The following is a 56,085-nucleotide window of genomic DNA, read 5'->3' as shown; positions in this document are numbered from 1 at the left end:
ATGGCCGTCATCGGCATTTTCATTGGCACCCTGGCCCTGTCCATCAGCGAAGACGCCGACCTACTGACGGTGGCATTCGAAGCCACCTCCGCCTTGGGCACTGTCGGTCTGTCGCGAGGCCTGACGCCGGAGCTTTCCGGCTGGGGTCAGGCGATCATTATGGCGATGATGTTCGTGGGGCGCGTGTGCCCACTGATGGTGGCCCACCTGGTCGGCTCTGCCTTTGGTACCTCGCAGAAGGATGAGCTGCAGATTGGCTAGCCCCCCCCGATTGCATCCCCCGGACCTGGTGTACTTCGCGGGGCAAAACGTGATCGAGATCCATGCGGCACTCTCGACGGAGGCGGACCTCGAGAAACCGGACCAGCTCATTGTCGACTTCGATCCCTCCGATGACGATTTCGACAAGGTGCGCAAGATCGCGATGCCGCCCCGGGCGGTCCGTCAGGCCAAGATCACGCCATCGCGGCCCCGCCGCTTCGCCTCGTAGCTCGCCGCGTCGGCGCGGCCGATCACCTCCTGGATGTCAGTGTCCCCGGCCAGGAGGGTGGTGACGCCCACGCTCATGGTCACCCGGAATTCGCGTCCTTCGTGGATCACCGAGAGGCCGGCCACCGCCCCACGCAAGGACTCGGCGATGCGTCGGGCCTGGTCGACATCACAGCTCGGCAGCAGCACGGCGAACTCGTCCCCGCCCTGACGCGCCACATGGTCGCTGACACGCACCACCCCGTTCACCGCCTCGGCGATGCGCCGCAGCATCGTGTCGCCCAGGGCATGCCCGCCCACGTCGTTGACCGGCTTGAACCGGTCGAGGTCGAACAGCAGCAGCGCCGAGGGCGTCTCGGCCTTGCGCCAGGCGGCCAGCGCCTCCTCGAGCCGGCGCTCGAAGCCGCGGCGGTTGAGCAGGCCGGTGAGGGGGTCGTGCTCGGCCTCCCACTGGCGCAGCGACTCCTGCTCGCGGTGCAGGGTGATGTCCTTGACGATGCTCACGAAGCCGATCAGCTGGCCGTCGATGAGCACGCGGCTGGCATGCACCTCCAGCCAGAGCAGCGTCCCGTCGGCCCGGTAGTAGCGGAACTGGCGCAGGAAATCCTCGCCGCTGTGTTGGCTGGACTGCCAGAGCGCCAGGATGGCGTCGCGGTCATCGGCATGCAGCCCGGCCAGCCACTGGGCGTGATGGCGCGGGCTGGCCGTCCGGCCCGCCAGCTCGAGCAGGGCCCGGTTGGCATAGGTGATCCTCCCCCGGCTGTCGGTCACGAACATGCCCACGGGCGACTCGGCGAGGATGGCCTCGAGGAAGGCCTGGCGGTCCCGCCACCGGGCCATGGCCTGGCCACGCTCTCGCTCCAGCCGGTTCAGGGCGTCCCCGACGCGCTGGATCTCCTGCATCCGGGAGGTCAGGGCGACATGGGTACGCTCTCCCCGGCCAAGCTCCCCGATCTGGCCCTCGAGGTGATAGAGGGGACGCAGCGCCAGCCAGAGCAGCCAGCCCATCAACGGCAGCAGCACCACGGCGATCAGCAGGCCAACGTTGGCCAGCCGCTGGAACAGGCCCCTGACGGGCGACATCACCTGCTCGCGCGGCAGGTAGACGCCCACGATCCAGTCGGCCGTCCAGATCTGGCGAAAGGCCTGGTAGGTCGCCTGGCCGTCGAGGGCGGGCCCGCGGGTCTCGCCTTCCCACCCCAGTTGGGCCAGGGTCAGCGACGGGTTGGCATCCTCGGCAGGCAGGGAGGCGAGGAGGCGCGATCGGTCGGGATGATAGAGAATCCGGCCCGACGCGGTGGCAATGGCGGCATAGCCGCCATCGCCGAGCCGGATCCTGCGCAACAGCTCGAACAGCCCGCCCTGGCGGATGTTCACCAGCCCGCCCAGGGCGCCCTGGAAATCGCCCGCCTCGTCGAACAGCGGGACCAGGAACAGCAGCATGGGCATCCCGCTGACGCGCCCGATGAAGGGCTCGCTCACGTAGGGCCGCTTGAACCCCTTGACGAACTGGAAGTAGTCACGGAAGCCGGCATCCAGGCCTTCTCGTCCCGGCATCTGCGGCCAATCGGCCCGGATGGTACCGGCAGCATCGAACAGCAGGAGGCCCTCGAACCACTCCAGCAGCGCACTGTTGGCCGCCAACAGGGTGTGCGGGTCACTCCCCTCACCGGCCTTCGGCGGCATCCGCTCGGCGAGCTGCCCGAGGGCGGCGAGCCGGCTGTCGACCTGATGGGTCAGCTCGTCGGCGATCAGGCGAGCCTCGTAGTTCAGGTGGATCAGGTTCGACTCCTCGGACAGCGAGCGGCTCGATGTCCAGCCGGCCCACATCACCAGGGCCACCACGATGATCCAGGTCGCGGCGAGCCCCAGCAGCAGACGGCCCTTCAGGGAGAGCGCCCAGGCGCCGGCCCGGGCGAGGGAACGTCGCGGCAAGCAGATCTCCATGTCCTGTGTCGAAGACCCGACTCTAACATGGCCATCCCGCCATCCCGCCATCCCGTCAACGCCGCCACGCGTATCGCAGGCGAGCGGCCACGCCGAGGAAGCTGCCGATGTCGGCCCGGGGCATGGCCAGCTGGAAGCCCTGGAACGAGGAGTCTCGATCCGAGCATCACCATGAGGACCCAGCGGCCGCAGGGCCCGGCTGTAAGGTAGGCAGGCGACACGACACCAAGCAGCAGGACCTGACGACAGGTCTCTACCACTCCCCACTAGACCAAGAGGTGTCACCATGAAGATGAAACTGCTTATCGCTGGCCTGCTTACCAGTCTGATGATGGCCGGCTCCGCCCTGGCCATGGATTCCGCCGCCATCGAGAAGCATATGGCCAAGATCAATGACAACTATAGCAAGAACGTTGAGAAGGAAGGCAAGGTAAAGGCGCTCGAGGAGAAGGTCGAGGAGCTCGAGGAAATGATCCAGATGATGTTGGACGACGAAGATGCCTAGCGCTCACTAGGCACACCATGTTTGACAGCAAAGGCCCCCGGTGCAACATGCACCGGGGGCCTCGTCATGTCGTGGCGCAGGAAAGGCTTACCGACGATCCAGCTGCTGCACCTTGAGCTCGTAGTTGTTCACGCCGGAGTGCGCGGAGCCGAACTTCTGGCCCTGCACGCGGATGCGATAGCGGCCCGGCGCGAGCCGGGTCTCCATGTCGACATCGCCATCGAACCCCTGGCCGGCCCCCTCGGCGACTACACGGCCCGACTCGTCGAGCACCTCGAGCTCGATACGGTAGGTGTCCTCGTAGCCGGTCGGATAGGTCGAGGTGGTGATCGCAACGGTGCCGCGCTCGGCCACCTCGAAGGTCAATACCTCGCCACGGGCACGGATCTTGACGTCGGTCTTGATGGTCTGGAAAGTCTGGTCACGTGCGGGCAGTTCAGCCTCTGAACCGGTGGGCTCAGCGGCCTGAGAGGCTCCAGCCGAGTCAGTACTGGCGGCCGCCGCCGCTGCCAAGCCAGCGGTTGTCTCCTGAACAGGCCCAGTTGCTGGCTTATCGGCAGGCGGCTCGTCGGAGGACTGCTCCTCGACAGCCCCCAGGGTCGCCACGGCGCTATCACCGCGAACGAACACGGAGCCTGAGCTTTCACGGCTGTCACCGGTGAAGAAGATACCGTCACCGTCACTCACACCCTCCGCGAGCTCACGACCCTCGACATCGAGGCCGCTGATACGGATCGAGTAGCCATCGCCGGCGCGTCCGCGGGTGCCGAAACGCTGGGCCTCGACGCGCAGCACATAGTCACCCGGCCCGAGACGCTGACGCATGGCCAGGCCGCCATCCTGACCGTAGGCCTCGCTGCGGGCGATGATGTTACCGGAGGCATCCTCGAGCAGCGCAGCAATACGGTAGTCATCGCTGTAACCGGCCGTGACACGGCTCTCGAACCGGTAGATGCCGGGCTGGGTTACGCTGAAGTCATGGACATTGGCACTACCGAATTTGAAGCTGCGGCTCTGCGCGTCGGTCTCGGCATTGAAGAGCCCCGTCAGATCGAGCTGCTTGCCCTCCTCGCGAAAACGCTCTTCCATCTCGCTGGCCAGCGCCACGGCACTCCCGAGGGACAGACCCAGCGCCAACAGGCTGGCAGTGATAATCGGCTGTTTCATGGGACCTCGCATCAGGTAAAGAAAAAAGCCGACCCCTGAGGATCGGCTTTTGTTGTTCTATTTCATCAAGCAGGAATACCCTGCCAGACAATTTAGAACAGGTAGGTCACGCCAACACCAACGCCGTCACCTTCGTCCAGCTCCTTGTCGCGCCAGGCAGCCTCGACCCAAGTATACATGGCGTCGGAGACGTTGTAGGTGGCACCGACGATGACTTCATTACGGTTGTCATCGTCGTTCTGGTCATTGTTGGGCGTGTTGTTGCTGTTGATGTTGCTAACGCCTTCGCCACCTTCGTCAACATACTGATAGGCACCGTAGATATCGCCCATGCCGTAACCGTAGCGAGCACCCAGCGCATAGAAGTCATAATCCGGAACACCGGTGACAGATGCATTGTCAGTGTCGAAACGCTCGTACTTGGCGGCAAGGCGCAGGGTCTCGATGGTGTACTGGAAGGTCACACCATACTGATCACCAACGCTTTCTACATTATTGCCATCAATGTATTGGAAGTTTTCCAGATTATCGTAGACGGCCGCGACGGAGAAGGCACCAGCGGTGTACTTCACACCACCGAAGGCGGAAGCGCTGCCGGAGTCATCAATGTTTTCGGACTCGGCATCACCCTTGTACTGGGTACCCACGGCAAACTGGAAGCCGCTCAGAGACGGCGAGGTGTAGGTCACCTTGTCGGTCTCGCGGATGCCTCCGTAGCCAGCCTCGGAGGTGGAGTCGGAGACGTCGAAGTACTCGTTGTTGGTTAACGGGTCCTGGATCCAGTCGTCGATCAACTGATCGTAGGAGCCCAGGCGCACGTCACCGAAGTTGCCCTTCACGCCGACGTAGGCTTGGTCGCCAGTGGTGTCCTCGTCGTTGCTCTTGATCTCGTCAGCCTGAATATCGTCGAACTCGAGCTTCAGGTAGCCGGTCAGGCCCTGATTGATGACATGCTCGGCGGCGAAGCCGAAGGTAGTGCCGTTATCGGCGATCTGGTCGGTGGTCTCGGCGCCTTCATCAACGCTGGCATAGGCAATCTGGATATTGCCGTAGATGTCCAGCTTGGTGCCGTCCTGGTTGTAGACGGTGGCGGCCTGGGCGCCGGAGGCAGCCAGAGCACCGGCGATAGCAGTCGCTAACAGTGTCTTTTTCATTGCGATAGTTCCTTATTGACTAGCTTGCTGTTTCGATCGTGGCTGCCCGTTCTTGATGAGCGGGTCAGCGGCTTGGCCGGTCTTGGTGCCGGTTCTCGTGCCTGCGGGTTCCCTCCCGGGAGGTGGCAGGTCGCGAGCCAGACCTCGGCAAAGCCTTGTTATAGTCCAATGCTCGCAAGAGGAACTCTATACCGGGATATACGGGAACGCAACAAGAAAAAACACTGTTTTCCTTCGCTGCGAACCTCCTCCCCGGCGCGTCCCTCTGCCCTTGCGATGCGGGCGCCATCCCGGCGTGCCCAGTGCCCGTTCGGCCTGCCATGACGCTCCGGCAAGCGAATCAGGCACCTGGTGCGATGAGCGGGTTTATCATGCCTCGCGAATATGACGAAGACAAGTCAGCGCCTCAACGCGGGTTGTGCTTGGCGAGCAGCGCGGAGAGCTTCTCGTCCAGGCTGGCGGGCTCCCGGCCCGGCCCAGCGCTCCCGGCCGCGGCGGGTTCCGGGCGGGAGGAAGGCGCGGCCGCCTTGGCGGCGTCGTGCCGGGTCGCTTCGGCTGGGGGCTTGCCGCGCTGTCGGGCCGGGCGGCCCTTCTGGCGGCGGTCGGCCTGCAGCCGCTCGAGCTTCTTGTGGGCATGCTCGGCGGCGGCGGCATCCACCCGCCCGGCCGGCTCGCCGGCCAGGTCGAGGCGCTCGGCGCCCTCGCGAACGGACTTGAGGTAGCGCGGCAGGTTGACGTAACAGGCCAGCGCCCGGCGCACCAGCTTCTCGGGCCAGGACTCACGCGCGGTCAACTCCTCGTGGATGCCGACCTTGAGCGGCCGAGTATGGCCCTTGAAGAAGGTCGAGGCGTAGCGCTGGTACCACTGGTCGAGCAGCGCCTGGGGGGATGGTGCCTCCTCGGCGGATGCCTCGCCCTGGAGCTTGGCTTCAACGGCAGGCTCGGGATCGGCCTGTGCCGGTTGCAGCGCCGACGGGACGGGCTTCTCGGGGGTAGCAGGCGGTTCGCCAGCGGCCTCGCCGGCGTCAGGCTGCCTGGGGCGATGGCCGATCAGCGCGGAGAGCCCCTGGGCGCGGCGCGCCTGGCGATGGAAGAGCGACGCCGGGGCCTCGGCGGGCTCGCGCTCGAGCAGGCGCCGGTTGTGCGCCTCGAGTTCGCGGTTCTGCTCGTCGAGCTCGCGGTTCTCCTCGGCGAGTTCCAGGCGGGTGGCCTCAAGCTCGGCGAATCGCGCCTCCAGTTCGCCGCAACGCTGCGCCAGGGCCTGCCGGCCGGCCTGCTCCTCGCGGGCCTCGGCGGCCAGCTCGGCATTGCTCGCCTCCAGCTCGACGCGACGGTGTTCCAGCTCGGCCAGCCGAGTGTGCAGGGCATCCTGCTGGACGCGGGATTCCCGCAAGTCGCCCAGCAAGGCCGCGGCGCGGCTCTCCAGCTGTTCCAGCAGGCGGGTTGAGCGTTCCTCGATCACGTCCTGGTCCTCCAGTGCGCCTTCCCGGTGATTCCTCGGGCCGTGGCCGATAGCGGCCGGCCACGGCACCTGCTGCTCAGTCTGTGCCAGGCGTGGCGTGGTGACAAATGTCGCCGGCCGGCGACGGCGTCAACGCCGCTGCCCTTGATATCGGCGGTACTGCACGAACTGGTAGGCCGGCTGGCCCTCGGCGGGCTCGCCGGGTACCCGCTGCACCGCCTGCCACTCGGCCATGTCGAGCGCGGGGAAACGGGCATCGCCCTGCACCTCGATATCGACCTCGGTGAGGTAGAGCCGGCTGGCGAAGGGCAGCATTTGTTCATAGACCTGGGCGCCGCCCATCACCATGATCTCCTCGACGCCATCGATGATGGCCTGCTGGTCGGCGAGCGCCAGCGCGGAGGGGAGGTCATGGCAGACCCGCACGCCCTCTGGGTGGAAGTCGGGGTCGCGGGTCAAAACGATGTTGAGCCGTCCGGGCAGTGGCCGGCCGATAGAATCAAAGGTCTTGTGTCCCATGATAATCGGCTTGGCCTGGGTCATGCGCTTGAAGAACTTCAGGTCCTCCGGCAGGTACCAGGGCAGCTGGTTGTCCACCCCGATCACCCGGTTGCGGGACAGCGCGGCGATCATCGCCACGGGGACCAGGGTCTCGTCGGTCATGCCAGGGGTCTCGCTCATACGGCCACCTCGGCCTTGATAGGGGGATGCGGGTCGTAGCCCTCGATGGCGATATGCTCGAAGCGGAAGGCGAAGAGCTCGTCGACGCTTGGCTCGAGCACCAGGCGCGGCGCGGCGCGCGGCGTGCGCGAGAGCTGCTCCTCGGCCTGCTCGAGGTGATTGAGGTAGAGATGGGCATCGCCCAGGGTGTGCACGAAGTCGCCGGGTTCGAGACCCGAGACCCGGGCGATCATCTGGGTGAGCAGCGCGTAGCTGGCGATATTGAAGGGCACGCCCAGGAAGATGTCGGCGCTGCGCTGGTAGAGCTGGCAGGAGAGCCGCCCCTCGGCCACGTAGAACTGGAACAGGCAGTGGCACGGCGGCAGGGCCATCTCGTCGACCAGCGCCGGGTTCCAGGCCGAGACGATCAGCCGCCGCGAGCGCGGGTTGGTGCGGATCTGCTCGAGGAGCCTGGCGATCTGGTCGACATGCCCACCGCGAGGATCGGGCCAGCTGCGCCACTGGTAGCCGTAGACCGGGCCGAGATCGCCGTGCTCGTCGGCCCACGCGTCCCAGATGCGCACCCCGTTTTCCTTCAGGTAGGCGATGTTGGTGTCGCCGGCCAGGAACCACAGAAGCTCATGAATGATCGAGCGCAGGTGCAGCTTCTTGGTGGTGACCAGCGGGAAGCCGCGGGCGAGGTCGAAGCGCATCTGGTGGCCGAACAGCGAGCGGGTGCCGACCCCGGTGCGGTCGTCGCGCTCCACGCCGCGGTCGAGCACCTGGCGCATCAGGTCGAGGTAGGGCTGTTCGAGAGCAGGTAGGGTCGAGTCGGTCACGGGGGCATCGAGGCTGGGAAATGGGCGTTGGATTCTACAGGAACTCACTGATGATGTTGATCCGGGAGGTCCAACGGTTCAGGCAGCGAGGCATCCAGCGACATGCGCTGTTGCGCATAATCCCGGAGATGGTTATAGGTCGCCATCAGCATCATCGAGAAGCGACTGGCTGAATCCAGCGCTTCCGAGAAGGCAACCGGGTCTTGCATGTATTCGTGAATCAGCTGATTGCGGAGCTTGCGCGCCACCAGCCACGCTTCTGTACTTTCCAGGACGCCCAGCCGCTCGGCACGGTCGAGGTTTTCGATCTGGCTTCCGGTCCGCTCCGCCAGGCTTTGCAGCCAGCGAGGAATCAACTTGTCGGCGATGGTGTCCTGCATGCGGCCAAAGCGCGACACGAACGCCTCAAGCCTGACGGCCTCCTCCGGATGCTGGTCGAGGCCAGCGACCCAGTCACTGTCCAGAATGTTACCACTGCCGAACAATGTCTCCCAGCTGTAGCGGAGATGACGTCCCTCGCGCTCGACGATATCCAGAGACCAGAGAAACCGATCGATAGGCAGCAGCTGCTTCTTGTCATGGGTCATAACCGTTGCCCTGTCTGTATGGCGTGGCGATGAACGGGATTCAAGGCGGTAGAGGGGTCGATCACCAGAATGTCTATCGGCCGATCCCCGATACGCCGTTGCAGTCGAGCCGTCAGGGTCAACATCTTGTCCACCTTGCTCTCGATCTCGCAAGGGCTTTCCACCAGGAGATCGATGTCCCCTCCCCTGGCGTCATCATCCAGCCGGGAGCCGAAGACTCTGACGTTCACTTCATCGCCAAATACCTCGGCAGCAGTCTGCTTGATGATCGCGATCTGCTCGGCAGAAAGCCGCATGCTCAACCTCCATTTCCATCACCACATGTCGGGCCACCCTTACACCATGTGTCTAACACTTTGTATCCACCGGTTGGCCACGCGACCAGGCGATCAGCGCGATGCCCACGGCGATCATCGGCAGGGTCAGCAGCATGCCCATGGTCAGCCAGCCCAGGGCGATGAAGCCGAGCTGGGGGTCGGGCAGACGCACGAATTCCACCAGGAAGCGGAACACCCCATAGAGCAGCAGAAAGAGCCCGGAGACCAGGCCGCGGCGGCGTGGGATCGACGAGACCCACCACAGCAACGCAAACAGCACGGCGCCCTCCAGCAGCGCCTCGTAGAGCGACGAGGGATGACGCGGTGCCGGGTCCATGCCGGGGAAGGGCATGCCCCAGGGCAGCGTGGTGACGCGGCCGGGCAGTTCGTGGTTGATGAAGTTGCCGATACGCCCTGCCCCCAGGCCGATGGGCACCAGGGGCGCCACGAAGTCGGTCAGGGTGAAGAAGGCCAGCCGCTTCTTGTGGGCGAACCAGAGGGCGGCGAGGAGCACCCCGACCAGGCCACCGTGGAAGCTCATCCCGCCGTCCCAGACGCGGAAGATCCACAACGGGTCGGCGAGCCACTGGGGCAGGCCATAGAAGAGCGCATAGCCGAGCCGGCCGCCGACCACCACGCCGATGGCGGCATAGAACAGCAGGTCGCCCACATCGTCACTGCTCAGTCCGATGCGCTCGGCCCGTCGGCGCCCCAGGAACCAGGCGGCGATGAAGCCGACGACGTACATCAGGCCATACCAGTGGACCTGGAAGGGGCCCAGCGAGATGGCCACGGGGTCGATATCGGGATAGCTCAGCATGGAGGTCCTCTGGAAGCTGGAAGCTGGAAGCTGGAAGCTGGAAGCTGGAAGCTGCCATGATGCCACCCGGGCTTCCTATGGCAACGGTTTTTACGTCCCGCTTGGAGCTTATGGCTTACCGCTATATCAAGAACTTGAGCCCCACTGCCATCAGCAGGGCGGCGAAGGAGAGGCGCAGCGTCTGGGCCGAGAGGCGATGGGCCAGCAGGACGCCGAGGCGTGCGAAGGGCACGCTGGCCAGCACGATGCCCAGGAAGGCGGGCAGCATCACGAAGCCGATGGCTCCCGCAGGCAATAGCGGATTGCCCCACCCCACGGCCACGAAGGTGGTCGCACCGAACAGCGCGATGGGCAGGCCGCAGGCCGAAGAGGTGCCTATAGCCTGGGTCATGCTGGCCCCGCAGCGCGACAGCCAGGGCACGCTGAGGGTGCCGCCGCCGATGCCGAAGAGCGCCGAGACGCCACCGATCACCGCGCCCGCCAGGCCCATCACGGCACGCCCGGGCGCCACGCTGCCGGGTCGGGGGCCGCGCCCCAGCGCCATCTTCAGGGCGACCAGGATCACGAAGAGGCCGAACAGGGTCCCCAGCCGCCCGCCGGAGAGGCTGCCGGCGACGAAGACCCCGGCGACCGCGCCGAGCATCAACCCTGGCAGCAGGGCCAGGAAGGCGTCGCGGCGAATGCTGCCGCGGCGGTAGTGCCCCCAGGCCGAGGAGGCCCCGGTGACCACGATGGTGGCCAGCGAGGTGCCCACCGCCAGGTGCATGGCCACCTCCGGGGCCACGCCCTGCCACCCGAAGGCAAGGTTCAGGGCCGGCACGATGATCAGGCCGCCGCCCACGCCATACAGGCCGGCCATGGTGCCGGCCAGCGTGCCCAGGGCCAGGTAGCCCGCCAGGCTTGCCAGCAGGCTCATGCCGGCCCGGGCGCCGAGACGCCGTTCAGCCAGCGCCACACCAGGTCGACCAGCGCCTGGGGGCGATAGGGCTTGGCCAGGAAGTCATCCATGCCGGCCTGGCGAAAGCGACGGCGATCCTCGTCGCTGGCGTTGGCGGTCAGCGCCACCAGGATGCTGCGCTGGCGGGCTGGCCCTTCAGCCTCACGGTCGCGCCAGTGCCGGCTGGTTTCCACGCCGTCCATGCCGGGCATGAAGATGTCCATCAGCACCAGGTCGAAGGGGGCTCCCTCCAGCCGGGACAGGGCCTCCTCGCCGCTGGTGGCCGTCTCGACGTCGAGCCCCTGGCGCTCCAGCACCTGGCGTGCCAGGGTCAGGTTCACCGGGCCATCATCGACGATCAGTACCCGCCCCTTGCCGTAGGGGAGCGCCTGGGGAGAGGCCGCGGACGCGCCGGTGTCCTCGCCGAGGTTCTCCAGCAGCACCACGGCGTCGGCCAGGCGCTCGCGCAGCGCCAGGAGCGCGGCATGGTCACGGTCGCCGCCGCACTGGCGCAGGGCATCGCTCTCGAGCACCTCGGACAGGGAGCTCATCAGCGGGGCCAGCGACTGCTGCAGGTGGGCGAGGTAGCCGGACTTGAGGCGCGACTCCTCGCGGGCCCGCACCCGGCTGGCCTCGAGCCGCTCGAGCTGACCGCGGCGGGCCTGGAGCTCGCCGGCCAGGTGCCGCTCGGCGGCGCGGCTCTCATCGAGCTCGCGCTGCCAGCCCTCGACCAGCGCCTCGTAGGCACCCGAAATGGCCTCGAGGCGCCTCGGGAGCGGTAGCTCGTCGGCGGAGATGGGGCGCTGGTGGCGGGCCAGCCAGGCCTCGATGCCGACCAGGGCGTCGTTGACCTCGCGCTGGATGCCGCGCAGGCGCTGTCGCAGCAGCGTCAGGAAGACCGCCACGTTGAGGCTGCTGCCCAGCAGCAGCGCCAGCAGCAGCCAGAAGGTGGCACCCCAGGAGGCATGGGAGGGCATCATCGACCACAGCATGACCCCGACCACCAGGCAGAGCACCACCAAGGTGGCCTGGGCGAGCAGTACCGGCCAGAGGATCGGCCAGATCAGGCACGACCAGAGGCGTTCCAGACGAATGTCGTCCTGCATTGTCATCCCTGTGCAAGCACGATGGTGGACAGAGTGTACGCGGCCCGGCCGAGACTGTCATGACGGCGCCTTCCCTCAGGCCGGCCGGCCGGCTAAGCTGGCGCCATGTGCCTGATCGCCTTCGACCATCGCCCCGGCAGCGACTGCCCGCTGCGCCTGGTGGCCAACCGTGACGAATTCCATGCCCGCCCGGCCGCCCCGCTGGGCGCCTGGGACGATGCCCCCGAGATCCTCGGTGGCCGCGACCTGGAGGCCGGCGGCACCTGGCTGGCGGTACACCGCCGCGGCCGCTTCGCCGCCGTCACCAATGTGCGCGACCCGCGCCTCAAGGTGCCGCCGGGGGCCCCCAGCCGCGGCGCCCTGGTGCGCGAGGCCCTGGAGCGCGACGACCTGCCGGCCTGGCTGGACCGGCTGGCCGGCGGGGCCGCTCGCCACTATGCGGGCTTCAACCTGCTGGTCGGTGACGGCGAGACGCTCTGGCACCTCCACCGGGGCCTCGACGGCATCCGGCTGAGGCGCGTCCCGCCGGGCCTGCACGGCCTTTCCAACGCCAGCCTGGACACCCCCTGGCCCAAGCTGATCGCCGCCCGCCAGGGGTTGGCCGCCAGCCTGCGCCATGGCCGCTGGCCCGAGGATGCGCTGGCCGTGCTCGGCGACCCCCACCCCGCCGATGACGACCAGTTGCCGGAAACCGGCGTGGGGCTCGAGCTGGAGCGTCGGCTGTCGTCTCCCTTCATCGTCGGACGAGACTACGGCACCCGCGCCTCCACCTGGATGGCCTGGCACGCTGACGGGCGAATCGAGATGGGGGAACGGCGCTTCGGGCCGAATGGCGTGGCGCTGGGAGAGAACGTCGAGCGGCTGTCAACGAACCCGCCGTAGGAACCCTACCCCATCGCGCTGCCACAGGGTGTTGCGCCGCCAGACAGGTTGTCGTAGGAGCTTTGCTTGCAAGGCGATTGGTATGCGCCGTTGAAGCCGCCGCTTCGCGACGGATCGCGCTGCAAGCAGCGCTCCCACGAAGGGCGGAACCCCTTAGCGCTGCCACAGGGTGTTGCGCCACCGGACAGGTTGTCGTAGGAGCTTTGCTTGCAAGGCGATTGGTATGCGTCGCTGAAGCCGCCGCTTCGCGACGGATCGCGCTGCAAGCAGCGCTCCCACGAAGGGCGGAACCCCTTAGCGCTGAAAGCAGCGCTCCTACAAGGCGTTCCCAGGCAAGGGGAAATCAGTCACTGGGCGGCAGCAGGTGGGCGAGATCCCAGCCGCCGAGGCGTTCCGCGAGGTGGCGGCGCACATCACCGGGCGATTCGAGCCTGAGGGTTTCCGCGACCAGTTCGCGGGCGCTTCCGAGGGGCACCCGGCGGATCGCCGCCCTCACCCGCGGCAGGCTGGGGGCGTTCATCGACAAGGCATCGAAGCCCATGCCCATCAGCAGCAGCGCCCCGGCGGGGTCCCCGGCCATCTCGCCACACACCGATGTCGGCATGTCCAGGCGCTGGGCATCCTCGGCGAGCCGGGCCATGGCCGAGAGCACGGCGGGATGGCAGGCGTCGTAGAGATCAGCGACCCGCGGGTTATTGCGATCCACCGCCAGCAGGTACTGGGTCAGATCGTTGCTGCCCACCGAGAAGAAGTCGACCCGCCGGGCCAGGGCATCGAGCTGATAGAGGGTCGCCGGCACCTCCAGCATCACCCCCACCCGCGGCCGGATCACCGGCACGCCTTCCTCGCCGAGCTCGAGGATGGCACGATCGAGCAGGCGCAGCGCATCGTCGACCTCATCGACATTGGTGACCATCGGCAGCAGCACCTGGAGGTTTTCCAGCCCCTGGGAGGCACGCAGCATGGCGCGCAGCTGGACCATCAGCACCTCGGGGTGGTCGAGGGTGACCCGGATACCGCGCCAGCCCAGGAAGGGGTTGGCCTCCTCGATGGGGAAGTAGGGCAGGTCCTTGTCGCCGCCGATGTCCAGGGTACGCATCACCACCGGCAGGGGCGCGAAGCTCTCGAGCTGGTCGCGGTACAACCGGGTCTGTTCTTGCTCGCCGGGGAAGCGCTCGGTGATCATGAAGGGCACTTCAGTGCGGTAGAGCCCCACCCCGCCGATCCGCGACTTGAGCGAGGCCACGGTGTCCACGGCCAGGCCAGTGTTGACCATCAGCGGCATATCGTGGCCGTCCGGGGTGCGACTGGGCAAGTCCTGCTCGTGCTCCAGCACTGCCATCAGCGCCCGCTCCTCGTCGATCAGGCTCTGGTAGTGGCTCTCGAGCTCAGGCCCCGGGCGCACGAAGAGGCGCCCGCGATGACCATCCAGCACCACCCGGTTGCCGCCGAGGCGCGGCAGCGGCAGGCCGACCATCCCCGAAACCGTGGGAATTCCCATGGCCCGGGCGACAATGGCCACGTGGGAGGTGCTGGAGCCGCGCACCGAGACCAGCCCGGCCAGCTTGTCGCGGGGCACCTCGCCGAGCATCGCCACGCTGATCTCGTCACCTACCAGGATGGTGCTGTCGGGATAGACCGCCGGGGTCTGGGGGGTCTCCTCCTGCAGGTGGGCCAGCACTCGCCGCCCCAGGTCGCGGACGTCGGCGGCGCGCTCGCGCAGGTAGTTGTCGTCGACCCGCTCCAGGTACTGGACGTGACGACGCACCACGTCGGCCAGGGCGCCGGGCGCCCACTGGCCTTCGCGGATGCGCTTCTCGACCTCGTGGGAGAGCGCCGCCTCGCCGAGCATCTGCTGGTAGACATCGAAGAGTGCCAGCTCCTGAGCGGAGATGCGGCTGGCCAGGCGCTCGCCGGCGGCGCGGATCTCGTCGCGCACCCGGCCGATGGCCTCCTTGAGCCGGGCGATCTCGTATTCCACGTCGGTGGGAATCAGGTCCGGCACGCTGTTGAGGTCCGCCGGGGCGGCGATCACCACCGCCTCGCCGATGGCCATGCCGGGCGAGGCCGCCACACCGGTGAAACGCGCCTGCCCGCCCGGGATGCTCGGCCGGTTGAGCCCGCCCGTCGCCAGGGCGTGGGCCAGCACCCCCGCCAGCTGGGCGGCCATGGTGACCAGGAAGGCCTCGTCCTCCTCGTCGAAGCGACGCTTCTCCGACTGCTGCACCACCAGCACTCCCAGCATGCGGCGTTGGTGGATGATCGGCACGCCGAGAAAGCTCGAGTAGCGCTCCTCGCCGGTGGCCTCGAAGTAACGGAACTGGGGATGGGCCTGGGCGTCTTCCAGGTTCAGCGGCTCCTCGCGCTTGGCCACCAGGCCCACCAGGCCCTCGCCCACCTGCAGGCTTACCCGCCCCACGGCCTGGGTGCGCAGGCCGATGGTCTCCATCAGCACCAATCGGTCGATGGTCCCGTCGAAGAGATAGAAGGAGCACACATCGGTGCGCATCGCCTTGCGGATGCGCCGCACCATGGTCGCCAGGGCCGCGTCCAGGTTGCGGGCTCCGTTGACCTCCTGAATGATGCGTCGCAACACCTCGAGCATCGGCGTCTTCTTTTCCATTGTGGTTATCTCTCGCCTCGCTGAGGAATGACGCGGCCATCAGGCCCTCGGTTCATCCATGTCCGAGGGCCAGCCGCTGTGCCCGGGGGGACAGCTCGCGCAGGGCGCGACGGTAGACCTCCCGCTTGAAGGGCACGACCTGCCCCAAGGGGTACCAGTAACTGACCCACCGCCAGCCGTCGAATTCCGGCTTGCCGGACATGTCCATGCAGATCCGGCTCTCCTGGCAGTGAATCCTCAGCAGGAACCACTTCTGCTTCTGGCCGATGCACAGCGGCCTCGAGTGGGTACGAACCATGCGTCGCGGCAGGCGGTAGCGCAGCCAGCCCCGGGTGCAGGCAAGGATCTCGACGTCACCATCGGTCAGGCCGATCTCCTCGTGAAGCTCACGAAAAAGTGCCTGTTGCGGAGTCTCGCTAGCCTTGATGCCTCCCTGGGGAAACTGCCACGCATTCTGTCCTACCCGACGCGCCCAAAGCAGCTGCCCCTGCTCGTTGGCGATGATGATGCCAACATTGGGGCGAAAGCCGTCAGCGTCGATCACGGACGTCACCTTATGAATCCAATATTGCCACCATTCTTCCACAAGGCCACGAAGGGCATCAATACGACCAAATTGAAAGCCGCGAATACGTCGCTTTCGGCGCCGGCCCGTCGCTCGAAGCGCGACGGCGCTTCTGCCATAATCGTCGACCTTGTCACGATCTTGAAACGCTTTCGAGAACACCAGAGGGGAATGCAGTGAGCCTGGCCATCTTCGACCTGGACAACACCCTGCTGTCGACCGACAGCGACCATGCCTGGGGCGAGTTCCTGCTGGAACAGGGCGCCGTGGATCCGGTGGCCTACCGCGAGGCCAACGACCGCTTCCTGGCCGACTACGAGGCCGGCACCCTGGATATCCACGCCTTCCTGGCGGTGGCGCTGCGCCCGCTCGCCGAGCACAGCCCCGAGCAGCTGGCCGCCTGGCACCAGCAGTTCATGGCCAGCAAGATCGAGCCGCACGTCCTGTCCAAGGGCGAGGAGCTGGTGGCCCGCCACCGCGCCCGCGGCGACACCCTGCTGATCGTCACCGCCACCAACCGCTTCATCACCGGCCCCATCGCCGAGCGCCTGGGCATCGACGAGTTGATCGCCGTGGAGCCCGAGGTGTCCGACGGCCGCTACACCGGTCGCGCCACCGGCATCCCCAGCTACCGTGAGGGCAAGGTCGAGCGCCTGGACGCCTGGCTGGTCGACAAGGACCTGACCCTGGACGACAGCTGGTTCTACAGCGACTCCCACAACGACCTGGCGCTGCTGGAGCGGGTCGAGCATCCGGTGGCGGTGGACCCCGACCCCAGCCTGCGTGAGGTCGCCAAGGCCCGCGGCTGGAAAATCATCAGTTTGAGGGACTGAGCGGCCAGGTTGTAGGAGCACAGCTTGCTGCGCGATGGCGGCAACCGCCATCGCGAAATGAATTTCGCTCCTACAGGATGCTGAGCCACCGGACAGGTTGTCGTGGGAGCTTTGCTTGCAAAGCGATTGGACCGCGCGGTTGAAGCCGCCGCCTTGCGGCGGATCGCGCTGCAAGCAGCGCTCCCACAGGGTGGGGACCAGGCCTGCCCGGTGCGCTGTCGCTTACCGGGCCTACGACTGAGGCCTCCCAACGAAAGCAAACCCCGAGGTCATGGCCTCGGGGTTTGCTTGTAGCTCGGCGCTTGTAGCTTGGCGCTTCGCCCGAAGGGCGATCAGCCCAGCAGGTGCTCGACGGCGGCGCGCTCTTCGCGCAGCTCGTCTTCGGTGGCCTTCATGCGGCCACGGCTGAACTCGTTGACCTCGAGGCCCTGGACGATCTCATAGCCACCGTTCTTGCAGACGACCGGGTAGGAATACATGATGCCGGGCTCGACCCCGTAGCTGCCGTCGGCGGGGATGCCCATGCTCACCACGTCAGCGGTGCCCAGCGCCCAGTCGCGCATGTGGTCGATGGCCGCGGAGGCCGCGGAGGCCGCGGAGGAGGCACCACGCGCCTTGATGATGGCGGCACCGCGCTGCTGCACGGTGGGGATGAAGTCGTTCTCGTACCAGTCACGCTCGACCAGGTCGAAGGCCGGTTTGCCCGCCACCTTGCAGTGGGCCAGGTCGGGATACTGGGTCGCGCTGTGGTTGCCCCAGACGATCATCTGCTCGACGTCGGTGACGTGCTTGCCGGTCTTCTGGGCCAGCTGGGTCTTGGCGCGGTTATGGTCCAGACGCATCATTGCGGTGAACTGGCCCGCGTCCAGGTCCGGTGCGTTGCAGGAGGCGATCAGGGCGTTGGTGTTGGCCGGGTTGCCCACCACCAGCACGCGCACGTCGCGGCTGGCGTTGTCGTTGAGCGCCTTGCCCTGCACGGAGAAGATCGCCGCATTGGCTTCCAGCAGGTCCTTGCGCTCCATGCCCGGACCGCGCGGACGGGCGCCGACCAGCAGGGCGAAGTCGGCGTCCTTGAAGGCGACGTTGGCATCGTCGGTGGCAACGATCTCCTGGAGCAGCGGAAAGGCGCAGTCGTTGAGCTCCATCACCACGCCGTTGAGGGCGTCCATGGCCGGCGGGATCTCCAGCAGCTGCAGGATGACCGGCTGGTCCTTGCCCAGCATGTCGCCGGAGGCGATACGGAAGGCGAGCGAATAGCTGATCTGGCCGGCAGCACCGGTGATGGCAATACGGACGGGATCTTTCATGGTGGCTCCTTGGGTTGTCAACGCGCGGGTTGTCGCCGTGAGGATGAGCCGGGCCAGCATGCCGCCAGCCCTGGCCGGAATTCGAACCGCCAAGATGGTATGCCTGCACTGCACAAAACTCAATTCGACCTGCGGCTAGGTCAGGCACCCCCGGCGACACCCCGGCACCCGCTGGGCTATGCTGGCCGCCTGCCGACCCGGCTCAACCAGCCCCACTCTCGAACCTCGCACCACACCAGGGAAGGTCCGAATGTCTCGTCGTCTGCCGCCGTTCTCCGTCCTGCTCGCCATCGGGCTGGCCTGCCTGCTGCTGGTCTGGCTGGCACTCGGTGACATCGAAGGGTTCCGCGAGACTCCGCCCGAGGGCGACGAGGCCGAGGGGCCGGCGCTGACCCGGGTCGAGGTGGTCGAGCGCCAGGCGCAGGCCCACGCGCCCCGGCTGGTGCTGCAGGGCCAGCTCGAGGCCCACCGCGAGGTGACGCTGCGCGCCCGCCAGGCGGGCCGGGTAGAGGCGTTGCCCGTCGCCTTGGGCGAGCGGGTCAGCCGGGGCGAGACACTGCTAGCCCTGGCCCGCGAGGAACTCCCCGCCCGGCTCGAGCAGGCCGAAGCCGAACTGGCCCTGGCGCGGGGCGAGCTGGCCGGTGCTGAGGAGTTGCGCCGTCGCGAGCTGATCTCCAACCCCGACTACCTGCGCCTGCAGGCCGGCGTCAGCCAGGCCCTGGCCGAGGTCGCCACCCTGCGCCGCCAGCTCGATGACACCCGCCCCGAGGCGCCCTTCGACGGGGTGCTCGACCGCCTCGATGTGGAGGTCGGCGACCTGGTCCAGGTCGGCGAGGCCTGGGGCCGGCTGGTCGACGACTCGCGGCTCACCGCCATCGCCGCGGCGCCCCAGCGGGATGCCCTGTCGCTTTCCCCCGGGCTGCCCGCCGAAATCCGGCTGCTCGACGGCAGCCGTCTCGCCGGCGAGCTGAGCTACGTCGCCAGCCGCGCCGACGACAGCACCCGCAGCTTCCCCGTCGAAGCGACGCTGGCCAATCCCGAGGGGCGCCGCCTGGCCGGTGCCAGCGCCACCCTGATCATCCGCCTGCCCGAGCGCCGGGTGCATCGCCTCTCCCCTGCCCTGCTCGAGCTCGACGGCGAGGGCCGGTTGGCGGTCAAGCACCTGGATGACGACGACCGGGTGCGTCTCACCCCGGTCGAACTGGTCGACGCCGATGCCGAGTCCGCCCGGGTGGCCGGGCTGCCCGAACGGATCCGGCTGATCACCCTGGGCGGTGGCTTCGTCGACGACGGCGAACGGGTGGAGGCCGTCCCCGTCGAGTCGGCCACCACGCAGGCCGGCACGGACGCTCCCCGGGAAGCCCGCTGACATGCGTACCCTGATCGAGGCGGCGCTGGATCGCTCGCGCACCACCCTGCTGCTGCTGGTCGCGCTGCTGCTGGCGGGGCTCGCCGCTTGGCAGGCGATTCCCAAGGAGGCCAACCCCGACGTCACCATCCCCATCATCTATGTCTCGCTGTCGCTGGAGGGCGTCAGTCCCGAGGATGGCGAGCGGCTGCTGGTGCGCCCCATGGAGCAGGAACTGCGCAGCATCGAGGGGCTGCGCAAGATGACCGCCCAGTCGAGCGAGGGCCATGCCGCGGTCACCCTGGAGTTCGATGCCGGCTTCGACCCCGACCAGGCGTTGACCGACGTGCGCGAGAAGGTCGACATCGCCCGCGCCGAGCTGCCCGCCGAGGCCGAAGAGCCACGGGTCACGGAGGTCAACGTGGCGCTGTTCCCGGTGCTCTCGATCGGCCTGGCCGGGCCGCTGGAGGAGCGCCGGCGGCTGGCCGTGGCGCGCCGCCTGCAGCAGGAGATCGAGGGTATCCCGGAAGTGCTCGAGGTGGACATCGGCGGCGACCGCGAGGACCTGCTGGAGATCGTCGTCGACCCCCTGGTGCTCGACAGCTACGGGGTCGACTTCGCCACCCTGTTCAACCTGGTCAGCCGCAACAACCGCCTGGTGGCGGCGGGCAGCCTGGACACCGGGGCCGGACGCCAGGCGCTCAAGGTACCGGGGGTGATCGAGCGCCTCGAGGACGTCATGGCGATGCCGGTGAAGATCGACGGCGACCGGGTGGTGACCTTCGGCGACGTGGCCTGGATCCACCCCACCTTCAAGGACCCCGGGGGCTTCGCCCGCATCGACGACCAGCCGGCCCTGGTGCTGGAGATCTCCAAGCGCGCCGGTGCCAACATCATCGCCACCGTGGCCCAGGTGCAGGGGCTGCTCGACGAGGCGGCCGGCCTGATCCCCGACGAGCTGGAGATCACCACCATCCTCGACCAGTCCGAGACCGTGCGCGACATCCTCTCGGAGCTGCTCAACAACGTGGTCACCGCGGTGGTGCTGGTGCTGGTGCTGATCCTGGCCGCCATGGGCCTGCGCTCGGCGCTGATGGTGGGGCTGACCATCCCCGGGGCCTTCCTCACCGGCATCCTGCTGATCTGGGCGCTGGGCTACACGCTGAACATCGTGGTGATGTTTGCGCTGATCCTGGTTGCCGGCATGCTGGTGGACGGCGCCATCGTGGTCAGCGAGCTGGCCGACCGCCACCTGCGCCAGGGACAGCCGCCCCGGGAGGCCTGGGTCCAGGCCGCCACGCGCATGAGCTGGCCGGTGATCGCCTCCACCGCCACCACCCTGGCGGTCTTCATGCCGCTGCTGTTCTGGCCCGGCGTGGTTGGCCAGTTCATGAAGTACCTGCCGATCACGGTGATCCTCTGCCTGCTCGCCTCGCTGGCCATGGCGCTGGTCTTCCTGCCCACCCTGGGCGGCGTGTTCGGCGTGCGCAGCGCCGCCGCCACCCGCGACACCCAGCTGGTCACCGCCGGCGGGCGGCTCTACCGGGGCGTGCTGGCCCGCCTGCTGGCCTGGCCGGGCCTCACGCTGCTGGTCGCCCTGCTGCTGATGGCGCTGATCTACACCGCCTACGCCCGCTTCAACCACGGCGTCGAATTCTTCCCCAGCGTCGAGCCCGATACCGCCCAGGTGCTGGTGCGCACGCGGGGCGACTTCTCCGCCACGGAGACCGATGCCGTGGTGCGCCGGGTCGAGGCGCGACTCGCCGGCATGAGCGAGGTCCAGGCGCTCTATGCGCGCTCCTTCGCCGTGCCCGACCAGCAACTCGGCGGCGATGTGGTGGGGGTGCTGCAGTTCCAGCTGATCGACTGGCAGCGGCGCCGCCCGGCCAGCGCGATCCTGGCCGAGATGGCCGAGCGCACCCGCGACCTGCCGGGCATCCAGCTGGAATTCCGCGAACAGGAGTCGGGGCCGGCCGGCGGCAAGCCCATCGTGCTGGAGGTCAGCGCCGAGGACCCGAGCCTGGCCGACCGGGCCGTCACCGCGCTGCGCCGGACCATGGGCGAACTGGGCGGCTTTCGCGACATCGAGGACAACCGCAGCCTGCCGGGCGTGGAGTGGCGGGTGAAGGTGGACCGCGAGGCCGCCGCCCGCTTCGGTACCGACGTGGCCAGCGTAGGCAGTGCCGTACAGCTGCTCACCACCGGGCTGCAGGTGGCGAGCTATCGCCCCGCCGGCGTCAACGACGAGGTGGATATCCGGGTGCGCCTGCCGCGGGGAGCCCGCTCGCTGGACCAGCTGGGCCGCCTGACGCTGAACACCCGCCGCGGGCAGGTGCCGATCTCGCACTTCGTCTCGCTGGAGCCCGCCCCCAAGGTGGGCACTCTGCACCGCATCGACGGGCGCCGGGCCATCACCCTGGAGGCCGATGTGACCGCCGACCATCGACCCGACGAGCGCCTGGCGGCCCTGATGGCGGCCATGGCGTCGCCGCCCGAGGGGGTCAGGATCAACGTGGCCGGCGAGCAGAAGGACCAGCAGGAGGCGATGCGCTTTTTGGCCACGGCCTTCCTGGTGGCGATCGGCCTGATGACGCTGATCCTGGTCACCCAGTTCAACAGCCTCTACCAGGCGGGGCTGGTGCTCTCCGCCATCGTCTTCTCCACCGCCGGCGTGCTGCTCGGCCTGCTGGCCAATGCTCAGCCCTTCGGCATCGTCATGGTAGGCATGGGCATCATCGCCCTGGCGGGCATCGTGGTGAACAACAACATCGTGCTGATCGACACCTACAACCAGCTGCGCGGCGAGGGCCTGTCGCCCCGGGAGGCCGCCCTGGAGGCCGGTGGCCTGCGCCTGCGCCCGGTGCTGCTCACCGCCGTGACCACGGTGCTGGGCCTCATGCCCATGGTACTGGGCGTCAACGTCGACCTGATCACCCCGAGTCTAGGCATCGGCGCGCCCTCGACCCAGTGGTGGACCCAGCTCTCCAGCGCCATCGCCGGCGGCCTGACCTTCGCTACCGGCCTGACCCTGCTGCTCACGCCCTGCATGCTGGTGCTGGAACCCCGGCTGCGCCGGAAGCAATAAGCGGGAAGCGGGAAGCGGGAAGCGGGAAGCGGGAAGCGGGAAGCGGGAAGCGGGAAGCGGGAAGCGGGAAGCGGGAAGCGGGAAGCGGGAAGCGGGAAGCGGGAAAACAGCGTAAGTCAAGCACCTGGGTGGTAAAGCTTTTTCTTCCAGCTTCCAGGAGCGAAGCGACGCTCTTCAAGCTTCAAGCTCCCGGCGAAGCCGGGTCACAGCTCGGCCCGGGCGGCATCCGGCGCATGGGCCGCATGCAGGCGGGCGATCAGCTGGTCCTCGAGGCTGAAGCGCTCGCTGAGCCCTCGGCTCAGGCGGTCGAGCCAGGCGGGGAGACGACGCATATGGTGCTGGGCGCGGGCGGGACTGTCGTAGTCGCGATCGAAGGAGAGCACCAGCTCGGTGGACATTTCCAGGCGCTCGAGCAGGCGATCGGCGAGTTCCAGGGCTTGGTGGTCGCGGAAGGCCTTGGCCTCCTCCCGCAGCTGCGGGTAGACCTCGAAGTGACCGGCGCTGATGTAGTCCATCAGCAGCTCGCCGAAGGTATTGACGCGCTGCGCGCTCACCGCCTCGAGCTCGGTATCACAGGCCTGCTTCAGCGCGGCGAAATGGACCAGCAGCTCACGGCGCTCGTGGAGCCAGCGATCGATCAGCTCGTGCACGCCGCCCCAGCGCTCCAGGGCATTCTTGCAGTCTTCCAGCATGGGTGCCTCCCTTGCACGATGCGGCCAGCCACTCGGGGCACTCGATAGGGCTATCGCAGATAGCGGTATCGCTCGGGGCTGATCCGTCGACAGGTCTGCAAGGGGGCGCTGTGAACCCCTCCCTGGGCGCTACCGCTACCGACGCCATCCCTGGCGTAGGACCCCCTCTACGACCTGTCCCCGGCGCCCCTCGTCAGATCCAACTGCGATAGCTTTGGGGCACTCGACCCGCGAGTTGACAGACTCGCGCCTGCCGGGCCCGCTGTCAATCCCGTTGCCGCCTCGGCCGGCTCCTTCTTGCTGGGGCTAGCCCTGCCAGCGATAACCGCGGTGCGGGCGATTGGCCGCCAGCAGCAGGCCCAGCGGGGCCAGCGCGAGCACCAGGAAGCTGGCCAGAGTCCAGCCGGGCAGCGAGATGCCGAGCAGCAGGAAATTGATCTCGGCGCATTCTCCCGAGCCGGAGAGCACCTGCGCCAGCACCTGCTGCAGGGGCAGGATCTCCAGCATGTAGTCGAGCCCCGGGCCGCAGCTCGGCACCTCGTCGGCCGGCAGCGACTGCAGCCACAAGTGGCGCCCCGCCACGGCGATGCCGCCGCCCACGGCGGCCAGCGACAGCAGGCCGTAGATCACCGCTCCCGCACGCCCCACGGGGTCGTGGATCGCGGCGACGAGAAACACCGCGGCGGCGGCCAGCACGGCCACCCGCTGGAAGATGCACAGCGGACAGGGTTCCAGCCCGACGAGGTGCTCGAGGCCCAAGGCCACGGCCATCATCAGCACGCAGAAGGCGAGGCCAGCGAGGCTCCATTCGCGGACCGAGAGGCGCCGAAGGTCGTCGATCATGACGTCTCTCCCGTCTGCAGCGGTGTGACGGCCCGCACCTCGCGGGCACGCTCGAAGTAACGGGCCAGGAAGGCGTCGAAGCCCTCGGTCTCCGCCGCCTCGAGGTCATGCTGCTGGGCCAGGGAGGTCGCCACCAGCTCGTCGAACAGCGCCTCCCGGGACGGGTCCATGGGGGTGTCACGAAAGCCCTGCGCCTGTTCCCGGGCGAGGTCCAGCATGGCCTCGACGAAGGACTCACCGTTCGACTCGAGGCGCGCCAGCAGGCGAGCGGAGGGCGTCAGGGCGGGGTCCTCGAGGCGTAGCGACAGGGCCGCCAGCGCCTCGCCATGGGGCTCGCCCTCTTCCAGGCGGTCGAGCAGCTCCGCCACCGACGCCATCTCGGCGAGGATCTCGCCGCCCCAGTCGGCGATGGAGCGCTGCCGGCCATCCTGCAGCAGGCGAAGCTCGGGGTCCCGGCCACGCTCGACCACCAGGCGGCGATTGTCGTCCAGCCGGTCGCACTCCTCGTCGGGAATCCAGGGGCTCTCGCTGAGCAGGCACCACATCAGGAAGGTGTCGATGAAGCGAATCTGGTGCTCGTCTACCCCCAGCGGCAGGAAGGGGTTGAGGTCCAGGCAGCGCACCTCGATGTACTCCACGCCGCGAGCCTCCAGCGCCTGGCTGGGGGTCTCGTCGTGGCGCGCCACCCGCTTGGGGCGGATGTCGCTGTAGTACTCGTTCTCGATCTGCAGGATGTTGGCGTTGAGCTGGCGCCACTCGTCGCCCTCCTTCACGCCCAGCTTCTGGTAATCCTGCCAGGGCGTGGCGATGGCATGGCGCAGGGTATTGACGTAGTTGGAGAGCGAGTTGAAGCAGATCTTCAGCTGCTCCTGGACCTTGTTCTGGTAGCCCAGGTCCGACATTCGCAGGCTGGTGGCGTGGCGCGACACCAGGGTGTCCTCGCCATGCCGCTGCAGCTTCTCGGGCAGCTCGCCGCTCGGCAGGAAACTGCGATCCAGCGCCGATGAGGCGCCGAACAGGTAGAGCAGCAGCCAGCTGTGGCGGCGGAAGTTACGGATCAGCCCGAAGTAGCGTGCCGAGCGGTAGTCGCGGAGCGGGGTGTCCACATCGCCCTCGAGCTCACGCAGCAGCTCCCAGAGGTCATCGGGCAACGAGACGTTGTAGTGAACACCGGCGATGGACTGCATGATGCGCCCGTAGCGCAGGTCCAGCCCCTTGCGATAGACACGCTTCATGGTGCCCACGTTGGAGCGGCCGTAGTCGGCGATGGGCACGCTGTCGTTGCCGTCGAGCCGCGCGGGCATGCTGGCCGGCCAGATCAGCTCGTCGCCCAGGTGGCGATAGCTGAAGCGATGCAGATCGGCGAGGAAGTCCATGGCATCACCCGGCCGGCAGGTAACCGGGGTGATGTACTCCAGCAGCGCCTCGGAGTAGTCGGTGGTGATATGCGGGTGGGTCAGCTTGGAGCCCAGCGCGGCGGGATGCAGGGTAGCAGCGATGCGTCCTTCGCTATCGACCCGCAACCCCTCCTTTTCGATGCCGCGGCGCAGGCGCCCGACCCGCCCCTCGTCGGCCAGGGACTTGAGTCGATCGACGCGGCTGGTGAGCGATTCAGACAAGATGGTCACCCCATGTGTGGAAAGGCGGGCGCCATGGCGCCCGGCAAACGTCAGATTATGGTGCCGCCAGGCGGCGCTTCAAGCTCAACGACCCTTCTTGGCCTGGAGCAGGGCCGCCCCCAGGGCGCTCATCTGGCTGGCCGGCTCGGGCGCCTTGCTGTCGCGGCCGGCCTTGCCGGCTCCACGACCACTGGCATTGCCGCGGCGCGGCGGGTCGCCGTTCTTTTCGCCGCTCTTTTTGCCACCCTGGTCGCTACGCTGGTCATCCGGCTGGTCATCGAGGCGCATGGTGAGGCCGATGCGCGAGCGCGCGAGGTCCACGCTCATCACCTTGACCCGCACGATATCGCCGGCCTTGACCACCGTGCGCGGATCCTCGATGAACGTCTCGGAGAGCGCCGAGATGTGCACCAGGCCATCCTGGTGGACGCCGATGTCGACGAAGGCCCCGAAGTGAGTGACGTTGGTCACGCTGCCCTCGAGGATCATGCCGGGCTCGAGGTCCTTGAGGGTCTCGACCCCCTCGCGGAACTCGGCCGCCTTGAACTCGGGGCGCGGATCACGGCCCGGCTTGTCGAGTTCGGCGAGGATATCGGTGACCGTGGGCACGCCGAAGCGCTCGTCGGCAAACTCGGCGGGCTTCAGCGACCTGAGGGTGGCGCTGTCGCCGATCAGCCCGGCCAGCGGACGCCCGCTGCGCTGGGCGATGCGCTCCACCAGTGGATAGGCCTCGGGGTGTACGGCACTGGCGTCCAGCGGGTTGTCACCGCTCATGATGCGCAGGAAGCCGGCGCACTGTTCGAAGGTCTTGGGCCCGAGGCGGCTGACGTCGAGCAGCGCCCGGCGGCTGGTGAAGGCGCCCTCGGCATTGCGACGGGCGACGATGTTGTCGGCCAGGGCCGCATTGAGGCCGGCGACCCGCGAGAGCAGCGCGCTCGAGGCCGTGTTGAGGTCCACCCCCACGGCGTTCACGCAGTCCTCGATCACCGCCTCCAGGCTCCGGGAGAGCTGCAGCTGTGAGACGTCATGCTGGTACTGGCCCACGCCGATGGACTTGGGCTCGATCTTGACCAGCTCGGCCAGCGGGTCCTGCAGCCGCCGGGCGATGGAGACCGCACCGCGGATGGTAACGTCCAGCTCCGGCAGCTCCCGGGAGGCGTAGGCCGAAGCGGAGTAGACCGAGGCACCCGCCTCGCTGACCATCACCTTGGAGAGCGCGCGCTTGCCAGCCATCCGTTTCACCAGCTCGCCGGCCAGCCTGTCGGTCTCGCGGCTGGCGGTGCCGTTGCCCACGGCGATCAGCGCCACGTCGTGCTTCTCCACCAGCCTGGCCAGCTCGGCGAGCGATGCCTCCCAGGCATTGCGGGGCGCATGAGGATAGATGGTGGCGTGCTCCAGGAACTGCCCCGTGGCATCCACCACCGCCAACTTGCAGCCGGTGCGCAGGCCAGGATCGATGGCCAGGGTCGCCTTCTGGCCCGCCGGGGCGGCGAGCAGCAGGTCCTTGAGGTTGGCGGCGAACACCTCGATGGCCTCGAGCTCGGCCCGCTCGCGCAGCCGCCCCATCAACTCGGTTTCCAGGTGGGTATAGAGCTTGACCCGCCAGGTCCAGCGCACCACCTCGGCGAGCCAACGGTCGGCGGGTCGGCCCTGGTCGCCGCTCCCGTTGAAAATATCGAAATGCTTGGCGATGGCCACCTGCGCCGGGTGGAGCGGGGCCTCCTCCTCGCCGGGCAGGCGCAGGGCCAGCGCCAGCACGCCCTCGTTGCGGCCGCGGAACATGGCCAGCGCGCGGTGCGAGGGCACCTTGGCGAGCGTCTCGTCGTGCTCGAAGTAGTCGGAGAACTTGGCGCCCTCCTGTTCCTTGCCGGCGATCACCCGGGAGGAGAGCTCACCCTCGCGCCACAGCCGTTCGCGCAGCCGCCCCACCAGTTCGGGCTCCTCGGCAAAGCGCTCCATGAGGATCTGCTTGGCCCCGTCCAGCGCCGCCTTGGCGTCCTCGACGGCGGGGATGTCTTCCTCGGCGGTACGAAGGTACCTGGCCGCCTCGGTCTCGGGCACCAGGCTCGGGTCGGCCAGCAGGGCATCGGCCAGCGGCTCGAGCCCCGCCTCCCGGGCGATCTGCGCCTTGGTGCGCCGCTTCTTCTTGTAGGGCAGGTAGAGGTCTTCCAGGCGCTGCTTGGTGTCCGCGGCGCGGATGCTGGCGGAAAGCGACTCGCTGAGCTTGCCCTGCTCGTCGATGGCGGAAAGCACCGCCTCGCGGCGCTCCTCCAGCTCGCGCAGATAGGCGAGGCGCTCGTGGAGCTGGCGCAGCTGGATATCGTCGAGCCCGCCGGTGACTTCCTTGCGGTAGCGAGCGATGAAGGGCACGGTGGCCCCGCCGTCGAGCAGTTCCACCGTCGCCTTGACCTGCGGCGGGCGAACGGCGAGTTCCTCGGCGAGGCGGCGGATGATCTTGTCGTGTGCGTCCATGAAATCCTTGGCAATCAAACGTCCAGACGATCGCGACAAGGTACCACAAGCCCGGCTTCGCCGGGAGCCGTAAGCCGTAAGCTGGAAGGCAGCATGATCCCGCTAACGCTGGGGTCAAGGTTTTTTCTTCAAGCTTCCAGCTTAAGCCCGCGAAGCGGGCGTTCTTCAAGCTCCCGGCGAAGCCGGGCTGAAGGTCAGCGCCAGGCCGTTGTTGCACCAGCGCAGGCCGGTGGGCTCGGGGCCGTCGTCGAAGATGTGGCCCTGGTGACCGCCGCACCGCGCGCAGTGATACTCCGTGCGCGGAAACACCAGGAAGTAGTCGACGCGGGTCAGCAGGTGCCCCTCGACGTGTTCGAAGAAGCTCGGCCAGCCGGTTCCAGAGTCGTACTTCATGGCACTGGTGAACAGCAGCAGGTCGCAGCCGGCACAGCGGTACTCGCCCTCTCGGGTCTCCTTGTCCAGGGGACTCGAGAAGGCCGGCTCGGTGCCCTCATCGCGCAGCACCTCGAACTGCTCCTCGCTGAGGCGCTCCCGCCACTCGGCCTCGGAGAGCTCCAGCACCTCGAGCCCCTCGGCACGCGTCAGCTCGGGCTTGGGCCGGGCCGCGGCCAGCCCCGGCAGCAGGCCGGCGAGGCTGCCGGCTCCCAGCACGCCAAGAAAATGCCGTCGTTTCATGGTCGTTCTCCGTTGATGGGCTGACGAAGGCGCCAGCCTTTCCCGTGAGGTGACGCCAAGACGCAACCGGGGGAAGGAGCTGCGTCCTTCCCCCGATCAGACCGTCGCTGCCAGCGACGGTTCGCCGTCCTGTCGCCCTCAGGTCAGGCTGGGGCCCGCCTCGACGATCGCCTCGTCGACGCCCTCGAACTTCTTGAAGTTGTCGACGAACTTGGCGGTCAGCTCGTTGCGCTTGTGGTCGTAGGCGGCCTTGTCCTCCCAGGTCTCGCGCGGCTCGAGCAGGCGGGAGTCGACGCCCGGCACGGCGGAGGGCACGGCCAGGTTCAGGCCCTCGACCCGGCGCGTCTCGACATCACGCAGCACGCCGGACTGGATGGCGCTGATGATGGCGCGGGTGGTGGGGATCGAGAAGCGCGCGCCGCCCTCCCCGTAGGCACCACCGGTCCAGCCGGTGTTGACCAGGTAGACCTGGGCATCCTTCTCGGCCACGCGCTTGACCAGCAGGTCGGCATATTCGCGCGCCGGACGCGGGAAGAAGGGGGCGCCGAAGCAGGTGGAGAAGGTCGCCTCGAGGCCGGCGGAGGAGCCCACCTCGGTGGAGCCCACCTTGGCGGTGTAGCCGGAGAGGAAGTGGTAAGCGGCGGCTTCCTTGGAGAGTACGGAGACCGGGGGCAGCACGCCGGACATGTCGCAGGTCAGGAAGACGATGGCATTGGGCTCGCCGGCGCGGTTCTCGGGCACGCGCTTGTCGACGTGCTCCAGCGGGTAGGCGGCGCGCGAGTTCTGGGTCAGACCGTCGTCGGCGTAGTCCGGCTCGCGGCGGTCGTCAAGGACCACGTTCTCCAGCACGGTGCCGAACTTGATGGCCTGCCAGATGATCGGCTCGTTCTTCTCGGAAAGATCGATGCACTTGGCATAGCAGCCGCCCTCGATGTTGAAGACGGTGCCCGGCCCCCAGCCGTGCTCGTCGTCACCGATCAGGTAGCGGGCCGGGTCGGCGGAAAGCGTGGTCTTGCCGGTACCGGAGAGGCCGAAGAACAGCGTGGTCTCGCCGTCCTCGCCGACGTTGGCGGAGCAGTGCATGGGCAGCACGTCGGCGGCCGGCAACAGGAAGTTCTGCACCGAGAACATCGCCTTCTTCATCTCGCCGGCGTAGCGCATGCCGGCGATCAGCACCTTCTTCTGGGCGAAGTTGAGGATCACGCAGCCGTCGGAATGGGTGCCGTCGCGGGCCGGGTCGCACGCGAAGAAGGGGGCGTTGAGGATGGTCCACTCGTCCTTGACGGACGGGTTGTAGGCCTCGGGACGCACGAACATGGTGCGGCCGAAGAGGCCGTGCCAGGCGGTCTCGGTGGTGACGCGCACCGGCAGGGAGTGGACCGGGTCACTGCCCACGTGGAGCTCGGACACATAGTGCTCGCCGCCGGCCAGGTACGCATCGACGCGGGCCCACAACGCATCGAACTTCTCGGCATCGAACGGGCGGTTGACGCTGCCCCAGTCGATCTGGCCGCTGGTGCTCGCCTCGTCGACGATGAAGCGATCCTTGGGCGAGCGGCCGGTGCGCACGCCGGTGTTCACCACCAGGGCACCGTTGGCAGCCAGGCGCCCTTCCCCGTTGGCCACTGCCCGCTCGATCAGCTCGGCACTGCAGAGGTTGACGTGGGAAATGGCGGCTTGCTGGGGGGCGGCTTGAGTCGTGGTCATGTCGTGTCCTGGGCCTTGCGGCCGCTTCTCTCTCGTGTGCCGGGCGTCGGTGACGCAACGTGGGTCATGCCTTGATCGCCCTGTGCGGGTCATTGCCGTCTTGTGGCAGGGCGATCGGACCGGAAAACGGCGCCATTATGGCAAAAACCCGGCCAACGGGAAACGCCGTTATTGGGCGAAGATAATGTAGTTTTTCTACTACATCGGCGCCGTTCACTACCGCTCACTCGAAAACACATGCTGCTATGCAGCACTTGGGCCGCGACGACCTCAGTGCAGGGTCGGCGGCACTCCCTCGGGGTCGTCGAGCATCGCCTCGACCTCGGACACCGGGAAGTGGTAGCGGGTATGGCAGAAGTGGCACTGGGTATCGATGCCGCCCTGCTCGGCCAGCACCTCGCGCAGCTCCTGCGTGCCCAGGGTCATCAGCGCGGAGGCGATGCGCTCACGCGAGCAGGTGCAGCCGAAGCGCAGCGCCTTGGGATCGAAGACCCGCACCGTCTCCTCGTGATAGAGCCGGCGCAGCACCTCGAGCGGCTCGAGGCCGAGCAGCTCCTCGTCCTTCACGGTGTCGGCCAGGTGCAGGGTGCGCTCCCAGGCGTCGGCGTCCTGGGGGCGGGACGCGTCGGGCAGGCGCTGCAACAGCAGGCCGCCGGCACGCCGCCCGTCGGCGGCCAGCCACAGCCGCGTCGGCAGCTGCTCGGACTGGGCAAAGTAGGCGGCGAGGCAGCCCGCCAGGCCGTCGTGCTCGAGGGCCACGATGCCCTGATAGCGGTGGCCATCGGTGGGGTCGAGGGTGATCACGATCTGTCCCTCGCCCACCAGTTCCCGGAAGCCGGCATCGGCGCCGGGAATCGGCGCATCCTCGGCCAGGCGGGCAATGGCGCGCAGCTCGCCGCCGGGGTTGGATTCCGCCATCAGCAGGGCGAGCGCGCCCTGGCCGCGCACCTCGATGCTCAGGGTGCCGTCGAGCTTGACGGTGTCGGTGAGCAGGGCCACCGCGGCGAGCAGCTCGCCGAGCAGGTGGTTCACCGCGGGGGGATAGTCGTGGCGCTCGAGTACCTCGCCGTAGGCGCGCTCGAGGGTGACGATCTCGCCACGCACGTTGGTGTTGTCGAAGAGGAAACGCTGAATCTGATCGGTCATGAGGCTCTCTGTCTAGTCATCCTGCTGGCGCTGGAAGCGTTGGATCTCCCGACGCTGCTTCTTGTCGGGGCGCTTGAGCGGGTGCTGCATGACCTGGTTGGTGAGGCGCCGGGCCTCGGCCTCGCGCTCGCGGCGCGCGACGCTCTGCTCGGTCTCGCGGTAGAGTGCGCGGGCCTCGGAGGCGCCGCGGCGCTGGTCGGAGAGCGCCAGCACCTCCACCTCCAGGATGTCCCAGCCCTGAGGCACCCGGATCAAGGCGCCGACCTCGACGGTCTTGCTGGTCTTGGCCCGCCCACCCCCGTAGTGGACCTTGCCGCCCTCGATGGCCTTCTTGGCCAGGGCGCGGGTCTTGAAGAAGCGCGCCGCCCACAGCCACTTGTCGAGTCGCACGCTATCCACGGCCGCCCTCCTCCTTCTCCTCACCCGCTGCAGGCGCCTCACCCGCCGCAGGCGCCTCACCCGCCGCAGGCGCCTCACCCGCCGCAGGCGCTTCGCCCGTCGTGGGCGGCAGGTTGTCGGGCAGGATGCTGGCGAAGCGGTCCAGGGCGATGAACTCCTCGAGCTCCCGCTCCGGCCGGCGGCTGTCGGGTTGCTTGATGCCCAGCAGGTGGCGGATGCCGAACTCCCGGGCGCTCTCGAGCACCGAGGCGTTGTCGTCGATGAACAGGGTACGCTGAGGGTCGAAGGGCTCGACCTCCTGCAGCGCGAACCAGAAGGCCTGCTCCTCCTTGGGGACACCGAGATCCGCCGAGGAGACGATGGCATCCAGGTACTCCTCCAGCCCGGTGAGCGGCAGCTTGAGTTCCAGGCTAGCGCGGTCGGCATTGGTGGCCAGCACCACCCGGGGATGGGCCGCCTTGAGCCAGCGGAGGAAGTCCAGGGCGTCGCTGCGCAGGCCGATGAGATGCTGGATCTCGCGCTTGAGGGCCACCACGTCGACCCCCAGCTCGCGACTCCAGTAGGCCAGGCTGTACCAGTTGAGGGTGCCCTGCTCGCGGATGATCCGGGCACGCAGCTCCTCCTGGGTCGCCTCGTCGAGGCGATGCAGTTCCCCATAGCGTCGCGGCAGGTGCTCGAGCCAGAAGTGGCTGTCGAAGTGCAGGTCCAGCAGGGTGCCGTCCATGTCCAGCAGGACGGTGTCGATGGCGCGCCAGTCGATCATCGCTACTCCCGGGGTGAATCAGGGTCCGTTGGGACATAGTATTGGGCCGTTGCGAAATAGTATTGTATCGAATCGCCAACAGGGAATCTCCACCATGTCCGACCCGCACGACGCCTCCCGACCCTGGCCCGTCAAGCCACACATCCTCGACCGGCGCAGCGTGGCGCGAAGTCGTCTCTTCCACGTCGAGGAGCTGGACCTGCGTTTCTCCAACGGCGCCGAGCGCACCTTCGAGCGGCTCACCGGCACCGGCCAGGGCATCGGCGCGGTGATGATCGTGGCCATGCCCGACCCGGAACACGTGCTGCTCATCCGCGAGTATGCCGCCGGCTTCGAGGACTACGTGCTGACCCTGCCCAAGGGGCTCGTCGATCCGGGCGAGGACATCGTCACCGCGGCCAATCGCGAACTGATGGAAGAGTGCGGCTTCGGCGCCCACCGCATAGAGCCCCTGGTGGAGCTGTCGCTGGCCCCCAACTATATGCGCCACCGCATGCAGGTACTGCTGGCCAGCGACCTCTACCCGAAGCGCCTGCCCGGCGACGAGCCGGAGCCGCTGATCGTGGAGACCCACGCCATCGACGAGCTCTCGGCCCTGCTGGCCCGGGAGGACTTCCACGAGGCCCGCGCCATCGCCGCGCTGTTCATCGCCCGGGACAAGCTGCGCAGCGAGGCACCCGTCGATGCCGGGCTCTGGTGAGCCCGGCGACACCCGCTACCGGGAGTGCAGCCGGCGCAGCGCGCTTTTGCCATCCTTGAGCCTCACCCAGCGACCCTGCCGATAGCTGTCGAGCCCGGTTTCCAGCAGGATCATCACGTCCAGGGCCGACTCGCTGGTCACCGGCGGCGGCGTGCCCTCGAGCAGCGTCTGGGCGATGCCGGCGTAGAAGGCGGGGTAGTCCCCCGGCACGACCGACGCCTCGCGGCTCGTCAGGGCCACCGCGTCGCCCTCCCCCGCGTCGAGGGTCAGGATGCCGGGCTCGGCATCCACGCCCCAGCTCGATGCGGGCGTCTGCCCCGCCTTGAGCCAGGCCTCCTGGGGGTCGAGCCCGTACGTCACGAAGCTACCGCGGGTGCCGTGGACCCGGAAGCGCGGGGTCGGTGCGGCCACCAGGGAGCCGGCCTGCAGGCTCACCCGCAGGTGGTCGTACTCCAGCAGGCAAAGGAAGTCGTCATCCACCTCGGCGCCCTCGCGAGAGGTGGCGAGTTCCAGCAGGATCGCCCTGGGCATGCCGAACAGCTGCCGGGCCTGGTCGAGCAGGTGCGGCCCGAGGTCGTACCAGATGCCACCACCCGGCTTGTGGTGGTCGCGCCAGCGGTCGGTGACCCGGGGGCGAAAGCGGTCGAAGCGCGACTCCAGCGACACCACCCGTCCCAGGGTCCCCGCGTCGAGCAGTGCCTTGAGGGTCAGGAAGTCGCTGTCCCAGCGGCGGTTGTGGAAGACGCTGAGCAGGCGCCCGGCGCCATCGGCCTGGGCCTTGAGCAGGCGGGCCTCGGAGGCGCTGACGCTGAAGGGCTTGTCGATCACCACGTGCTTGCCGGCCGCCAGCGCCGCCTTGGCCAGCGAGAAGTGGGTGTCGTTGGGGGTGGCGATCACTACCAGGTCGATGTCGCGTCGTGCGAACAGCGGCGCCGCCTTGGGCAGCACCTCGACCTCGGGGTGGTCGGCCTGGACGCGCTCGGCATTGCCGCTGACCACGGCGGTCAGCTCCAGGCCGGGGGCGGCCTGGATCAGCGGGGCGTGGAAGGTGCGCCCGGCCATGCCGTAGCCGACCAGGCCGACGTTGAGGGTCTGTGTCTTCATCGTGCGGGCTTCCCTGCAGGGGTCATGGGGCCCGGCCCTCGGCCGGGACTCGCGTCACTTGGCGTTCGGCCAGGTCTGGGGTTAGTCGAGCCGGGTCAGGTCGCGTACCGCGCCCTTGTCGGCGGAGGTCGCCAGCAGGGCATAGGCCTTGAGCGCCGTCGAGACCCTGCGCTCGCGCGGGATGCTCGGTTTCCAGGCCTGTGCGCCCTTCGCCTCCTCCGCCTCGCGACGACGCGCAAGCTCCTCGTCGGGGAGCTTCACGTCGATGCGGCGGCCGGGGATATCGATGCGAATGATGTCGCCGCTCTCCACCAGGCCGATGGCCCCCCCGGCCGCCGCCTCCGGCGAGGCGTGGCCGATGGAGAGCCCCGAGGTCCCCCCGGAGAAGCGCCCGTCGGTGAGCAGTGCGCAGGCCTTGCCCAGCCCCTTGGACTTGAGATAGCTGGTCGGGTAGAGCATCTCCTGCATGCCCGGGCCACCGCGCGGGCCCTCGTAGCGGATGACGACCACCTCGCCCTCCGTCACCTGGCCAGCGAGGATATGCTCCACCGCCTGGTCCTGGGACTCCACCACATGGGCCGGGCCCTCGAAGACCAGGATGGCGTCGTCGACGCCGGCGGTCTTCACCACGCAGCCGTCCTCGGCGATGTTGCCCTTGAGCACCGCCAGGCCGCCCTCGCGGGAGAAGCCGTGCTCGAGATCGCGGATGCAGCCGCCGGCGCGATCGCCGTCGAGGCTCGGCCAGCGGGCGGCCTGGGAGAAGGCCTCCTGGGAGGGAATGCCACCGGGGCCGGCCTTGTAGAACTCCACCACCTCGGGGCTCGGCGAGCGCATGATGTCCCACTCGTCCAGGGCCGCCTTGAGGGTGTCACCGTAGACGGTGGGCACCCGGGTATCCAGCACGCCGGCGCGGTCGAGCTCGCCGAGGATGGCCATGATGCCGCCGGCCCGGTGGCAGTCCTCGATATGGTACTGCTGGGTGTTGGGCGCCAGCTTGCACAGCTGCGGCACCTCCCGCGACAGCCGGTCGATGTCGGCCATGGTGAAGTCCACCTCGCCCTCCTGGGCGGCGGCCAGCAGGTGCAGGATGGTGTTGGTGGAGCCCCCCATGGCGATGTCCAGGGTCATGGCGTTGCAGAAGGCCGCCCGGGAGCCGATGGCCCGCGGCAGCAGGTGCGCCTCGTCACCTTCATAGACGCGCGTGGCCAGCTCGACGATGCGGCTTCCCGCCTCCTCGAACAGCCGGCGACGGTCGGCGTGGGTGGCCAGCACCGTGCCGTTGCCCGGCAGCGCCAGGCCCAGGGCCTCCATCAGGCAGTTCATGGAGTTGGCGGTGAACATGCCCGAGCAGCTGCCGCAGGTCGGGCAGGCGCTGCGCTCGATCTCGTCGATCTCCGCGTCGCTGTAGCGGTCATCGGCGGCGGAGATCATCGCATCGATCAGGTCGATGCCGTGGTCGAGCAGCCGGGTCTTGCCCGCCTCCATGGGGCCGCCGGAGACGAAGATCACCGGGATGTTCAGGCGCATGGCGGCGTTGAGCATTCCCGGAGTGATCTTGTCGCAGTTGGAGATGCACACCAGCGCATCGGCGCAGTGGGCGTTGACCATGTACTCGACGCTGTCGGCGATCAGGTCGCGGCTCGGCAGCGAGTAGAGCATGCCGTCGTGGCCCATGGCGATGCCGTCGTCCACGGCGATGGTGTTGAATTCCTTGGCCACCCCGCCGGCCTTCTCGATCTCGCGCGCCACCAGCTGGCCCATGTCCTTCAGATGCACGTGGCCGGGCACGAACTGGGTGAAGGAGTTGGCCACCGCGATGATCGGCTTGTGGAAGTCATCGTCCTGCATGCCGGTGGCGCGCCACAGGGCGCGGGCACCGGCCATGTTGCGGCCGGCGGTGGTGGTACGGGAACGATACTCGGGCATGCTGTCCTCTTCTTTTAAGCGGCATCCAGATAGCCATCGATTCTGTCACGCGGCCGGCCGCCAGGCCAGCGCCCTGCCTGTACGTCTTGCACCCCGACACGACAGACTCGAAGATGGTCCCGATCCCTCAGGAAAAGTACCGCCATGCTGCCCGCTTCCAATACCGAAGACGCCCGGCACGATGCAAACCTGCAAGCCATTGTCTCTCTGGCTCGGCAACAGGAGAATCTGGCGGCCCTGTGGCTCTATGGCTCCAGGGCCCGGGGGGATCATCACCCCCACAGCGACTATGACCTGGCGGTGGCCTTCACCACCTGGACCGATGAGCCACTAGAGAGACGCCTGCGCCCCGAACTGCTGGCGCTGGAGTGGCAGCGCGAGCTGGCTCTCGAAGACGGCATGCTGAGCGTCGTCGATCTGGCCATTGCCCCCATTCCGTTAGGCTGGAGCATCCTCAGCCAGGGCCACCTATTGATCGATCGCTACCCTCAGATCCGCATGCGTCAGGAATCACGCATCCTGTCGCGGTGGGAGATTGATTACCTTCACCCGGAGGGCATCCATGCCTGACATGCCGCGCCAGAGCGCCTATCTGGAGGCCCAGCGCCAGCACCTGACCGAATGCGAACAGGATATCGCCGAGCTTGCCAACCTCCTGACCCAGCGCCCCTGGCGTCGACTCGAGCGACATGCCGCAGAACGCACCCTGCAGATCCTCATCGAGTCCTGCATCGGGCTGGCAAAGCACTGGACTCGGCTGGAGACCGGGCAGGTCTGTCGAGATGCTGCAACGGGTTTCGAGCGACTGAGCGACGCAGGAAAGATCGATGCCAAGACCCCGTGGCGCCGCATCATTGGCCTGCGCAACGTGCTGGTCCACGACTATCTCGAAGTGAACCCGGAGATCGTGGAAAGCGTCATCAGCAACGAGCACTATCAGGCCATGCTGGATTTCGGTCGCTCGGCACTGAATGTCCTGGAACAGTCCAGGTAACGAGATTCGTGCCGAGCATACCGCCTCGAGCAGGCCCGGTAAGCGACAGCGCACCGGGCAGTCCAGGCAACCCATCGGGAAGGCCGATCAGTCGAACACCACCTTGGCCACGTCACGGTAGCGGCCGGCGAAATGCACCGTCATGCCCTCCTTGAGGTAGTCGGGCAGCTCGTCGAAGTCACGCCGGTTGGCCTCGGGCAGGATCAGCTCGAAGATGTCACTGCGCCGGGCGGCGATCACCTTCTCGCGGATGCCGCCCACCGGCAGCACCTGGCCGGTCAGGGTCAGCTCGCCGGTCATCGCCAGCGGCCGGTCGATGGCGCGGTGCCGGGCCAGCGACAGCAGCGCGGTGGCCATGGTCACCCCGGCGGAGGGGCCATCCTTGGGCGTGGCCCCTTCCGGCACGTGAAGGTGCACGAAGGCCGAGTCGAAGAAGTCCGCATCGGCGCCGTACTCGCCCAGATGGCCGAGCACGTAGCTGTAGGCGATGTTGGCCGACTCCTTCATGACGTCGCCGAGCTGGCCGGTGAGCTTGAAGCCGCGGTCCAGGGCGTGCACCTTGCCGGCCTCGATGGAGAGCGTGGCGCCGCCCATGGCGGTCCAGGCCAGGCCGGTGACCACGCCCTCGCCCTGCATCACCTGCTCCTTGCGGAAGATCGGTGCACCCAGATAGTCCTCGAGGTTGTTCACCGAGACCCGCACCGACTGCTGATCGTTCTCCAGCAGTTTCACGGCCGCCTTGCGCACGATGCGATGCAGCTGCTTCTCGAGCTGACGCACCCCGGCCTCGCGGGCGTAGCCCTCGATCACCTGGCGCAGCGCCGCCTCGGTGAGGTTGATGCGCTTCTTGGGCATGCGGTCGCGCTTGAGCAGCTTGGGCCACAGGTGGTGCTTGGCGATGGCCACCTTCTCCTCGGCGATGTAGCCGGAGAGGCGGATCTGCTCCATGCGATCCAGCAGCGCCGGGGGGATCGCGTCCAGGGTGTTGGCGGTACACACGAACAGCACCTTGGAAAGATCCACGCGCACGTCGAGGTAGTGGTCGAGGAAGTCGACGTTCTGCTCCGGGTCGAGCACCTCGAGCAGTGCCGAGGCCGGGTCGCCCTGGAAGGACTGCCCCATCTTGTCGATCTCGTCGAGCATGATCACCGGGTTCTCGACCTCGACCTCCTTGAGGGCCTGGGCGAGCTTGCCGGGCATGGCACCGATGTAGGTGCGGCGATGCCCCTTGATCTCGGCCTCGTCGCGCATGCCGCCCACCGAGAAACGGTAGAACTCGCGGCCCAGGGCATCGGCGATGGAGCGCCCCACCGAGGTCTTGCCGACCCCGGGGGGACCGACCAGCAGCAGGATGGAGCCGCCCACGTCGCCCTTGAAGGTGCCCTCGGCGAGGAACTCGACGATCCGCTCCTTGACGTCCTTGAGGCCGTCGTGGTCGCGGTCGAGCACCGAGCGGGCGTGGGCCAGGTCGAGCTGGTCCTGGCTGCGCACCCCCCAGGGCATGGCGGTGAGCCAGTCCAGGTAGTTGCGGGTGGTGCCGTATTCCGGCGAGCCGGTCTCCAGCACCGAGAGCTTGTCGAGCTCGTCGTCGATGCGCTCCATGACCCGCTCCGGCACCACGCGCCCCTCGAGGCGGGCGCGGAAGGTGTCGACATCGTTCTCGCGGTCATCCTTGGAGATGCCCAGTTCGCGCTGGATCACCTTGAGCTGCTCGCGCAGGAAGAACTCCCGCTGGCGCTCCTGCATCTGGGCATTGACCTGGTCGCTGATCTCGCTCTGCAGCTGGGCGACCTCGATCTCCTTGCGCAGCAGCGGCAGTACCTTCTGCATGCGGGCCATCACCGGCAGGGTCTCCAGCACGTCCTGCAGCTCGGGGCCCTTGGCCGAGGTGATGGCCGCGGCGAAGTCGGTCAGCGGGCCCGGCTCGTGGGGGCTGAAGCGGTTCAGGTAGTGCTTGAGCTCCTCGCCGTAGAGCGGGTTGATCGGCAGCAGCTCCTTGATGCCGTTGATCAGCGCCATGGCATAGGCGCGGGTCTCGTCCGCTTCGGCGTCCACCGGCTCGCGGGGGTAGCTCACCTCCACCAGGTAGGGCGGCGTACGGGAGAGCCAGCGCCGGATGCGAAAGCGGCGCACGCCCTGGGCGATGAACTGGATCTGCTGCTCCTCGCCCTGCAGCTTGTGCACCCGCACCGCGGTACCGGTCTCGGGGAAATCCTCGCCGCCGAGCTCCTCGACCCCGGTCTCGCCGACGAAGGCCAGGCCCACGGTATGGTGCGGCGTGTTGCCGACGCGGCGGATGGTCTCCTCCCAGCGCTCGCGGTTGACCACCAGCGGCTGGACCTGGGCGGGAAAGAAGGGCCGGTTGTGGATCGGCAGCAGGTAGATGCGCTCGGGCAGGGAGTCGCTGGCGGGCACCACCGCGTGGTGGTTGTCCTCGCCCGGCCGCTCATCGTACGGGGAGTCGTCGGCGTTGGCCTGGATCCAGTCCAGGCCATCCTGTGCTTCGTGATCGTCGCTCATGCGTTCCTCGTCCTGGATCGCCGGGATGGATTCCCGGGGCTGCCCTCAGCAATGCGGGCACCGGCGCCCGACTTCAAGTCACTGTAGCCGCTCGAGGGCCGGCGGCAGCGGGCGACCGTTGATCCGCACCCGGCCGCGCACCACGTCGATCTCCAGGTCCTGGGTATCCAGCGGCAGGCCGAGCCACAGGGCCACCACCTTGGGCACCTGGTCCCAGGTGAGGTCACCGTAGAGCCGCGCCCGCCAGCGGGCCTGCTCGCTGGCCTGTTCATCGGGATCACCGAGTGCGACCAGGCTCAGCGCCTCGAGCCGGCGCGCATCGAAGAACAGCGCCCCGTCGCCCTGCGCGTCCAGCCCCAGCATCGGGCTGTCCAGGGCGATGGCATGGATGTCCAGGCGTGGCGAGTCCTGGAGCATGGCCAACAGCTGCGGCTCCAGCCGCGCGAGCAGCTCGCGGCCATCCTGGGCGGCAGTGCCTCGGGCCGCCTCGTCGCGCAGCACGGCCAGCACGCTGCGCAGGGCGTCGGCGTTGATCCGCGACAGCTCCAGGGCGACGCGACCGGTGAGCAGCACCTGCTCCGCCGTCACCAGTCGGTCCAGGATCAGCTCGCTGTCGACGCGCAGCTCCTGCTCGTCGAGGACCGTGCGGCTGTGCAGGACCAGCCCATGGGCATCCAGCTCGAGGTCCGGCTGATGCCAGGCCAGTCGCTCCACCTTCAGCAAGTCCTGCTGCCGGAAGTGGTAGGCGCCCTCGGTATAGGTATAGCGGCTCTCCAGGGTGGTCGGCCCCGCTTCCAGGGTGACCGGGCCATCGCTGAGCCGCCAGGACGCGAGACTGGCCTGAAGCCGCCAGTCGCCGTAGACGCCGCCGAAGGTGATCCGCCCGCCGCGGAAGTCGAGCTCGCGCCCCTCCTGGCTGACGATGAAGGGCGCCAGCTCGAGCCGCCCCTCCAGGGTGGCGCCGAGGGTACGGTAGCGGGCCTGCCAGGTGGGCGGGGTCGAGGGCAGGGCGTCGCCGAACAGGCGCCGGTCGCCCGGCCCGAAATGCGGCCTCAGCTCGCCGTCGATGCGGGTGCTTATCACCCCGTGACGCGCCACGTAGGGCAGCTCCAGGTGCCAGGCCTGGCCGAAGCGGGGGGTCAGGTGGAGGGTGCCACGGGACTCGAGCCAGCCGCGCTCGACGTCGCTGCGCTTCACCGCGAGCTCCCCCCGAGCGGCGAGGTCATCCAGGGCCCTGGCGAGTTCGCGCTCGAAGAACACGCCGGAGAAGTACTGGGCGACGGCCCAGAGCAGTGCCAGCCCGACTAGCAGCGGGACGATCAGTCGTTCCTTGCGCATCATGCCGCTCCTTACCCGCGCCTTGTCCGTTCACCCTTGCGTCGTCGGGACGCTGGAAAACTTTCAGTGCCGCCGGATCAATGGAGCCAGAACCACAGGTGCATGGTACTCCATGCATACACGGCGGCGAGGACATCGTCGATCATGATGCCGAAGCCGCCGGCCACCCGCCGGTCCGCCCAGCGGATCGGCCAGGGCTTGAAGACATCGAAGATGCGGAAGATCACGAACCCCCAGAGGGCGGCTTCCCAGGAGAAAGGCACGGCCGCCATGGTCAGCCAGTAGCCGACGAACTCGTCCCAGACGATGCCCGAGTGGTCGTGGACCCCCAGGTCGCGGGAGGTCTTGTCGCACAGCCAGATACCCCAGAAAAAGGTCACCGCCACCAGGCCCAGGTACCAGCCCAGCGGCAGCTCGGAGAGCAGCCAGTAGAAGGGAATCGCGGCCAGGGTGCCGAAGGTGCCGGGCGCGAAGGGCACGGTGCCACTGCCCAGCCCGAAGGCCAGGAAGTGCACGGGGCGTCGCCAGACGCTGGCGGGAGCCTGATTCATGGCGCGGCGCCTCCCGAAAAGTGCTGCCAGCCCCGCTCGCCGGTGACCGTCACGCCCTGCACACCGGGTTCGTCGCTGAAATAGCCGATCACCGTGAGGGCCAGGCCCAGGGCGGCCAGCCGGGCGCGGGCCGCGTCGAGGTGTTCGGGGGGCAGGCCGAGCAGCAGCTCGTAGTCATCACCGCCGTGGAGCCCCGCCTCGCGGGCCCCCTCCTCGCCCAGCGCCGCCACCAGGCCCTCGGCCAGGGGCAGCGTGTCGGGCGTCAGCTCGGCCCCGACGCCCGAGGCCTCGAGGACATGCCCGAGGTCGGCCAGCAGGCCGTCGGAGATATCGATGGCGGCGCTGGCCAGGCCGCGCATGGCCAGGCCCGCCGCCAGGCGCGGCAGCGGGTGGAGGTAGCGCCTGAGCAGCGGATGGTCGGTGTCCCGCTCGCCACGCCGCCACAGGGCCAGCCCTCCGGCCCCGCCCCCCAGCGCACCGGTCACCGCCAGCAGGTCACCCGGCCGAGCCCCGCTGCGGGTCAGCGCCTGCCCGGGGGGCACCTCGCCCATCACCGTCACGCCGATGGCCAGTTCGCCGCGGGTCACGTCGCCGCCCACCAGGGCCGTGCCGGTGGCATCGCAGAGGGCATGGAAGCCGCGAGCGAACTCCCCCAGCCAGGCATCGTCATCGGCCGCCGGCAGGGTCAGCGACATCAGGCACCAGCGGGCACGGGCGCCCATGGCGGCGAGGTCGCTCAGGCTGACCGCCAGCGCCCGGTGGCCGACCGCCACGGCCGGGGCATCCTCGGGAAAGTGGATGCCGGCCACCGAGGTATCCACGCTGACCGCCAGCCGCTGCCCGGGGGTCGGGGCCAGCAGGGTGCAGTCGTCCCCCACGCCCAGGGTCACGCCGGCCTCCGCCCCCGGCGGGTCGGGAGTGAAGAAGCGGGTGATGAGTTCGAATTCGCTGTGCATCAGGGGCGGGCCTTCAGCGGCGGCGAGCGGTGACCTCGGCGGATCTCAGCCGCCCGGCGAGCTTGTCGAGGATGCCGTTGACGTACTTGTGCCCGTCGGTGGCACCGAAGGACTTGGCCAGCTCGACCCCTTCGTTGATCACCGCGCGATAGGGCACCTCGAGGCGACGGGAAAGCTCGTAGGCGCCCAGGCGCAGGATCGCCAGCTCGATGGGATCGAGGTCCTCGAGACGCCGGTCGAGCAGCGGCGCGATGGCGGCATCGAGCTCCCGGCGCTGGTTCGCCACGTTGTGCAGCAGCTCGTGGAAGAGCGCCAGGTCGGCGATCTCCATGACCTTATGCCAGTTCTCGTGGTCCTCGAGATCGTCGTCGGCCACCTGGCTGCGGAACTCGGACTCCACGGCGCTGATCGACTTCCCGGTCATCTGCCACTGGTAGAGGCCCTGCACCGCCAGTTCACGGGCCGCATGGCGGGACTGCTGGGCCTTCGACGGGGCCCGCGGGCGCTCGCCGCTCATGCCTCACCCCCGTCGTCGGCATCATCGCCGAAGCAGCGCAGCAGCGAGACCATCTCCATGGCCGCCATGGCCGCCTCGGCGCCCTTGTTGCCGGCCTTGGTGCCGGCGCGCTCGATGGCCTGCTCGATGGACTCGACGGTCAGCACGCCGTTGGCCACCGGGGTGTCGAACTCCAGCTGCAGGTGGCCCATGGCGGTGTTGCAGCCGCCGGCGACGTACTCAAAGTGCGGGGTGCCACCGCGGATCACCGCCCCCAGGGCGATCACCGCGTCGGGGCGTGCTACCTGCAGCACGCGCTTGATGGCCAGCGGCAGCTCCCAGGCGCCGGGCACGTGGACGATATCGATGCCCTGCGGATCGACGCCATGGCGCACCAGGCTGTCCACGGCGCCCTCGACCAGGCTGTCCACTACATGATGATTGAAGCGGCCGACCACGATCACGTAGCGGCCATCGACGTCGACGAAGCTGCCTTCGACTTGGGAAATCGGTTGCATGGTTCGGTGTCCTGAGAGATCCGGGGCTTGAAGGTCCGGCAGGCATGGCCATCGGGGCCATGCCGTAGTGTGAAAGGCGACAGCGCTAGTCGTCGTCCTGCCCGGCGGTCGCCTGCTCGCCGGGCTCGAGTCGCTCCACCACCTCGAGGTCGAAGCCGGAGAGCGCCGAGAACTTCCAGGGCGAGCTCAGCAGGCGCATCCTGCCCACCCCCAGGTGGCGCAGGATCTGCGAGCCGGTGCCGATGGTCAGGTAGTTGCCGGCGCCGTCGGAGTCGCTGGTGCGCGGCGGCCGACGGCGCTCCAGGAACACCTCGAGCAGGTCATGGAGATCCTGGCGCGGGCGCCCGTCGTCGAGCAGCACGAAGACCCCGTGATCGGCCCGCGCCACCTCGGCAACCGCCTGCTGGGCGGTCCAGCTCGGCTTGTCGCCCTTCTGCAGGGCGAGCAGATCGCGCATCACGTTGGCCAGGTGCACGCGCACCGTGGTCAGCGCCTCGGGGTGCGGGTGGCCCTTGACCAGCGCCAGGTGATGGGCGCCCTGGATGCTGTCGCGGAAGACGTGCAGGTTGAGCTCACCGAAGGCGGTCTGCACCGGCGTCGATTCCACCGGCTGCACGGTCTGCTCGTTGTGGATGCGATAGTGGATGAGGTCGGCGATGGTGCCCATCTTCAGGCCATGCTCGACGGCGAAGCGCTCGAGCTCCGCCCGGCGGGCCATGCTGCCGTCCTCGTTCATGACCTCGCAGATCACGCCGCTGGGGTCGAGGCCGGCCAGGGCGGCGAGATCGCAAGCCGCCTCGGTATGGCCGGCGCGGCGCAGCACGCCGCCGGGCTCGGCCATCAGCGGGAAGATGTGGCCGGGCTGGACGATGTCGGCGGCAACCGCATCGCGGGCGACCGCGGCGCGCACGGTGCGTGCCCGGTCGGCGGCGGAGATGCCGGTGGTCACGCCCTCGGCGGCCTCGATGGAGAGGGTGAACTTGGTCCCGAAGCCGGAGCCGTTGTCGCGCACCATCAGCGGCAGCTGGAGACGCTCGCAACGCTCGCGGGTCATCGGCAGGCAGATCAGGCCCCTGGCGTGGCGCGCCATGAAGTTGATGTGCTCGGCCTCGACCTTCTCGGCGGCCATGATGATGTCGCCTTCGTTCTCGCGATCCTCGTCATCCATCAGGATCACCATCCGGCCCTGACGGATGTCCTCGACCAGTTCTTCGATGGGGGCCAGGCCCCCGGATGAGGCGTGCACCATGGAGTCTCCATTGATTCAGCGTGGTGGCTGTCGTCATCCGACGACGAGCGGGTCGCCATCGGGCGTCGCCACCTCGAAACCGCGTCAGGGTACCGTGGCGCGTCGTCGGGCGCCAGTAAACAGCCGCGTCGTCGGGCGCCAGTTCTGAAGGGCCAAGCGGCCAAGCGGCCAGGCGGAGTCTCAAGTAGAAAGTAACAAGAATCCCCTTGCCCCTTGCCCCTTGCCACTTGCTACTCGACCCTTGGCTGCTCGGCGCTTGTAGCTCACCGCGGCCGGGCGGTAATCCGCCAATCCTGGCCCACGGCGCGGATATCGAGGATCTCCAGCCCCTTCTGCTGGGCCATCAGGGTCAGGCCCGGCAGCGCGAAGAGCGGACGCGCCTCGCCGCCGAGCAGGGTCGGCGCCACGAACAGCTGCATCTCGTCGATCAGACCGGCCTCGAGCATGGCACCGGCCAGCGTCGCCCCGGTCTCCAGCAGCACCTCGTTGGCCTGCTCGGCCTCGGCCAGGTGGCGCAGCAGAGCATCGAGGTCGACGCGGCCGTCGGGGCCCGCGGGCATCGCCACCACCTCGGCGCCGGCGGCCTGGAGCCTTTTGCGCCGCTCGGGCTCGTGGTCGACCAGGGTGGCCACCAGGGTGCGGCCGGGCTCGCGCAGGCAGGCCGCGGCCAGCGGCAGGCGCAGCCGGGAGTCCACCACCACGCGCAGCGGCTGGCGGGCGACAAGCGCCTCGCCCTCGGGCAGTTCGAGCTGCTCGGGCCGCACGGTGAGCCGGGCGTTGTCGAAGATGATCGACTCGACCCCGGTGAGGATGGCGCTGGAGCGGGCGCGCAGGCGCTGAACCTCGCGGCGGGCCTGGGGCCCGGTGATCCACTGGGACTCGCCGGAGCGCATGGCGGTGCGGCCGTCGAGGCTCATGGCCATCTTCAGGCGCACGAAGGGGCGGCCGTGGGACATGCGCATCACGAAGCCGGGGTTGAGCGCCAGCGCCTCCTCCTCGAGCAGGCCCACCGCCACCTCGATGCCGGCGGCGCGCAGCCGGGCGATGCCCCGACCGGCGACGCTAGGGTTGGGGTCCTGCATGGCCACCACCACTCGCGCCACGCCGGCCTCGACCAGCGCCAGGGCACAGGGGCCGGTGCGCCCCTGGTGGGAGCAGGGCTCCAGGGTCACGTAGGCGGTGGCGCCGCGGGCACGGTCCCCCGCCGCTCGCAGGGCGTGGATCTCAGCATGGGGTTCGCCGGCCCGCTCGTGCCAGCCCTCGCCGACCACCCGGCCATCCTTGACCAGCACGCAACCCACCCGGGGGTTGGGATCGGTGGTATAGCGCCCGCGGCGCGCCAGCGTCACGGCACGCGCCATCCAGGCCTCGGGGAAGGCGTGCTGCGCCATCAGGCGGCTCCCGACGGGTCCGTGGGGAAGCCGGGCTCCTGGGCCAGGCGGTCGATCTCGGCGCGGAACTCGTCGATGTCCTGGAAGCTGCGATAGACCGAGGCGAAGCGGATGTAGGCCACCTGATCGAGGCGCTTGAGGGCCTGCATGACCTCCTCACCGATGTCCCGGGCGTGGATCTCGCGCTCGCCCCGGGCGCGCAGGTTCTGGCGAATGCGCTCCACCGCCACCTCGATGGACTCGGCACTGACCGGGCGCTTCTCCAGCGCCCGGAGCATGCCGGCGCGCAGCTTGGTCTCGTCGAATACCTCCCGCGTGCCATCGGACTTGATCACTCGCGGCATCACCAGCTCGGCGGTCTCGTAGGTGGTGAAGCGCTCGCCACAGGCCGCGCACTGGCGCCGCCGCCGTACCTGGTCGCCATCCGCCACCAGGCGAGAATCGGTCACGCGCGTGTCGTTGGCGCCACAGAAGGGGCAATGCATAGGGATAAACCCGAGGTCGATGGAAAGGCTGTCGCTGCATTGTAACGGTTCGCAAGGAAGGCGCCCAGCGACTGCCGGCCCGGAGGCAGGGCAATACTGCTATCTACGATTGCCCTGCGGTCCGGGGGGAACCAGTGGTTCCCGTGCTAGCCATCGCCCTGCATGTCCATCGGTTGCACCCGCCTCACCGGAGCCTCGACACTCAGGGTCTCGCCATTGTCGAGTGTCAGGGTGAACTCGACACGCTCGCCCTCGGCCGGGGGCCTGGCCAGCTCGAAGAACATCAGGTGCCAGCCGCCTGGTGCCAGCCGCACGGTCTCGCCGGCCGGCACCGGGATCGTCTCGACCTGACGCATCTGCATCACGCCATCCACCATCACGTGGTTGTGCAGCTCCAGGCTGCCGGCCAGGGGCGAGCTGCCCCCGACCAGCGCCAGGTCCGCCTCGCCCGGGTTGGTAAGCTCCATGAAGGCGGCGGTGGTGGGCGACCCCGGCGGCACCGCCCGCACCCGGGCCTCCTCGACGGTAAGGGACTGGGCCAGGGCGGTGGCGCTGAACAGCGAAAACAGGACCAGCGGTAGGGCAGCGATGCGCATGTCGGTTGACTCCATGGGCTCAGGGGGACACATCGAGCTTACCCTGCCTCGACGTAGACGGGGAGCGGGATGCGACATCGCGTCCCGCCGGCAGCCGGGGCGATTAATCCACGCCTAATGACCTCGTGGCAGGATGGGAACTACCGGGCCCCCGGCAGGTCTCCACGACACCCCTTCATGACACCCCTTCATAACCTCCTTCATAACCTCTCTTTATAACAGGACATTGCGATGCGAACTCTATTCCTCTCCCTGACGGCCGGCCTGGTCACGCTCTCGCTGACCTCGGCGCTCGCCGCCGACGACCACTGGCCGGCGCCGGTCCAAGCGCTGGTAGACCAGGGCCTGGAGATCCACGGCGAATTCGCGGCCCCGGGCGGGCTCAGCGGCTACGCCGCCAGCCACCGGGGCCGCGAGATGGCCATCTACCTCACGCCGGACGGCGACCATGCCGTGGTCGGCACCCTGCTCGATGCCGAGGGCAACGACCTCTCCGCCGCGCCGCTGGACGAGCACGTGCGCAGCGGCCAGGAGGCCGAGGTGTGGCAGCGGCTCGAGGAGAGCCACTGGATCCAGGACGGCGACCCGCAGGCAGCACGCGTGATCTACACCTTCACCGACCCCAACTGCCCCTACTGCGCCCGCTTCCACGCGCAGAGCCGCCCCTGGGTCGAGGCCGGCAAGGTGCAGCTGCGCCACATCATGGTCGGCATCCTGCGCAGCGACAGCCCGGCCAAAGCGGCCGCCCTGCTCGGCGCCGAAGATCCCGCCGCGGCGCTACAGGCACACCAGGCCAGTGACAGCGGCATCGCCGCCGCTGCCCAGCCCCGCGAGATCGAGGAGCAGGTCTACGCCAACAACCAGCTCTTCGAGGGCCTGGGGCTGATGGCCACGCCCACCACCTACTACCGCAACGAGGCCGGCCGCCTGGAGAAGGTCGAGGGAGCGCCCGACGCAGCACGCCTCGAGGCGATGATGGGCGCGCCGCGCCCCTAAGGCGGCGCGACGCGCCACCATGACGACCCTCCCGCCGGCAGGGCCGACGGGGGATGGCGCGCCAGGCCGATCAGCGGCCGGCGGGGATCGCCCGGGCCAGGAACCAGCCGGCCACCATGGCCACCAGCATGGCGACAAGCGGGCCGGTGAGCCCGGCGATAGAGGCGAAGGCCGGACCCGGGCAGTAACCGGAGAGCCCCCAGCCGATGCCGAACAGCGCGGCACCGCCGATCAGGCGGCCGTCCAGGTCCTGCCGGGTAGGCAGCTGGAAACGCTCGCCGAACACCGGATTGGGGCGACGCAGCACCAGTCGGTAGCCGATGAAGTTGGTCACGACGGCACCGCCCAGCACGAACATCAGGGTCGGGTCCCAGGCGCCGGCGACATCCAGGAAACCGAGCACCCGTGCCGGGTCGGTCATGCCGGAGACCGCCAGGCCGAGGCCGAAGATCAGCCCCGCGATATAGCCCATGAGCGTTTTCAAGGTCTCGGTCTTCATGCGCCACCTCCGATCACGTGCCGAACCACGAAGACGGTGATGATCGCCGCCCCCAGGAACGTCAGGGTTGCCACCAGGGAGCGCATCGACAGCCGGGCGAGGCCGCAGACGCCGTGGCCACTGGTACAGCCGCTGCCCAGACCCGTGCCCAGGCCCACCAGCAGGCCGGCCACCAGCATCAGCGGTACACCCCCCGCAGGCGCGCCGACGACCTCGCCGGGGCTGCCGGCCACGTTACCCAGACCACCGCCCAGCAGCATCAGCACGACAGGGCCGCTGATCAGCCCCAGCACGAAGGCCAGCCGCCAGGCGCTGTCCCCCCTGGGACGCGCGGTGATCAAATTGCCGATAATGCCGCTGATGCCGGCGATGCGGCCCAGGGTCGCCATCAGCCAGGTGGCGGACAGGCCGATGAGAATGCCACCGGCCAGTCCCTGCAGGGATGAATTCCAGTCCACGCTTTCTCTCCTCTACTGCATCCAGGAATGCCATTTCTCGAATCGCTGCAATGACCAGCGGTTTTCGCCCCTGCTCGATCAGCGCCATTCGTCGAGGCGTCGAACCGGCAATAAATGCGCTTCGACAACGGCCCTATCGGTCCAGCCGGCTGCCCGGTGCGCTGTCGCTTACCAGGCCTACGGCCGAGGCAAGGCTCGGTAGGCCCGATAAGCCGGAGGCGCATCGGGCGAAAGTTGCCCGGTGCGCTGTCGCTTACCGGGCCTACTGCTGTTGATACCATTCGCGCAATGCATTGCGCTCCCACAGGGCCGCATCGGGCATGGCAAGCTCGCCACTACCCCTGCAGCTCGGCACAACCCCGCGCCAGAGTCTCGTGACTCTCGTCGTGCAACTCACGCCAGGCGTCATAGGTGCTCAGAAACACCCGTCCGGTCAGCTCATGGCAGAACTCGGTGTGCTGCAGCCGGTCCATCACCGGCCCCTTGACCTCGGCCAGATGCAGGGCGACGTCGGCGTCCTTGAGCCGCGCATTGATCGCCTCCAGGCTCTCCAGCGCCGAGGCATCGATGACGTTGACCGCCTGGCAGGCCAGCACGATGTGCTCAAGCGCCGGCTGGCGGGCCGCCAGGGTCATGACGGTGTCCTCCAGATAGCGGGCGTTGGCGAAATAGAGGCTCTCGTCGACCCGCAGGATGGCCAGCTGGTCGTCGGTTTCCACCTGGTGGCGACGCACGTTGCGAAAATGCTCGCTGCCGGGGACCCGCCCCACCACCGCACTGTGGGGGCGGCTGGTACGGTAGAGGTGCAGGCCGAGCGACAGCACCACGCCGACCAGGATGCCGCTCTCCACGCCATGCACCAGCGTCAGGATCAGGGTCGCCAGCATGGCCACGCCGTCGGCACGGGAATACGCCCAGGTGCGCTTGATGGCCGGCAGATCGATCAGGATACCCACGGCGACGATGATGGTGGCGGCCAGCGTCGCCTTGGGCAGGAAGGCCAGGGGGGTGGTCAGGGTCAGCGTCGCCAGGGCGATGCCCAGGGCGGTGAAGGCGCCGGCGAGTGGCGTGACGGCACCGGCCTCGAAGTTGACCACCGACCGGGAGAAACCGCCGGATACCGGCGACCCGCCGCTCGTCCCCGCCCCGATATTGGCCAGCCCCATGGCGATCAGCTCCTGGTTGGGATCGATCCGCTGGCGCCGCTTGGCGGCCAGGGTCTGGGCCACCGAGACCGACTCCACGAAGCCGACGAGGCTGATCAGCACCGCCGCCGGCAGCAAGCTCGACCACAGCGCGGGATCCAGGCTCGGCAGGGCCAGGGACGGTAGGCCGCTGGGCACCTCGCCCACCAGATCCACGCCGCGCTCGCCCAACCCCAGGCTCCAGGCCAGGAGAGTGGTGGCGATTACCGCCGAGACCGGCGCGGCCTTGGCCACCAGGTCGGCGACGGTCGCCGACAGCCCCAGGCGCCTCAGGCCGCCCTTGAGATAGCGCCGGCACACGAGAAGGAACCCCCAGACTCCCAGGCCGATCGCCAGGGTGATGACATTGATGTCATCAAGCCCCGCGACCAGCGCCGACCCCATCTCCACCAGGTTGTGACCGGACGCCTCCACGCCCAGCACATGACGCAGCTGGCTGGCGGCGATCAGGATGCCCGAGGCGGTGACGAAGCCCGAGATCACCGGATGGCTCAGGAAGTTGGCCAGAAACCCCAGCCGCAGCAGCCCCATGGTCAAAAGGACCAGGCCGGAGAGAGCGGCCAGCACCAGGGCCGCGCCGACGTACTCGGCGCTGCCGGGCGCCGCGATGCCGGCGAGCGCCGAGGCGGTCATCAGCGAGGCTACCGCCACAGGCCCCACCGCCAGGGTGGCGCTGGTGCCGAAGAGGGCATAGAGCACCAGCGGCAGCATGCTGGCGTAGAGACCCACCTCCGGCGGCAGGCCAGCCAGCAGCGCATAGGCCAGCGCCTGGGGCACCAGCATGAGGGTGACGATCACCGCCGCCACCAGGTCACGCGCCAGCACATCGCGCCGATAGCCGTGCAGCCAGCCGATCAGGGGAATCCAGCGTGAAGGGATCATTAAGGTCTCGTCATCTGCGGTGAACCCTGTTCAATCGCGGCGAGCCGCCCGGGCCCGTCACTCCTGCCCCTTGAGCATGCCATTCCCGTAGCGCCAGGACGGCGTTATCGCTGTCGTGCGTGGCGCTGTCAGGCCTTGAGCATCTCGCGGATAGGCTGGGGGTCATGGCCCGCGTCATGGGCCGCCGCCAGCAGCGCCGGGATATCGCAGCCAGCCTCCCGGGAGCGAGCCTGTGCCCAGAGGTGCAAGGCCCGCTTTCCGGTCTTGCAGAAAGCCAGGATGGGCGCGGGCAGCCCATCGAGGGCCTGGCCGAAGGCCTCGATATCGGCCTCCGAGTATTCGCCCGGGATGACCGGGATACAGCGCCATTCGAGGCCCAGCTCGGCCGCCCGGGCACTCAGGGCACGGTCGTCGGGATGGTCCTCGGCTTCGCCGGGACGGCGGTTGCAGATCACCGAGCGGAAGCCGCGACGGGCGACCTCATCGAGATCGGCGGGTGTCACGGCACCGGTGATGGCGAAGCCGGGTTCGAGTTCATGGATCTGCATGGGCGCTCTCCTAGGGAGATGATGTCTGGAAAAATGGGCGGTCAGAACGTGTTGATCGGCACCTTGAGGTAGACCTGGCCATTATCTTCTGCCGGCGGCATATGACCGGCGCGCATGTTGACCTGCACCGAAGGCAGGATCAGCCGGGGCATGTCCAGGGTCGCGTCGCGCTCGGTGCGCATCTTGACGAACGCCTCCTCGCTGACCCCTTCGTGGACATGGACGTTGTGGGCGCGCTGCTCGGCCACGCTGGTCTCGTGCTGGTACGCCTCGCGATCCGGCGCCTTGTAGTCATGGCACAGGAACAGTCGGGTCTCGCCCGGCAGCGCCAGCACCTTCTGGATGGAGCGGTAGAGGGTGCGCGCGTCGCCGCCCGGGAAGTCGCAGCGGGCAGTGCCGTAATCGGGCATGAACAGGGTATCGCCGACGAAGGCGGCATCACCGATCACGTAAGTCAAGCAGGCCGGGGTGTGGCCCGGGGTGTGCAGCACCCGCCCTTCCAGGTTGCCGATGGTGAAGCTGTCGCCCTCCTCGAAGAGGCGGTCGAACTGGCTACCGTCGCGGGCGAACTCGGTGCCGGCATTGAAGGCCTTGCCGAAGACATCCTGCACCACGGTGATCTGAGCGCCGATGCCGGTCTTGCCGCCCAGCGTCTCGTGCAGATAGGGCGCGGCGGAGAGGTGGTCGGCGTGAACGTGGGTCTCGAGGACCCACTCCACCTCGAGGGCGTTGTCGCGCACGAAGGCGATGATCGCGTCGGCGGAGCGCACGTCGGTGCGCCCGGCGGCGTAGTCGAAGTCGAGCACCGAATCGAGGATCGCGCAGGCGTGGCTGTCGGGATCCTGCACCACATAGCTGAAGGTGTTGGTCGGCTCGTCGAAGAAGTGGGTCACGATGGGATCAGACATGGCAAACGCTCTCCGTCTGTGTGCTGTCTTGCAGCGATGGCCACAGCTTAAAACAAATTTATGTTCTAAACATAGATTGTTTATGCATATAAAGACTGGGATAGATGTCGCTTCGCAGCCTCTTTGGGGTCACTGGGCAGGAGGGAACGGCCACCGGGAGATCGCATCACCTCTTGGAGCGGCCATGCAGGCGCCATAAACGCCAGTACACCGAGCGGGACGGGACGCCTTGTGCGCTGTCGCTTACCAGGCCTACGGCTGGCTTGCCGGCCCGATAAGCCGGAGGCGCATCAGGCGGAACACCGCTCAGAGCTCGATACGGTCGCCGTAGGCGGGAATCTCTGCCTCGATGTCGCTCCGGGTGAGGGCCGCCTGCAGCGCCTGCTGGGCTCCGGGCTCGCCATGCACCAGATAGAAGCGAGGTCGGTTGCGGAAGGCGCCGGCCCAGCCCAGCAGCTGGGTCTGGCCGGCATGGGCCGAGAAGCCGCCAATGGTGTGAACCCTCGCCTTGACCGCCAGGTCCCGGCCCATCACGCGGATCCGCTCGGCGCCGTCGACGATCTGGCGCCCCACCGTGCCCGCCGCCTGGAAGCCCACGATCACCAGCCGGGTATCAGGTTTCTCCAGGTTGTAGCGGAAGTGGTGGATGATGCGCCCGCCATTGCACATCCCGGCCCCGGCGATGATGATCGCCCCGCCGTGAATGCGGTTGATGGCCATGGACTCCTCCACCGTGCGGGTCATGCGCAGGATCGGCAGGTACTGGCGGGTGTCGCCGCTGGCCGCCACGTTGAGCACCTTGAGGTCCTCGGGATCCAGCGCCTTGCGTGCCCGGTGATAGAGCTCGGTGACACGGATCGCCATGGGGCTGTCCAGGAACACCATCTGCTGGCGCAGCCGCCCCTCGTGGTAGAGCACGCTCAGGTGGTAGAGGATCTCCTGGGTACGCCCCACGGCGAAGGCGGGAATCAGTACGTTGCCGCCGTCGGCATGGGCCTCCTCCAGCACGCGGGCGAACTCCTCGAGGGTGTCCCCCAGGGGCCGATGATCGCGGTCGCCATAGGTGCTCTCCATCAGCACCAGGTCAGCGTCATAGAGCTTCTCGGGATCCTTCATCAGCACCGAGCTGGGATTGCCCAGGTCGCCCGAGAATACCAGGCGCTTCTCTTGCCCCCCGGAGGGCAGGGCCAGCTCGACAATGGCCGAACCGAGGATGTGGCCGGCGTCGCGGAATACCAGGCTGGCCCCGCCCGGCAACCGGGCCGGCTGGCCGTAGGGATGGGTCTCGCAGAGCGCCAGGGTCTGTTCCACGTCCTCCAGCTCGTAGAGCGGTTCGACCAGCGGCTTGCCGTTGCGCTTGCGCCACTTGTTCTCCCACTCGACGTCCTTGGCCATGATGAAGGCGGCGTCCTGCAGCATGATCTCCAGCAGGTCGCGGGTGCCCCGCGTGCAGTGGATCGGCCCGCGATACCCCTCCTTCACCAGCTTGGGCAGCAGCCCCGAGTGATCGAGATGGCCATGGGAGAGCACCACCGCCTCGAGCTCCCGGGGCAGCTTGCCGAAGGACTTGGCGTTGGCCTCGTCGGCATCGCTGCCGCCCTGGTGCAGGCCACACTCCAGCAGCAACTTGTGCGAGCGGCCGTTGCCGTCCAGTTCGATGAGATAGCGCGAGCCGGTAACCTCCTTGACCGCGCCCTGGAAGGTGAGAGTCGACATGGTCTCGCTCCTTATCGCCGAGGAACAGCGTATAGCCGAAGAACAGGGCGGAGACACGGCCCCGGCATGACCCCTTCGTCTCAGCATAACGGATTCCCGACCAGCCGGCGTCATTCACGCCGCTCCTCTTGACCCGGGTCATCCGGCACCGGGTGGCCCATCGACTCACCCGGCTTCGACACCGGAAGAAGAGTGAAGACCCCTGGCCACTGACCGATATTCACTGGCCATTCATGGCCTTTTTTCGCTATGATGAAGGGTAACGACCTCGCCAATACAATGGAAGAAGACAGATGGAATCCACGCCGATACTCGCGCTGGTCATGGGGGTTTCAGGATCAGGAAAGTCGCATATCGGCAAGTTGGTTGCCGAGGCCACCGGGGCCGACTTCATCGATGCCGATGACCACCACAGCCCCACCAGCATCGCCAAGATGTCACGTGGCGAACCCCTCAACGATGGCGACCGGGAAGGCTGGCTCGAGACCCTTGCCGGCTTCTATCGTGACCATGCCAGCCAGGGGCGCTCCTTGGTGATCGGCTGCTCGGCGCTCAAGCGCCGCTACCGCGACCAGCTATGCCAGAGCGCTCCCGACCTGAAGATCCTCTACCTGCATGGCAGCCGCGAGATTCTGCTGGAGCGTCTTCGCGGCCGCAAAGGGCATTTCTTCCAGGGCGAGCATATGCTGGATAGCCAACTTCGTGATCTTGAGCCGCCTGGCGACAGCGAAGCCATCCGCCTGGATGTCGCCCTATCACCCGAGACAATTGTGGAAGAATTCCTGTGTAAATCTCGAGGCTAGTGGTTACGAAGTGGTGAAATTACGCTGCATAGATAGAGCGAAAAGGGAGGCCATCGGCCTCCCTCTTTCTTGCTGCCTTTAAGGCCTTTTTACTTACCTTACAGCGGCCAGATGGCCAACTGCGGCCACAAGAGCAGCGCCGCCAGCATCAGCAGCTGGATCGCCATGAAGGGCAGCACCGAGACATAGATGTCCTTGAGGCTGATCTCCGGCGGCGCCACGCTCTTCAGGTAGAAGGCCGCGGGGCCGAACGGCGGCGACAGGAACGACACCTGCATGTTCACCGCGAACAGGATG

54 protein-coding genes (1 of these 54 only partly in view) are annotated in these 56,085 nt (G+C 68.0%); 12 read left to right on the top strand and 42 right to left on the bottom strand.

Going from position 1 to position 56,085, the window contains the following annotated elements:
* Together OP497_RS13960 and OP497_RS13955 are read left to right on the top strand one after the other, a co-directional pair.
* On the top strand, positions 1–261 hold the 3' end of the coding sequence (locus OP497_RS13960) for a potassium transporter TrkG (protein ID WP_280549426.1). The gene continues 1,080 nt to the left of window position 1, outside the view; 261 of the gene's 1,341 nt are visible here — the last part of the coding sequence; the start codon falls outside the window, past its left edge; the stop codon is at positions 259–261.
* Positions 242–490: a hypothetical protein gene (locus OP497_RS13955; RefSeq protein WP_348533121.1), complete on the top strand. Its 249-nt coding sequence runs from the start codon at positions 242–244 to the stop codon at positions 488–490. The genes OP497_RS13960 and OP497_RS13955 overlap by 20 nt, the downstream gene beginning before the upstream one ends.
* Here OP497_RS13955 and OP497_RS13950 read toward each other — a convergent pair.
* Positions 445–2,424 carry a diguanylate cyclase gene (locus tag OP497_RS13950; RefSeq protein ID WP_348533120.1) on the bottom strand — a complete coding sequence of 660 codons (1,980 nt, stop codon included), beginning with the start codon at positions 2,422–2,424 and terminating at the stop codon, positions 445–447. The two genes, OP497_RS13955 and OP497_RS13950, sit on opposite strands and share 46 nt — an antisense overlap.
* 298 nt (positions 2,425–2,722) lie before the next feature.
* On the opposite strand from OP497_RS13950, the gene OP497_RS13945 reads away from it, so the two are divergent.
* The gene (locus OP497_RS13945; protein ID WP_280549423.1) at positions 2,723–2,941 is read left to right on the top strand and encodes a hypothetical protein; all 219 of its coding nucleotides are present in this window, start codon (positions 2,723–2,725) and stop codon (positions 2,939–2,941) included.
* A gap of 87 nt (positions 2,942–3,028) precedes the next feature.
* Here the strand turns inward: OP497_RS13945 and OP497_RS13940 are convergent, their stop codons facing one another.
* From OP497_RS13940 to OP497_RS13895, 10 genes are all read right to left on the bottom strand, one after another.
* On the bottom strand, positions 3,029–4,108 hold the full coding sequence (locus OP497_RS13940; RefSeq protein WP_280549421.1) for a hypothetical protein: 1,080 nt from the start codon (positions 4,106–4,108) through the stop codon (positions 3,029–3,031).
* A 92-nt stretch (positions 4,109–4,200) separates the two neighbouring features.
* Positions 4,201–5,262 (bottom strand): porin, encoded by a 1,062-nt coding sequence (locus tag OP497_RS13935; protein ID WP_280549419.1) that lies wholly within the window; start codon positions 5,260–5,262, stop codon positions 4,201–4,203.
* Between the two features lie 406 nt (positions 5,263–5,668).
* Positions 5,669–6,724, bottom strand: coding sequence for a ProQ/FINO family protein (locus OP497_RS13930; RefSeq protein ID WP_280549417.1), 1,056 nt, complete (start codon positions 6,722–6,724; stop codon positions 5,669–5,671).
* Between the two features lie 129 nt (positions 6,725–6,853).
* Complete coding sequence (locus OP497_RS13925; RefSeq protein ID WP_280549416.1) at positions 6,854–7,405, bottom strand: dihydrofolate reductase; 552 nt, start codon at positions 7,403–7,405, stop codon at positions 6,854–6,856.
* Entirely contained in the window at positions 7,402–8,175 is a 774-nt protein-coding gene (locus tag OP497_RS13920) for a thymidylate synthase (RefSeq protein WP_280549430.1), read from the bottom strand. Before OP497_RS13920 ends, OP497_RS13925 begins: the two co-directional genes overlap by 4 nt.
* A 92-nt stretch (positions 8,176–8,267) precedes the next feature.
* Positions 8,268–8,810, bottom strand: coding sequence for a hypothetical protein (locus OP497_RS13915; RefSeq protein WP_280549414.1), 543 nt, complete (start codon positions 8,808–8,810; stop codon positions 8,268–8,270).
* The gene (locus tag OP497_RS13910; protein ID WP_280549413.1) at positions 8,807–9,106 is read right to left on the bottom strand and encodes a nucleotidyltransferase domain-containing protein; all 300 of its coding nucleotides are present in this window, start codon (positions 9,104–9,106) and stop codon (positions 8,807–8,809) included. The genes OP497_RS13915 and OP497_RS13910 overlap by 4 nt, the downstream gene beginning before the upstream one ends.
* A 52-nt stretch (positions 9,107–9,158) precedes the next feature.
* Positions 9,159–9,947, bottom strand: coding sequence for a prolipoprotein diacylglyceryl transferase (gene lgt / locus OP497_RS13905; protein ID WP_280549412.1), 789 nt, complete (start codon positions 9,945–9,947; stop codon positions 9,159–9,161).
* Positions 9,948–10,068: 121 nt separating this feature from the next.
* Positions 10,069–10,863 carry a sulfite exporter TauE/SafE family protein gene (locus OP497_RS13900; RefSeq protein WP_280549411.1) on the bottom strand — a complete coding sequence of 265 codons (795 nt, stop codon included), beginning with the start codon at positions 10,861–10,863 and terminating at the stop codon, positions 10,069–10,071.
* Positions 10,860–11,990, bottom strand: a complete 1,131-nt coding sequence (locus OP497_RS13895; protein ID WP_280549410.1) for a response regulator — start codon at positions 11,988–11,990, stop codon at positions 10,860–10,862. Before OP497_RS13895 ends, OP497_RS13900 begins: the two co-directional genes overlap by 4 nt.
* 105 nt (positions 11,991–12,095) lie before the next feature.
* Here OP497_RS13895 and OP497_RS13890 point away from each other — a divergent pair, with 105 nt between their 5' ends.
* A complete protein-coding gene (locus tag OP497_RS13890) occupies positions 12,096–12,872 on the top strand; it encodes an NRDE family protein (RefSeq protein WP_280549409.1) in 777 nt (258 codons plus the stop codon).
* Positions 12,873–13,215: 343 nt separating this feature from the next.
* Here OP497_RS13890 and ptsP read toward each other — a convergent pair whose 3' ends face one another.
* Positions 13,216–15,477 (bottom strand): phosphoenolpyruvate--protein phosphotransferase, encoded by a 2,262-nt coding sequence (gene ptsP / locus OP497_RS13885; protein WP_280549428.1) that lies wholly within the window; start codon positions 15,475–15,477, stop codon positions 13,216–13,218.
* A 70-nt stretch (positions 15,478–15,547) separates the two neighbouring features.
* A complete protein-coding gene (locus OP497_RS13880) occupies positions 15,548–16,039 on the bottom strand; it encodes an RNA pyrophosphohydrolase (protein ID WP_280549408.1) in 492 nt (163 codons plus the stop codon).
* Between the two features lie 197 nt (positions 16,040–16,236).
* Between OP497_RS13880 and OP497_RS13875 the strand changes: the two genes are divergently transcribed.
* A complete protein-coding gene (locus OP497_RS13875) occupies positions 16,237–16,893 on the top strand; it encodes an HAD family hydrolase (RefSeq protein ID WP_280549406.1) in 657 nt (218 codons plus the stop codon).
* Between the two features lie 332 nt (positions 16,894–17,225).
* Here the strand turns inward: OP497_RS13875 and OP497_RS13870 are convergent, their stop codons facing one another.
* Entirely contained in the window at positions 17,226–18,200 is a 975-nt protein-coding gene (locus OP497_RS13870) for a malate dehydrogenase (protein WP_280549405.1), read from the bottom strand.
* Positions 18,201–18,450: 250 nt separating this feature from the next.
* On the opposite strand from OP497_RS13870, the gene OP497_RS13865 reads away from it, so the two are divergent.
* Entirely contained in the window at positions 18,451–19,569 is a 1,119-nt protein-coding gene (locus OP497_RS13865; RefSeq protein ID WP_280549403.1) for an efflux RND transporter periplasmic adaptor subunit, read from the top strand.
* Between the two features lies 1 nt (position 19,570).
* Positions 19,571–22,633 (top strand): efflux RND transporter permease subunit, encoded by a 3,063-nt coding sequence (locus OP497_RS13860; RefSeq protein ID WP_280549401.1) that lies wholly within the window; start codon positions 19,571–19,573, stop codon positions 22,631–22,633.
* A gap of 203 nt (positions 22,634–22,836) precedes the next feature.
* Here OP497_RS13860 and rsd read toward each other — a convergent pair whose 3' ends face one another.
* The 9 genes from rsd to yrfG all read right to left on the bottom strand — a co-directional run bounded on the left by rsd (position 22,837) and on the right by yrfG (position 32,949).
* Positions 22,837–23,325: a sigma D regulator gene (gene rsd / locus OP497_RS13855; RefSeq protein WP_280549399.1), complete on the bottom strand. Its 489-nt coding sequence runs from the start codon at positions 23,323–23,325 to the stop codon at positions 22,837–22,839.
* 306 nt (positions 23,326–23,631) lie between these two features.
* A complete protein-coding gene (locus OP497_RS13850; RefSeq protein WP_280549397.1) occupies positions 23,632–24,168 on the bottom strand; it encodes a disulfide bond formation protein B in 537 nt (178 codons plus the stop codon).
* Entirely contained in the window at positions 24,165–25,787 is a 1,623-nt protein-coding gene (gene gshA, locus OP497_RS13845) for a glutamate--cysteine ligase (protein ID WP_280549395.1), read from the bottom strand. Before gshA ends, OP497_RS13850 begins: the two co-directional genes overlap by 4 nt.
* Before the next feature lie 84 nt (positions 25,788–25,871).
* Positions 25,872–28,259 (bottom strand): Tex family protein, encoded by a 2,388-nt coding sequence (locus tag OP497_RS13840; protein ID WP_280549393.1) that lies wholly within the window; start codon positions 28,257–28,259, stop codon positions 25,872–25,874.
* Between the two features lie 165 nt (positions 28,260–28,424).
* Positions 28,425–28,934 (bottom strand): peptide-methionine (R)-S-oxide reductase MsrB, encoded by a 510-nt coding sequence (gene msrB / locus OP497_RS13835; RefSeq protein WP_280549391.1) that lies wholly within the window; start codon positions 28,932–28,934, stop codon positions 28,425–28,427.
* A gap of 138 nt (positions 28,935–29,072) precedes the next feature.
* On the bottom strand, positions 29,073–30,641 hold the full coding sequence (locus OP497_RS13830; RefSeq protein WP_280549389.1) for a phosphoenolpyruvate carboxykinase: 1,569 nt from the start codon (positions 30,639–30,641) through the stop codon (positions 29,073–29,075).
* Positions 30,642–30,911: 270 nt separating this feature from the next.
* On the bottom strand, positions 30,912–31,787 hold the full coding sequence (gene hslO, locus OP497_RS13825) for an Hsp33 family molecular chaperone HslO (protein WP_280549387.1): 876 nt from the start codon (positions 31,785–31,787) through the stop codon (positions 30,912–30,914).
* A gap of 12 nt (positions 31,788–31,799) precedes the next feature.
* The gene (hslR, locus tag OP497_RS13820) at positions 31,800–32,186 is read right to left on the bottom strand and encodes a ribosome-associated heat shock protein Hsp15 (protein ID WP_280549386.1); all 387 of its coding nucleotides are present in this window, start codon (positions 32,184–32,186) and stop codon (positions 31,800–31,802) included.
* Complete coding sequence (yrfG, locus tag OP497_RS13815; RefSeq protein WP_280549384.1) at positions 32,179–32,949, bottom strand: GMP/IMP nucleotidase; 771 nt, start codon at positions 32,947–32,949, stop codon at positions 32,179–32,181. Before yrfG ends, hslR begins: the two co-directional genes overlap by 8 nt.
* A gap of 94 nt (positions 32,950–33,043) precedes the next feature.
* On the opposite strand from yrfG, the gene nudE reads away from it, so the two are divergent.
* A complete protein-coding gene (gene nudE / locus OP497_RS13810; RefSeq protein WP_280549382.1) occupies positions 33,044–33,649 on the top strand; it encodes an ADP compounds hydrolase NudE in 606 nt (201 codons plus the stop codon).
* A gap of 15 nt (positions 33,650–33,664) precedes the next feature.
* Here nudE and OP497_RS13805 read toward each other — a convergent pair whose 3' ends face one another.
* Both OP497_RS13805 and ilvD read right to left on the bottom strand, forming a co-directional pair.
* Positions 33,665–34,753, bottom strand: a complete 1,089-nt coding sequence (locus OP497_RS13805) for an oxidoreductase (RefSeq protein ID WP_280549380.1) — start codon at positions 34,751–34,753, stop codon at positions 33,665–33,667.
* An 81-nt stretch (positions 34,754–34,834) separates the two neighbouring features.
* Positions 34,835–36,679, bottom strand: coding sequence for a dihydroxy-acid dehydratase (gene ilvD, locus OP497_RS13800; protein WP_280549378.1), 1,845 nt, complete (start codon positions 36,677–36,679; stop codon positions 34,835–34,837).
* Between the two features lie 144 nt (positions 36,680–36,823).
* Between ilvD and OP497_RS13795 the strand changes: the two genes are divergently transcribed.
* Positions 36,824–37,249 (top strand): nucleotidyltransferase domain-containing protein, encoded by a 426-nt coding sequence (locus OP497_RS13795; RefSeq protein ID WP_280549375.1) that lies wholly within the window; start codon positions 36,824–36,826, stop codon positions 37,247–37,249.
* Positions 37,242–37,673, top strand: coding sequence for a DUF86 domain-containing protein (locus OP497_RS13790; RefSeq protein ID WP_280549373.1), 432 nt, complete (start codon positions 37,242–37,244; stop codon positions 37,671–37,673). Before OP497_RS13795 ends, OP497_RS13790 begins: the two co-directional genes overlap by 8 nt.
* A gap of 87 nt (positions 37,674–37,760) precedes the next feature.
* On the opposite strand, the gene lon is transcribed toward OP497_RS13790, so the two are convergent.
* The 10 genes from lon to OP497_RS13740 form a co-directional block, all read right to left on the bottom strand.
* On the bottom strand, positions 37,761–40,193 hold the full coding sequence (gene lon / locus OP497_RS13785) for an endopeptidase La (protein ID WP_280549369.1): 2,433 nt from the start codon (positions 40,191–40,193) through the stop codon (positions 37,761–37,763).
* Positions 40,194–40,271: 78 nt separating this feature from the next.
* Positions 40,272–41,531 (bottom strand): DUF945 family protein, encoded by a 1,260-nt coding sequence (locus OP497_RS13780; protein ID WP_280549367.1) that lies wholly within the window; start codon positions 41,529–41,531, stop codon positions 40,272–40,274.
* A 77-nt stretch (positions 41,532–41,608) separates the two neighbouring features.
* Entirely contained in the window at positions 41,609–42,082 is a 474-nt protein-coding gene (locus OP497_RS13775) for a phosphatidylglycerophosphatase A (protein ID WP_280549366.1), read from the bottom strand.
* Complete coding sequence (gene thiL, locus OP497_RS13770) at positions 42,079–43,038, bottom strand: thiamine-phosphate kinase (protein WP_280549363.1); 960 nt, start codon at positions 43,036–43,038, stop codon at positions 42,079–42,081. Before thiL ends, OP497_RS13775 begins: the two co-directional genes overlap by 4 nt.
* A 13-nt stretch (positions 43,039–43,051) precedes the next feature.
* Positions 43,052–43,555 (bottom strand): transcription antitermination factor NusB, encoded by a 504-nt coding sequence (nusB, locus tag OP497_RS13765; protein WP_280549361.1) that lies wholly within the window; start codon positions 43,553–43,555, stop codon positions 43,052–43,054.
* Positions 43,552–44,052, bottom strand: coding sequence for a 6,7-dimethyl-8-ribityllumazine synthase (ribE, locus tag OP497_RS13760; RefSeq protein WP_071942097.1), 501 nt, complete (start codon positions 44,050–44,052; stop codon positions 43,552–43,554). The genes nusB and ribE overlap by 4 nt, the downstream gene beginning before the upstream one ends.
* Before the next feature lie 85 nt (positions 44,053–44,137).
* A complete protein-coding gene (ribBA, locus tag OP497_RS13755) occupies positions 44,138–45,301 on the bottom strand; it encodes a bifunctional 3,4-dihydroxy-2-butanone-4-phosphate synthase/GTP cyclohydrolase II (RefSeq protein ID WP_280549357.1) in 1,164 nt (387 codons plus the stop codon).
* 263 nt (positions 45,302–45,564) lie between these two features.
* Positions 45,565–46,692 carry a bifunctional diaminohydroxyphosphoribosylaminopyrimidine deaminase/5-amino-6-(5-phosphoribosylamino)uracil reductase RibD gene (gene ribD, locus OP497_RS13750; RefSeq protein WP_280549355.1) on the bottom strand — a complete coding sequence of 376 codons (1,128 nt, stop codon included), beginning with the start codon at positions 46,690–46,692 and terminating at the stop codon, positions 45,565–45,567.
* Positions 46,692–47,177 carry a transcriptional regulator NrdR gene (gene nrdR, locus OP497_RS13745; RefSeq protein ID WP_280549353.1) on the bottom strand — a complete coding sequence of 162 codons (486 nt, stop codon included), beginning with the start codon at positions 47,175–47,177 and terminating at the stop codon, positions 46,692–46,694. Before nrdR ends, ribD begins: the two co-directional genes overlap by 1 nt.
* Before the next feature lie 146 nt (positions 47,178–47,323).
* Entirely contained in the window at positions 47,324–47,773 is a 450-nt protein-coding gene (locus OP497_RS13740; RefSeq protein ID WP_280549351.1) for a copper chaperone PCu(A)C, read from the bottom strand.
* Positions 47,774–48,004: 231 nt separating this feature from the next.
* Here OP497_RS13740 and dsbG point away from each other — a divergent pair, with 231 nt between their 5' ends.
* Positions 48,005–48,769 carry a thiol:disulfide interchange protein DsbG gene (gene dsbG, locus OP497_RS13735; protein WP_280549349.1) on the top strand — a complete coding sequence of 255 codons (765 nt, stop codon included), beginning with the start codon at positions 48,005–48,007 and terminating at the stop codon, positions 48,767–48,769.
* A gap of 70 nt (positions 48,770–48,839) precedes the next feature.
* Here dsbG and OP497_RS13730 read toward each other — a convergent pair whose 3' ends face one another.
* From OP497_RS13730 to OP497_RS13705, 6 genes are all read right to left on the bottom strand, one after another.
* Positions 48,840–49,268 (bottom strand): DUF6691 family protein, encoded by a 429-nt coding sequence (locus OP497_RS13730; protein ID WP_280549347.1) that lies wholly within the window; start codon positions 49,266–49,268, stop codon positions 48,840–48,842.
* Positions 49,265–49,726 (bottom strand): YeeE/YedE family protein, encoded by a 462-nt coding sequence (locus OP497_RS13725; protein ID WP_280549345.1) that lies wholly within the window; start codon positions 49,724–49,726, stop codon positions 49,265–49,267. Before OP497_RS13725 ends, OP497_RS13730 begins: the two co-directional genes overlap by 4 nt.
* Positions 49,727–50,061: 335 nt before the next feature.
* Positions 50,062–51,813, bottom strand: a complete 1,752-nt coding sequence (gene sulP / locus OP497_RS13720) for a sulfate permease (protein WP_280549343.1) — start codon at positions 51,811–51,813, stop codon at positions 50,062–50,064.
* A gap of 128 nt (positions 51,814–51,941) precedes the next feature.
* A complete protein-coding gene (locus tag OP497_RS13715; RefSeq protein ID WP_280549341.1) occupies positions 51,942–52,361 on the bottom strand; it encodes a TIGR01244 family sulfur transferase in 420 nt (139 codons plus the stop codon).
* Positions 52,362–52,402: 41 nt separating this feature from the next.
* The gene (locus OP497_RS13710; protein ID WP_280549339.1) at positions 52,403–53,269 is read right to left on the bottom strand and encodes an MBL fold metallo-hydrolase; all 867 of its coding nucleotides are present in this window, start codon (positions 53,267–53,269) and stop codon (positions 52,403–52,405) included.
* Positions 53,270–53,575: 306 nt separating this feature from the next.
* Entirely contained in the window at positions 53,576–54,985 is a 1,410-nt protein-coding gene (locus OP497_RS13705) for an MBL fold metallo-hydrolase (protein WP_280549337.1), read from the bottom strand.
* 293 nt (positions 54,986–55,278) lie between these two features.
* On the opposite strand from OP497_RS13705, the gene OP497_RS13700 reads away from it, so the two are divergent.
* Positions 55,279–55,788 (top strand): gluconokinase, encoded by a 510-nt coding sequence (locus OP497_RS13700; protein ID WP_280549335.1) that lies wholly within the window; start codon positions 55,279–55,281, stop codon positions 55,786–55,788.
* A gap of 98 nt (positions 55,789–55,886) precedes the next feature.
* On the opposite strand, the gene OP497_RS13695 is transcribed toward OP497_RS13700, so the two are convergent.
* Positions 55,887–56,085: TRAP transporter large permease subunit (locus tag OP497_RS13695; protein WP_280549333.1), on the bottom strand; the 199-nt coding region annotated here is incomplete at its 5' end.

This window comes from Halomonas sp. 11-S5, assembly GCF_029889825.1.
GTDB lineage: Bacteria > Pseudomonadota > Gammaproteobacteria > Pseudomonadales > Halomonadaceae > Halomonas.
This window is presented reverse-complemented; position numbering and strand designations above follow the sequence as displayed.

What these genes read in the sequence shown, in the direction of transcription:
- OP497_RS13955 (WP_348533121.1), top strand. Translation starts at nt 242, where the DNA reads ATGAGCTGCAGATTGGCTAGCCCCCCCCGATTGCATCCCCCGGACCTG.
- OP497_RS13945 (WP_280549423.1), top strand. Translation starts at nt 2,723, where the DNA reads ATGAAGATGAAACTGCTTATCGCTGGCCTGCTTACCAGTCTGATGATG.
- OP497_RS13940 (WP_280549421.1), bottom strand. Translation starts at nt 4,108, where the DNA reads ATGAAACAGCCGATTATCACTGCCAGCCTGTTGGCGCTGGGTCTGTCC.
- OP497_RS13935 (WP_280549419.1), bottom strand. Translation starts at nt 5,262, where the DNA reads ATGAAAAAGACACTGTTAGCGACTGCTATCGCCGGTGCTCTGGCTGCC.
- OP497_RS13925 (WP_280549416.1), bottom strand. Translation starts at nt 7,405, where the DNA reads ATGAGCGAGACCCCTGGCATGACCGACGAGACCCTGGTCCCCGTGGCG.
- OP497_RS13920 (WP_280549430.1), bottom strand. Translation starts at nt 8,175, where the DNA reads ATGCGCCAGGTGCTCGACCGCGGCGTGGAGCGCGACGACCGCACCGGG.
- OP497_RS13915 (WP_280549414.1), bottom strand. Translation starts at nt 8,810, where the DNA reads ATGACCCATGACAAGAAGCAGCTGCTGCCTATCGATCGGTTTCTCTGG.
- OP497_RS13910 (WP_280549413.1), bottom strand. Translation starts at nt 9,106, where the DNA reads ATGCGGCTTTCTGCCGAGCAGATCGCGATCATCAAGCAGACTGCTGCC.
- lgt (WP_280549412.1), bottom strand. Translation starts at nt 9,947, where the DNA reads ATGCTGAGCTATCCCGATATCGACCCCGTGGCCATCTCGCTGGGCCCC.
- OP497_RS13900 (WP_280549411.1), bottom strand. Translation starts at nt 10,863, where the DNA reads ATGAGCCTGCTGGCAAGCCTGGCGGGCTACCTGGCCCTGGGCACGCTG.
- OP497_RS13895 (WP_280549410.1), bottom strand. Translation starts at nt 11,990, where the DNA reads ATGCAGGACGACATTCGTCTGGAACGCCTCTGGTCGTGCCTGATCTGG.
- OP497_RS13890 (WP_280549409.1), top strand. Translation starts at nt 12,096, where the DNA reads ATGTGCCTGATCGCCTTCGACCATCGCCCCGGCAGCGACTGCCCGCTG.
- ptsP (WP_280549428.1), bottom strand. Translation starts at nt 15,477, where the DNA reads ATGCTCGAGGTGTTGCGACGCATCATTCAGGAGGTCAACGGAGCCCGC.
- OP497_RS13870 (WP_280549405.1), bottom strand. Translation starts at nt 18,200, where the DNA reads ATGAAAGATCCCGTCCGTATTGCCATCACCGGTGCTGCCGGCCAGATC.
- OP497_RS13865 (WP_280549403.1), top strand. Translation starts at nt 18,451, where the DNA reads ATGTCTCGTCGTCTGCCGCCGTTCTCCGTCCTGCTCGCCATCGGGCTG.
- OP497_RS13860 (WP_280549401.1), top strand. Translation starts at nt 19,571, where the DNA reads ATGCGTACCCTGATCGAGGCGGCGCTGGATCGCTCGCGCACCACCCTG.
- rsd (WP_280549399.1), bottom strand. Translation starts at nt 23,325, where the DNA reads ATGCTGGAAGACTGCAAGAATGCCCTGGAGCGCTGGGGCGGCGTGCAC.
- OP497_RS13850 (WP_280549397.1), bottom strand. Translation starts at nt 24,168, where the DNA reads ATGATCGACGACCTTCGGCGCCTCTCGGTCCGCGAATGGAGCCTCGCT.
- OP497_RS13840 (WP_280549393.1), bottom strand. Translation starts at nt 28,259, where the DNA reads ATGGACGCACACGACAAGATCATCCGCCGCCTCGCCGAGGAACTCGCC.
- msrB (WP_280549391.1), bottom strand. Translation starts at nt 28,934, where the DNA reads ATGAAACGACGGCATTTTCTTGGCGTGCTGGGAGCCGGCAGCCTCGCC.
- OP497_RS13830 (WP_280549389.1), bottom strand. Translation starts at nt 30,641, where the DNA reads ATGACCACGACTCAAGCCGCCCCCCAGCAAGCCGCCATTTCCCACGTC.
- hslO (WP_280549387.1), bottom strand. Translation starts at nt 31,787, where the DNA reads ATGACCGATCAGATTCAGCGTTTCCTCTTCGACAACACCAACGTGCGT.
- yrfG (WP_280549384.1), bottom strand. Translation starts at nt 32,949, where the DNA reads ATGATCGACTGGCGCGCCATCGACACCGTCCTGCTGGACATGGACGGC.
- nudE (WP_280549382.1), top strand. Translation starts at nt 33,044, where the DNA reads ATGTCCGACCCGCACGACGCCTCCCGACCCTGGCCCGTCAAGCCACAC.
- OP497_RS13805 (WP_280549380.1), bottom strand. Translation starts at nt 34,753, where the DNA reads ATGAAGACACAGACCCTCAACGTCGGCCTGGTCGGCTACGGCATGGCC.
- ilvD (WP_280549378.1), bottom strand. Translation starts at nt 36,679, where the DNA reads ATGCCCGAGTATCGTTCCCGTACCACCACCGCCGGCCGCAACATGGCC.
- OP497_RS13795 (WP_280549375.1), top strand. Translation starts at nt 36,824, where the DNA reads ATGCTGCCCGCTTCCAATACCGAAGACGCCCGGCACGATGCAAACCTG.
- OP497_RS13790 (WP_280549373.1), top strand. Translation starts at nt 37,242, where the DNA reads ATGCCTGACATGCCGCGCCAGAGCGCCTATCTGGAGGCCCAGCGCCAG.
- lon (WP_280549369.1), bottom strand. Translation starts at nt 40,193, where the DNA reads ATGAGCGACGATCACGAAGCACAGGATGGCCTGGACTGGATCCAGGCC.
- OP497_RS13780 (WP_280549367.1), bottom strand. Translation starts at nt 41,531, where the DNA reads ATGCGCAAGGAACGACTGATCGTCCCGCTGCTAGTCGGGCTGGCACTG.
- OP497_RS13775 (WP_280549366.1), bottom strand. Translation starts at nt 42,082, where the DNA reads ATGAATCAGGCTCCCGCCAGCGTCTGGCGACGCCCCGTGCACTTCCTG.
- thiL (WP_280549363.1), bottom strand. Translation starts at nt 43,038, where the DNA reads ATGCACAGCGAATTCGAACTCATCACCCGCTTCTTCACTCCCGACCCG.
- nusB (WP_280549361.1), bottom strand. Translation starts at nt 43,555, where the DNA reads ATGAGCGGCGAGCGCCCGCGGGCCCCGTCGAAGGCCCAGCAGTCCCGC.
- ribE (WP_071942097.1), bottom strand. Translation starts at nt 44,052, where the DNA reads ATGCAACCGATTTCCCAAGTCGAAGGCAGCTTCGTCGACGTCGATGGC.
- ribBA (WP_280549357.1), bottom strand. Translation starts at nt 45,301, where the DNA reads ATGGTGCACGCCTCATCCGGGGGCCTGGCCCCCATCGAAGAACTGGTC.
- ribD (WP_280549355.1), bottom strand. Translation starts at nt 46,692, where the DNA reads ATGGCGCAGCACGCCTTCCCCGAGGCCTGGATGGCGCGTGCCGTGACG.
- nrdR (WP_280549353.1), bottom strand. Translation starts at nt 47,177, where the DNA reads ATGCATTGCCCCTTCTGTGGCGCCAACGACACGCGCGTGACCGATTCT.
- OP497_RS13740 (WP_280549351.1), bottom strand. Translation starts at nt 47,773, where the DNA reads ATGCGCATCGCTGCCCTACCGCTGGTCCTGTTTTCGCTGTTCAGCGCC.
- dsbG (WP_280549349.1), top strand. Translation starts at nt 48,005, where the DNA reads ATGCGAACTCTATTCCTCTCCCTGACGGCCGGCCTGGTCACGCTCTCG.
- OP497_RS13730 (WP_280549347.1), bottom strand. Translation starts at nt 49,268, where the DNA reads ATGAAGACCGAGACCTTGAAAACGCTCATGGGCTATATCGCGGGGCTG.
- sulP (WP_280549343.1), bottom strand. Translation starts at nt 51,813, where the DNA reads ATGATCCCTTCACGCTGGATTCCCCTGATCGGCTGGCTGCACGGCTAT.
- OP497_RS13715 (WP_280549341.1), bottom strand. Translation starts at nt 52,361, where the DNA reads ATGCAGATCCATGAACTCGAACCCGGCTTCGCCATCACCGGTGCCGTG.
- OP497_RS13710 (WP_280549339.1), bottom strand. Translation starts at nt 53,269, where the DNA reads ATGTCTGATCCCATCGTGACCCACTTCTTCGACGAGCCGACCAACACC.
- OP497_RS13705 (WP_280549337.1), bottom strand. Translation starts at nt 54,985, where the DNA reads ATGTCGACTCTCACCTTCCAGGGCGCGGTCAAGGAGGTTACCGGCTCG.
- OP497_RS13700 (WP_280549335.1), top strand. Translation starts at nt 55,279, where the DNA reads ATGGAATCCACGCCGATACTCGCGCTGGTCATGGGGGTTTCAGGATCA.